Source organism: Rhizobium sp. 01L419, from assembly GCF_056400025.1.
Window position 1 is genome coordinate 1 of sequence record NZ_JBFTSM010000016.1, and the last position, 57,523, is coordinate 57,523.

Consider the following 57,523-nt stretch of genomic DNA (forward strand, 5'->3'; position numbering starts at 1 on the left):
CGCCAATTCGCTTGATTTCTTTAGAACGAAAGACTTCGTCGCCAGCAGCGCCGCCGCCCTCGTTCAGTGAGTGGGCTTATAATCCCACACCCTCGAAACAGTCAACACATCCCAACCAACTTTTTTGACATTTTTGTAACAGGTTGATTTTGCTTGCAGTTTTATCGCCTCCCGTTGGAAGGGGAGGTTTCCCGGTCAAAATCACCCCATTTCGATCGATTTTTCCGATTTCGACCGATCAGCGTGGGCCTTGGCGTGCATCGTTTATATGGGAGGCACGCGCCCGATTTCCAGGAAGCTTGCCTCGACCGTTCCAATCGGTAGTTTGACAAGGATATATCCATGCCCTTGCGGAGCTCAGAATGCTTGTCCTCGACGAAGACCAGACCCGGTCTGCCCTACCCTGGGCGCAGCTTATCGATGCGATCGAGGCTATGTTCCGAAGCGATTGCGTCGCGCCCGTCCGCCATCATCATGACATGGAGGTTCCGGGAGAGGAGAGTGCAACCCTGCTGCTGATGCCGGCGTGGCTTCCCGGAGAGTATGCGGGGATCAAGATGGTTTCGGTCTTTCCAGGCAACATGCGCCGAAGCCTGCCGGCGATTTTCGGAAGCTACCTGCTTTCCTCTGCCGCATCAGGACAGATGTTGGCCGTCATAGAGGGCGGAGAACTGACGGCGCGGCGGACTGCGGCAACTTCGGCTTTGGCTTCACGCTATCTGTCCCGGCCGGATGCCGCGGAGATGCTGGTCTGCGGTACCGGTCGGCTTTCGCTCAATCTCATGCAGGCACATGGAACAGTCAGGCCGATCCAGCGCTACAATATCTGGGGACGCAATAGCGAGGCGGCGGAGAAGGTTGCCGAGGAAGCGCGGGCACTTGGGCTGCAGGCCGAAGCTGTGAGCAACATTGAGGCGGCGGCGAGAACGGCCGATATTATTTCCTGTGCGACACTCTCCAGCGAGCCGCTTGTTCAGGGCGAGTGGCTAAAGCCCGGTGCTCATCTCGATCTGGTCGGCGCTTTCAAGCCCAGCATGCGTGAAAGCGACGATGCGGCCGTCCTGCGCTCCGCCGTCTATGTCGATACAAGAGCGGGCGCGCTGAGCGAAGGCGGCGACATCGTCCAGCCTTTGAAAACCGGGCTGCTAAAGGAAAGCGACATACGCGGCGACCTGACAGAGCTGATATCGGGTGCCTGTGACGGGCGGAAAGATGCGCAAGAAATCACGCTCTTCAAATCCGTCGGCGCAGCGCTTGAGGATTTGGCCGCCGCCATCCTCGCCTATGAAATGGTGACGAGCGGAAAGTGAAGAACCTGCCTTCCTTGCCGGAGCTTCCGGTTTCGCACGTGCTGCCCGATATCAGTGCGGCGCTTGGCAAAGAGAAGCGTGCCGTGCTTTCAGCGCCACCCGGCGCCGGCAAGACGACGCTCGTGCCGCTGCACCTGCTTGGCCAACCCTGGCGCGATGACGGGAAGATCATCCTGCTGGAGCCGCGCCGGCTGGCGGCCCGTGCCGCAGCGAGCCGCATGGCGTCCTTGCTTGGCGAGCAGGTGGGCGAAACTGTCGGTTACCGCATGCGCCTCGACAACCGGATATCGGCCAAGACACGGATAGAGGTTGTTACCGAGGGCGTCTTTGCCCGCATGATCCTCGATGATCCCGAACTTTCCGGTATCTCGACCGTCATCTTTGATGAGTTTCACGAGCGATCGCTGGATGCCGATTTCGGCCTTGCGCTGGCGATTGACGTTCAATCGGCGCTTCGCGAGGATTTGCGTATCCTTGTCATGTCGGCCACGCTCGATGTCGAACGGGTCGCTGCGCTACTCGATCATCCGCCCGTTATCGAAAGCACGGGACGAAGCTTTCCGATCGATATCCGCTATCAGGACCGGGCGGGTGGCGAGCGTATCGAAGACGTAATGGTTCGGGCGATCGCCGATTTTCATGCGAGCGAATCCGGATCGATTCTCGCTTTCCTTCCCGGCCAGGCGGAAATCACCCGGACGGTAGAGCGGCTTCAAGGACGATTCGGCTCAGAGACGCTGATTGCGCCGCTCTACGGCAATCTCAGCCAGAAGGAGCAGGACGCGGCGATCCGCCCCGCGGCACCAGGCGCACGTAAAATCGTGCTTGCGACCTCGATTGCCGAAACCTCGATCACCATCGACGGCGTACGGATCGTCATCGACAGCGGGCTGCAGCGATTGCCAGTTTTCGAGGCATCGACGGGCATCACGCGGCTGGAGACCGTTCGGGTGTCGCGCGCTTCGGCCGATCAGCGCGCCGGCCGCGCTGGACGAACGGAGCCAGGCATCGCCATCCGCCTGTGGCATCAGGGCCAGACGGCGGCACTTCCGGCCTTCACGCCGCCCCAGATTCTTTCGAGCGATCTTTCCGGTCTCGTGCTCGATCTTGCCGATTGGGGCGTTCAGGACACCAAATCGCTCGCCTTCGTCGATCAGCCGCCGGAGACAACGATCAAGGAAGCGCGAGCATTGTTGGTGCAGCTTGGGGCGCTGGACACGGACAGCGCATTGACGGCGCGGGGAAAGGTGATGCGCGACCTCGCCCTGCCGCCGCGGCTCGCGGCCATGGTGGTCTCGGCTGGTGAAGCAGGACATGCGAAGGATGCGGCGCTGATATCCGTGCTGCTGACGGAGCAGGGGCTTGGCGGCACCAGCATTGATCTTGAAGAGCGGCTCAGGCGCTTCAAGAGCGAGAAAGGCGAAAGGGCCGAGGCTTCGCGGCGGCTGGCGGGGCGGCTCGCGGAAGGGCTCAATTCCATTTCGAGTACTGAACCTGCGCTCGCGGGACGGCTTCTGCTGCATGCTTTCCCGGATCGAGCAGCACTTCAGCGCGGTGGGCGCGGGCGCTATGTCATGGCGAACGGTCGGGGTGCCGAGCTTGCGGAAACCGAACGGTTGGCAGGCAGCCAGATGCTTGTGATCGCCGATCTGACCGGCCGGGCGGCACGGGGAAGAATTCTGGCAGCGGCGGAAATCTCCCGCGCCGACATCGAAGCCGAACTACCGGGCGAAATCCGGACGGACGACCAGACCTTCTTCGACAGACAGAGCCGGCAGGTGCGTGCACGGCGCGCGACAAGGCTCGGCGCCATTGTTTTCGAGGAAGCTCCGCTTCCGCGTCCCTCAGGCGAGGCGGTGGTGCGGGCGCTCGCAGACGGCTTGCGGGAGCTGGGGCTCGATCAGCTTCCCTTTTCCAAGGAGGCGCTGCAGTTGCGGGAGCGAATCGGCTTCCTGCACCGAACGATCGGCGAACCGTGGTCCGATATGAGCGATGAGGCGCTCCTCAATCGCATGGAAGACTGGTTCATCCCTTTCCAGTCAGACGCGCGGGGGCTTTCGGATATTTCCGCCTCCGGCCTCTCCAACGGGCTAATGGCACTCGTTCCACACGATCTGCAGCGCGATCTCGCACGCTTCGCACCGACGCACTTCGAGGCACCAACAGGTCAACGCCACCCGATCCAGTATGATGGCGAAGAACCGACGCTGACGATCCGTGTGCAGGAGCTCTTCGGCCTCAAGCAGCATCCGGTGGTCGCCGGCGGGCGATTGCCCCTGGTGCTGGAGCTTACCTCGCCGGCTCACAGGCCGATCCAGACGACCCGGGACCTGCCGGGTTTCTGGGCGGGCTCATGGAAGGATGTACGCGCGGACATGCGCGGACGTTATCCCCGGCATCCCTGGCCGGAAAAACCTGATGAGGCGGCGCCGACGACAAGGGCAAAGCCCCGTGGTACATAATCCGCCGGCCTTAGCGCGCCATGCGTCCATTTGGGCACACCAAGGACGTTCCAACCCTTCGAATCTATGCATCGGGATTCCGAAAATTGATCCCGATTATCGGGCCGATGCTGTAGGAGTGTGGCGTGATTGAAAAGACCGAAGTCCAGACACAAGAAGACAGGCTGAGCAGCCGGCGGCTGCGTTTGCAGACTTTGGTGCGGTTGCGATGGCTGGCGGTCATCGGCCAGGCAGTAACGGTCTTCATCGTCGCTTTTCTCTTGAAGTTCCCTCTGCCCTTGGTCGCGAGTTGCTCCCTTATTGCCGCACTCGCCTGGGTGAATTTCTATCTGACGCTCCGTTACCCACCGACGCACCGGCTGGAGCCGCCCGCCGCTTTCGCGCTCCTTGGTTTCGATCTGTTGCAGCTGTGTGCGCTGCTTTTCATTACCGGCGGCCTCGCCAATCCGTTCGCGGCGTTGGTCTGCGTTCCCGTCATCATTTCCTTCGCTTCGCAGCCGATCCGCTACAGTACGGCATTGATCGGCTTTGCGATGGTCTGCATCACGGTACTGGCCTTCTCTCCCTTTCCGCTGCCCTGGTTCGACGGGGTGGAAATCAATGTCCACAACGTCATGCAGTTCGGCGTGTGGTGCTCGATCGCTTCGACCATGGCCTTTGCCGCCTTCTATGCCTACCGGGTTTCGATGGAAGCGAGCCAGCTCGCGGATGCGCTTGCGGCGACCGAACTGGTGCTGCTGCGGGAAAAGCATCTCTCGCAGCTCGATGGGCTGGCGGCTGCCGCAGCCCATGAGCTCGGCACGCCACTTGCTACGATCAGCGTCGTCGCCAAGGAAATGGAGCGCGAACTTAAGGACGACGACCGGTTCCGAGAGGATGTGCAGCTTCTGCGCAGCCAGAGCGAGCGCTGTCGCGACATTCTTCGCCGGCTGACGACATTGTCTGCGGAGGGCGAAGCGCATATGCGCCGACTGCCCCTCTCTTCGATGATGGAGGAAATCGTCGCACCGCATCGCGAATTCGGTATTAATCTGGAACTCGTGGAGAAGAGCCCGCGTAAGGGCGAACCAGTCACAGACCGCAACGCCGGCATCATGTACGGGCTCGGCAACCTGATCGAGAACGCCGTCGACTATGCGCGGGAGAAGGTGACGGTCACGGTCGAGCACGATCACGAAAAGGTGCTCATCATCATCGAGGATGACGGCAACGGCTATGCGGCCGATATTCTGACGCGGATTGGCGAACCCTACGTTACCAAACGGCAAAAGGAAGATACCGCTGGAGGCCTGGGACTGGGGCTTTTCATTGCCAAAACGCTACTGGAGCGCTCCGGAGCATCGCTGGTTTTTGAAAATCGTGATCCGGAAAACGCGGGTGCCCGCATCCGGATCGAATGGCCGCGGGTGTTGATCGACGCAAATTCGACAAAATGACTTTGTCGGCATAAACAGGATATAAGCGGTTGACGCATTTCGGACGCTCAACCGCCGGGACCGTAGCGATGACAGATCAGAATCACGAGATTTCCGCCGGCTCCAACGAGGAGCATATCGGGCCCGACCCGAGCCTGCTTATCGTCGACGACGACGGCCCCTTCCTGCGTCGCCTGGCACGGGCGATGGAGGCGCGCGGCTTTCATGTGGAAACGGCCGAATCGGTAGCGGAAGGCGTGGCGAAATCGAGAGGCCGGCCACCGAAATATGCCGTGGTCGACTTGCGGCTCGGCGACGGCAACGGCCTCGACGTTATCGAGGCTATCCGCCAGCGCCGCGACGACACGCGAATCATCGTGCTAACGGGTTACGGCAATATCGCCACGGCGGTGACGGCGGTGAAGCTCGGGGCTGTGGATTACCTGGCAAAACCCGCCGACGCTGACGATGTGTTTGCCGCGCTCACGCAGCGACCGGGCGAAAAGGCAGAACTGCCGGAAAACCCCATGTCGGCGGACCGGGTGCGGTGGGAACACATCCAGCGTGTCTATGAAATGTGCGAGCGCAATGTGTCGGAAACGGCGCGCCGGCTCAATATGCACCGCCGCACACTGCAGCGCATCCTCGCCAAACGCGCGCCGAAATAACTAGACATCATCCAGGTTGAACGGCTTGCCGTTTGCCCACTCGGCCATCATCAGCCGCTGTGCGGCAGCGCGCGAAAAGTTGAGCGTGACGGCTTTGCGCGTAGCTGGCGGCAGGCGGTGTTCCGGCGCCTCGCGCAGCATATGTGCGCCGTAACCATCTGAAAGAAAAAGGCCGCACTCTTCCGGGAAGATATCGACAGGCACATCCTTGTGTGTCGCAAAGAACAGACGGTCGCAATGCAGGCGGTAATCCGGCCATTTGCGATCGACCCTAAAGTCCTCGATCGACGTCTTGATCTCGATGATCCAGACCTCTCCCTTTTCTGAAATCGTGATCAGATCGGCGCGGCGGCCGCTTGCCAGCGGCAGTTCCGGCAACACGGCAAGGCGCATATCGTGGAGCAAAACCTGCATGCCACGGCGCACCATCATGGCCCTGTCCGATTGCCGGCCATCGATTAACGGATTGTTATTGTAAACGCTCAAAATCGTCATGGATAACCGTCAAGTGGGGTTGGCCGTTGTTGCAAAAAAGCCATGCGCTTTTAATTTGCGTCGCAGATGGATTTTGTCGCACCGCAGCAGCCTTGCAAAGGCAAAGTTAATCGAAAATAAACCATAAATAACGATGGTCGAAAGACTGTCCCCTCCTTGCCCCAAAACCTTCACGAGTCATCCATGCGCATCCGCAATGCATTCCCTGTATTTGGCCTGCTGGCGACCCTGGCACTGGCCGGCTGCTCCACGACGTCCGAATCCGCGTCCGTCGACAGCGCAGGTCCGACCGTTCAGACGGCACAAATCTTCAATGACGCCTATGGCTTAACGTCGGATGCCGGATACTCCCTGCCGGCAATCCCGATTGACCGCGTCAAGCCGGAATTCCGCCGCCAGATCGTCGGCTACCAGAGCGACGAGCGTCCCGGTACGATCATCGTCAATACGCGCGAGCGTCACCTCTATTATATCCTCCCCAACGACAAGGCCGTCCGCTACGGCATCGGAGTCGGCAAGCAGGGCTTCGCATGGTCCGGCACGGCCTATGTCGCCTGGAAGCAGGAATGGCCAAACTGGCATCCACCCAAGGAAATGGCCGTCCGTCGTCCCGAAATTGCCAAGTATGTCGAAGACGGCATGGGTCCAGGCCTCACCAACCCGCTCGGCGCACGTGCCATGTACCTCTTCAATGAAGAGGGCAAGGACACGCTCTTCCGCCTGCACGGCACTCCGGAATGGGCCTCGATCGGAACTGCCGCTTCGTCGGGCTGCATCCGCCTGATGAACCAGGACGTGATCGATCTCTACAGCCGCGTCCGTCCGGGCAAGACCACTTCCAAGGTCATCGTTATCCAGTAAGCTAAAAGCTGAATTCGGTATAAAAAAGGCCGCCGGACTTTTGAGCCCGGCGGCCTTTTTGTATCTGGCATGCTCTGGCTCAAGCAGTCTGCTTTGCCTTGAGCTCGATGCGGCGGCGATGCAGGACCGGCTCGGTGTAGCCGTTCGGCTGTTCCCTGCCCTTCAGGACCAGATCAAGCGCTGCCTGGAAGGCGATCGAACCATCGAAATTTCCGGCCATCCGGATGTAGGCCGAATCGCCGGCATTCTGCTGGTCGACGACGGCGGCCATACGTTTCATCGTTTCGACGATCTGCTCCTGCGTGACGACCTTGTGGTGCAGCCAGTTCGACATGTGCTGGGCAGAAATGCGTAAAGTCGCACGGTCCTCCATGAGGCCGACATTGTTGATGTCAGGCACCTTGGAGCAACCGATGCCCTGGTCGACCCAACGCACGACGTAACCCAGAATGCCCTGGGCATTGTTGTCGAGTTCGCGCTGGATTTCTTCCGGCGTCCAGTTCGGCCGTACAACGACCGGCACCGAAAGAATATCGGAGAGCTTGGCGCGGGCGCGATCCTTCAAGCCTTCCTGCACCTTGGCGACATTGATCTGGTGATAATGCGTAGCATGCAGAGTGGCGGCCGTCGGCGACGGCACCCAGGCAGTGTTGGCGCCAGCCTTCGGATGGGCGATCTTCTGTTCCAGCATGGCGGCCATAAGATCCGGCATGGCCCACATGCCCTTGCCGATCTGCGCGTGACCGGAGAGGCCGCATTCGAGACCGATATCGACGTTCCAGTTTTCGTAGGCGGCAATCCAGGCGGCCTGTTTCATGTCGCCCTTGCGGATCATCGGTCCGGCTTCCATCGAAGTATGGATTTCATCGCCGGTGCGATCGAGGAAGCCGGTATTGATGAAGACGACACGTTCGCGGGCCGCACGGATGCATTCCTTGAGATTGACGGTCGTGCGGCGTTCCTCGTCCATGATACCCATCTTGATCGTGTTACGTGGCATGCCCAAGGCATCTTCGACGTGCGAGAAGATCTCGGCGGCGAAGGCCACCTCTTCAGGGCCGTGCATCTTCGGCTTGACGACATACATGGAGCCGGCACGTGAATTCTTGCGGCGTCCCGATGGACCGACGTCGTAGAGCGCAACCAGGCCAGTGATCACGGCATCCATGATGCCTTCCGGAACCTCGTTGCCGTCGCGATCGACGATCGCCGGATTGGTCATGAGGTGGCCGACATTGCGCACCAACATCAGTGAGCGGCGATGCAGCTCGAACTCCTGCCCTCCGGGCGCCGTGTAAGCGATATCCGGATTGAGCTTGCGAACGAATGTCGAACCGGCCTTGGCCACTTCCTCCTGCAGGTCGCCCTTCATCAGGCCGAGCCAGTTGCGGTAGACGACGACCTTGTCCTCGGCATCGACGGCTGCAATGGAATCTTCGCAGTCCATGATCGTGGTGATGGCCGATTCCAGCCAGACGTCGGAAATATGAGCCGGATCGGTCTTGCCGATCGGGGTCGAGGCATCGAGCACGATTTCGATATGGATGCCGTTATTCTTCAGGAGAATATGGGTCGGCGCGTTCGCATCGCCGCGATAGCCGGCGAAATGCCCGATATCCTTCAAGGCGAGAGCTTTGCCATCGACGGCAGCAATCGCCAGAGCACCGTTCTTGACGGCGAGGGAGCCGACATTCTTCCAGGAGCCGTCATCGAAGGGAACGGCGGAATCGAGGAAATTGCGCACCCAGGCGATGACCCTTTCGCCGCGCTTGGGGTTGTAGCCCCTGCCCTTTTCGGCACCGTCCGTTTCCGGGATGGCATCGGTGCCATAGAGCGCGTCATAGAGCGAACCCCAGCGAGCATTGGCGGCATTCAATGCGTAGCGGGCGTTCATGACGGGAACGACGAGCTGGGGGCCGGCAAGAGAGGCGATCTCGGCATCGACATTGGCAGTCGAAACCTGAAAATCCGGCCCCTCGGGCAGGAGATAGCTGATCTCTTTCAGGAAGGACTGATAGGCGTCCATATCCGTCGGTGCGCCGTTCTGGCGATACCAGTCGTCGATCTTTGCCTGCAGCTGATCGCGTTTCAAAAGCAGCGCGCGGTTCTTCGGCGCGAGATCATGCACGATCGCCGAGAAATCGGCGAAGAACTTGTCCGCATCGATTTCGAGGCCCGGCAACGCCTCCTTCACAAGGAAATCATGGAGGACGGCTTCGATGAAGAGACCATTCTTTTCAATGCGGCTCATGCGGTGTCTCCTTGCAGTGGCAGCTTTTCATGCTGTCACTTTGCCCGGCTTTCATTCACAGTCAATTCAGCAACAATTCGAAAGATTTATGCAGGTTTGGAAACAGTCCGGCGGCTCACGCGCATCGGAAGACCATTTTGCGGCTGCGTCGTCAGCTTCTGCACCGGCCAGGGATTCGTCTGATCGGTCGAATCGAAACGGTGGTGCTGCATCAGGACCGCCAGCGCGATAACCGCCTCCTGAAGCGCAAAGGAGGCACCGATGCAGACGCGCGGGCCGGCGCCGAAGGGCAGGAACTGAAAACGGCCTATGGAAGCACGGTTTTCCGGCAGGAAGCGTTCCGGCATGTAGGCGCGCGGCCGATCCCAATGGAGCTCATGCCGATGCAGCGTCCAGGGCATGACGAGCACGGTGACTCCGGCCTCGATCTCGACGCGTTCTCCCTTGGGGCTTGTCCAGGAATCATCCGCTATTGCGGCGCGATTGATCGACGGGGCTGGCGGATAGAGCCGCAAAGCCTCCTCAAAGGCAGCGTGGGTGTGCGGCAGCAGATCCGGCCATTCGACCGGTTCTGCGCCTGACGCGAGCACTCTATCGATCTCCTCTTCCATCGCCTCGCGGATATGCGGGCTATTGGAGACGCAATAGAGCGTCCAGGCGAGCGCACGAGCGGTCGTCTCGTGGCCGGCACCGATGAAGGTCAGGATATTGTCCTCGATCTCTTCCTTCGTCAGTCCATCCGGCCCGGCCTGCTCCAGGAGCAGGGTGAGAAAATCGTTCGGCGCCTTGCTGCGGTCGGCCTTCATCTTGGCAAGCCGCATATCCATGGTATTGCGCACGATGGCGCGGAATTTCTCCAGCACTTTCTGGCCGCCGATGCGTGTCACACGTGGAACCCAGGAGGGCGCACGCAGCAAGTCCATCGGATCAACACGGCCCATGCGGTGCAGCAGTTGGTTGACGTCGTCGGCGAAATGGCCGCTGGATGTGACGATCTCACCGGAAAACAACGTATCTGCGAGAATGGCGAAGGTCAGTTCCGTCATGTCGGTGCTGATATCGAAAATCGTGCCGGACTCGCCCACATCGGCATATTTGCGGGCGTAGTCTTCCGACTGGCGCAGCATCTGCCCGGCGAAGCCCTTGGCATGGCGGGGCGTGAAGACGGGGGCGACGGCCTTGCGCGAGCGTTTCCAGACGGGGCCTTCAGCAGTCAGAAGCCCGTCGCGAAGGATCGGGCGCAGCACGAGCTGCCGGATATCAGACATGCGGTAATTATTGGCGTTATCGACCAGCACATGTTTGATGAGGCCGGGATCGTTGACGATCAGCGTTCTCTGACCGAAGAAACTGGTGTGGATCCAGGGCAGCGTATAGGATGGCTCGCCCCAGAGCTCGAGCGGATTGCGGAAAATCGTCCTGATGATTTCGAGCCGCGACGGCGGAACGGTACGCGGCAGCGGTGCCGGCGGAACAAAGGGGTCCGGACGCATGTCCATGAGCATAGCCTTTCGCGGGAGATATCGTCTTCCCGGCAGGCCTGAAGGTTAGAGCAGGCCCTTCAGCTCGTCCAGTTTGTCGTTGATCAGCCAGCCGTAATAATTCTCTTCCGGCCACACCGTCGTGCCGGAGAAGCGATTCTTTGCGGCAAGGGCTGCGGCACGCTGGCGGGAATTGCCGACATTATAAAGCGTCGCCGTAACCCCCGGATTGCCAGAGATATCCACGCCGGCAATCTCCTTGTAATCGTCGATCGATCTGCGGATCGAGGCGGCAACGAAGGCGAGCGAGATATCGGGGTCCATGATTGCCTTGTAGACCGAGCCGGCATTCTTCTCGTTCAGCTTCGGATAGCCGGAAACGCGGGATACCAGATCGGACAGCATCAGCGCCGTCAGCGGGTTGACCTGACCGAGACCGAACGTCTGGCCGGCATAGAAAGGCTGAAAGAAGACCGCACTGAAACGGTTGTTCGGGAAACTCTTGCCCCCTACGGTCTTGCCACGGAAATCGCTTTCCCAAACGTCCTCGCGGCAACTCCAGAGCGTGTATGAATCGCTCTTGCCATTGCAGGCGGCAAATTGTGGCCGGTCGACGAATTCATCGACGCTCTCACCATCATAGGCGAAACGGAAGCTCTCGCCGGCATAGGAGGCGGCCTTCACATAATAGGCCTGAAGGCGGTCATAGGCATCGACATTATAGGTATGTTCGCCAACGATAGCGCCGATCACATGGATCGGGTTGATGCCGTAAGCGTTCGAGACCTTCTTGATCTTGCCCATGAGCTCACGGTCGGTCGACAGGAGGTCGTAGACCTTCTCATATTTGAGATCGAACGTCGTCTTGGTGCCCTTGGTGCGGCGGACCGATGCGCCTGGAATATCCGGCTGCTCGGCATGACGGTTGCCGGGCGGAACGACCTGCGCTGCAAGCGCAGGAACCGAGCCCGCGATGGTCATGGCAATCACAAGGCTTGTCAAAAGGCGTCGCACGATCTGCTTTCCCGTCTTTCCCTGTCGTCTTTGTGAAGCGGCTGACTGGACCAGAATCTTGTCCGAATAAAGCCGGTACAAAAAAACAAAACGGGCCTTTCACTAAAAAGTAAAAGGCCCGCTGTCGAGAGTTCAGATCGTCAAAGTTTCGGCATTATCTGCGCAAAGGCAGAAAACGGTGTTTTCCGATCACAGGATGAAGCGCGAGAGATCGGTGTTCTGTGCGAGGTCGCCGACATGCTCGCGCACATAAGCGGCATCGATCTTCACATCGGTCCCGGCGCGATCGGGGGCATTGTAGGAGATATCGTCCAGCACCCTCTCCATGACCGTCTGCAGACGGCGCGCGCCGATATTTTCGACGGAGGAGTTCAGGTGGACGGCGACATCGGCGAGAGCGTCGATCGCGTCATCGGTGAAGTCGAGTGTCAGGCTTTCCGTTTCCATCAGTGCCTTATACTGGCGGATGAGGCTTGCCTCGGTTTCCGTCAGGATGCGGCGGAAGTCTTCCTTGTTCAGCGGACGAAGCTCGACGCGGATCGGCAGGCGGCCCTGCAGTTCGGGCAGCAGGTCCGACGGCTTGGAAACATGGAAGGCGCCGGAAGCGATGAAGAGGATGTGGTCCGTCTTCACCGGGCCATACTTGGTCGAAACCGTCGTACCTTCGACGAGCGGCAGCAGGTCGCGCTGGACACCTTCGCGGGAAACGCCGGCGCCGGCGCCACCGTCGCGAGCAGCAATCTTGTCGATTTCATCGAGGAAGACGATGCCGTCATTCTCGACCGAACGAACGGCCTCGCGCTGAATGACTTCATTGTCGATCAGCTTGTCGGACTCGTCGCGGACCAGGTCGGTGTAGGAGGCCTTGACCGTGGTGCGCACCTTCTTGGTGCGGCCACCCATCGCCTTGCCGAACATTTCCGACAGGTTCAGTACGCCGATATTGGCGCCCGGCATGCCGGGGATATCGAAACCGCCCATGCCGGAGCCGGTATCGGCCACTTCGATATCGATTTCCTTGTCGTCGAGTTCGCCGTTGCGCAGCTTCTTGCGGAAGCTTTCACGTGTGGCGGGCGAGGCCGTCGCACCGACCAGCGCATCGAGAACGCGCTCTTCGGCACTCATATGGGCCTTGGCCTGGACTTCCGTCCGCTTCTTTTCGCGCACCAGGCCGATGCCGACCTCGACGAGATCGCGGATGATCTGCTCGACATCGCGGCCGACATAACCGACTTCGGTGAACTTCGTCGCCTCGACCTTGATGAAAGGCGCGCCGGCGAGCTTGGCGAGGCGACGGGAGATTTCCGTCTTGCCGACGCCGGTCGGGCCAATCATCAGAATATTCTTCGGCATGACCTCGTCACGCAGGCTCGGATCGAGCTGATGACGGCGCCAGCGGTTGCGCAACGCAATCGCCACGGCGCGCTTGGCCTCATGCTGGCCGATGATGTAGCGGTCGAGCTCGGAAACGATCTCGCGGGGAGAAAAGGTGGTCATTGTCTGTCATTCTCCTGGCGGTCCAGGGCCATGAGGAGTGCCCGGCCGTAATTCGTATTTGTTTCGCCAAGTCTTTGAAAGCCTGCCTTGGTATAGGCTCTGATTGCGAAAATGTTGTCCGGATGCGGGTCGACCAGCACGCGGTTTTTTCCCCTTTCGAAAAGCTCCTGGCAGAAGCGGGCCATAAAGGCCGGGCCGTGACCTTTTCCCAAGAGCGTTTCGACACCGATGAACTGATCGATGCCGCAGGTGCCTTCAGGCTGACCATCCAGCGCAGCGTCATCTTCCATGTCGAGATCCGCCACCTGAATATAGGCGAAATCCCGGCCGTCCAGCATCACCATGTAGGGTTCGACGGCCGCATCACGCAGATGTTTCTCGATCGAAACCAATGCTTCCCCATGGTCGCCCCACCAGCGGCGAACATGCGGGCGCTCCAGCCATGCAGCCAGAAGCGTCAGGTCAGCCACAGTGACAGCACGGAAGGCATAGTCAGTCATTCCGCATCCAGTGTTTCCACGATGACGTTGTGGTTCGTATAGACGCAAATGTCGGCCGCGATATCGAGCGCGCGGCGGGCGATCTCTTCAGCGGACTTATCGGTGTCGGCCAGCGCCAGAGCTGCGGCAAGTGCGAAATTACCCCCCGAACCAATGGCCATGACGCCATGTTCGGGTTCCAGCACGTCGCCGTTGCCGGTGATGGCAAGCGTCACCGACTTGTCGGCGACAAGCATCATGGCTTCGAGATTGCGCAGGTAACGGTCGGTACGCCAGTCCTTGGCGAGTTCGACAGCGGCGCGCATAAGCTGGCCCGGATACTGCTCCAGCTTCTTTTCGAGCCTTTCCAGGAGGGTGAAGGCGTCAGCGGTCGCACCGGCGAAACCGGCGATCACTTCGCCCTTGCCGATGCGGCGAACCTTGCGGGCGTTGCCCTTCATGACGGTCTGGCCGAGGCTGACCTGGCCATCGCCAGCCACAATGACCTTGCCGCCTTTTCGAACTGTAATAATTGTCGTCATCAAACACCTGTTGCCCCAACTCACGGGCGGTTCCGGCGGGCCGAACATCGGCCCCGTTGAACCCTATGTAAGGGGGCTCGCCGCGATTGCAAATGGCCTTCCTTTTGTGGCCCTGCGCTGCTGGATATTTCGCAATGCGCCTGATAAGGAACCACCTTGATTTCAAGGAGAAAGCCATATGGCCGAGACCGCAGCAAGCCGCACGGGCAGCGTTTCCCGCAAGACCAACGAGACGTCCATTTCCGTTTCCGTCAATCTCGACGGCACTGGCAAATCGACGATTTCGACCGGCGTTGGCTTCTTCGACCATATGCTGGAACAGCTTTCGCGTCATTCGCTGATCGACATGGACATCGAAGCCAAGGGCGACCTGCATATCGATGACCATCACACGGTCGAGGATACCGGCATCGCAATCGGCCAGGCGATTTCGAAGGCGCTCGGTGACCGCCGTGGCATCACCCGCTACGCCTCGATCGATCTCGCCATGGACGAGACGATGACGAAGGCGGCCGTCGATCTCTCCGGCCGTCCGTTCCTCGTCTGGAACGTTTCGTTCAGCGCGCCGAAAATCGGCACTTTCGACACGGAACTGGTGCGCGAATTCTTCCATGCGCTCGCGCAGAATGCCGGGATCACCCTGCATATTCTTAATCACTATGGTGCCAACAACCACCATATTTCAGAGACATGTTTCAAGGCCGTCGCCCGCGTTCTGCGCACGGCGACAGAGATCGATCCGAGACAGGCGGGCCGTGTTCCCTCCACCAAGGGCACGCTCGTCTGAGCCCCATCAGGGAGCTTCAAATGGCATCCAGCTTTGTTTTTCTTGTTCCGCCTGATGGTCAGCGCGAGAATACGCGCACGATCCGCGACGGTTTCTCATGGCTTGCCTTCCTCTTTCCCTGGATCTGGCTGCTCGCGCATCGCCTCTGGTTTTATGCGGCTATTGCCTTCGCGCTGCAGGCGATCAGCGGCGTGCTTATCGAAGAGCCAGGCTTTGGGCCGGCGGGCATGGCGCTCGCCTTCGCCGTCAACCTGTTCGTCGGGTTCGAAGGGCAGAATTTCCGCATCCGCAATCTCGCCTCCCGTGGCTGGCGCGAGGAGGCCGCGATCGGCGCTTCCTCGATCGATCTTGCGGAAGAAATCTATTTTTCCAACATCGAGACCGGCGCCGATTTGAAGGCGCCTGAATGGAACCAGGCTTCCAGCCCGCAGGCGCGGCAGGGCCATTCCACTTCGCTCGGTCTCTTCGGTTTTGATGGAGGACGCAAATAATGCGCGTCGCAATTATAGACTACGGCTCGGGCAACCTGCGCTCGGCTACCAAGGCTTTCGAACGCGCCGCTCGTGAGGCCGGCATCGAGGCAGAGATCAATCTGACGGACAAGGCCGAGATCGTCGCCGCGGCCGACCGCATCGTGCTGCCGGGCGTCGGCGCTTATGCCGATTGCCGCCGCGGACTCGATGCCGTGCCCGGCATGACGGAAGCCCTGCTCGAAGTCGTCGAGAAGAAGGCTCGTCCCTTCCTCGGCATTTGCGTCGGCATGCAGCTCATGTCCTCACGTGGTCTTGAAAAGACGACGACCCAAGGCTTCGGCTGGATTCCCGGCGATGTTGTGGAGATGACGCCTGGCGATCCGGAGCTGAAAATCCCGCAGATCGGCTGGAATACGCTTGACCTGAAACATGAGCATCCGCTTTTCGACGGCATCCCGACCGGGCCTGATGGCCTGCACGCCTATTTCGTGCACTCCTACCATCTCGCCGCCGAAAATGCCGGTGACGTCATTGCCACCACCGACTATGGCGGGCCTATGACGGCCTTTGTCGGGCGGGATAATATGGCCGGTTCGCAGTTCCACCCGGAAAAAAGCCAGAAGCTTGGGCTGGCGCTGATCGCGAATTTCCTTCGTTGGGCGCCGTAAGGTCTGGCTTTTAATACGCGCGCCTTATTTCCCCTGTAAGGGAAAGGGCAGTTACAGGAGCGCGCTCGATGCCGGCTTCGCAAAAGGCAGGAAGGATATTTTACAGGCTGCGGCCTGCCAGAGAGGGCCAGCCGCCGTTTGTCGATATCAGGCTCCCCGGCGGGACGATCATCCGCCAGGTCGACGAGGCTCTGCATCGCAAAGCTCTCTCCAATGCTGCCAAGACCTTGAAAGAAAGGCTCGGCCGCTGATGCAGGAGACCTTTCCGGGAAAAGAGAATTCGAGGCTGAGATCGGACGAGATAAGCGCCAGCGATCTCGCCGAAGCCGTGCTGGAATTCTATATAGAAGGCGAGGACGACCTCATCGGCCTGCTTGCCTACGCGCTTTACGAGCGCCAAAAGCGTGATTTCATCGTCAGCTATCGCAAGCGCAATGCCGGCCGTTCGCCCATTGAGGCGGAAATCGCGGCAGTGACGAGCAATTACCTTTCGTCCGACCTGCGCAACACGTTGCGCGACCGTGCTTCGCAGATCCTTTCAAGCTATGCCGAGACCTATGTCGAGGCCATGGAGCCGCAGATCCAGCTCGTTGCCACCAACAGCGAGGCGCTGCGGAAGGTGCGCGATATTGATAAGTCCATGAAGAAACGCACCGGCTTCTGGCGCCAGGTCCGAGTCGGCTTCACCGTGACGCTGCTGCTGATCGCCCTTTTCGCCGCTCTTACCATTGCCGCTGTCTTTTTTCGTTCGGATATCGTAGATGCGTGGAATGCACTGATGGTGCCCACGACGCTACGGACCTGAGACGAATGATCCTTTTTCCCGCGATCGACCTGAAGGGCGGACAATGCGTTCGCCTGAAGCTCGGCGACATGCAACAGGCGACGGTCTACAACACCGATCCGGCTGCCCAGGCGAAATCCTTCGAAGAACAGGGTTTCGAATGGCTGCATGTGGTCGATCTCGATGGCGCCTTCGCGGGACATTCGGCCAATGGCGGTGCGGTAGAGGCGATCCTTAAGGCCACGAAAAATCCCGTACAGCTCGGCGGCGGTATCCGTACGCTCGAGCATATCGAGAACTGGCTGTCGCGCGGGCTGCGCCGCGTGATCCTCGGCACGGTTGCCGTGCGCGATCCAGCGCTCGTCATCGAAGCCTGCAAGATGTTCCCGGGTCAGGTTGCCGTCGGCATCGATGCCAAGGGCGGCAAGGTGGCTGTCGAAGGCTGGGCGGAAGCATCCGAACTCGGCATCATCGAACTCGCGAAGAAATTCGAAGGCGCCGGTGTTGCCGCGATCATCTATACCGATATCGATCGCGACGGCATCCTGGCCGGCATCAACTGGACCTCGACACTGGAGCTGGCAGATGCTGTCTCCATTCCGGTCATCGCGTCAGGTGGACTTGCCTCGATAGACGACATCAAGCGCATGCTGAAGCCGGATGCTCGCAAGCTTGAAGGCGCAATCTCAGGCCGCGCCCTTTACGACGGCCGGATCGATCCCACGGAGGCGCTCGATCTCATCAAGGCAGCACGGGCGAAGGAGACGGCATAATGACCCTGAAAGCCCGCGTGATCCCCTGCCTCGACGTCAAGGACGGCCGTGTCGTCAAGGGCGTCAATTTCCTCAATCTGGTCGATGCCGGCGATCCCGTCGAAGCGGCCAAGGCCTATGATGCGGCCGGTGCCGACGAGCTCTGCTTCCTCGACATTACCGCATCCTCGGATAATCGCGAGACGATCTTCGATGTCGTCGCACGCACCGCCGAGCAGTGTTTCATGCCGCTCACCGTCGGCGGCGGTGTGCGGACCATCGCCGATATCCGCAAGCTGCTGCTCTGCGGCGCCGACAAGGTTTCGATCAATTCGGCGGCGGTCAACAATCCGGATTTCGTGGCTGAAGCCGCCGACAAATTCGGAGACCAGTGCATCGTCGTTTCGATCGATGCCAAGCGCCGTCGCACACAACAGGTCGGCGGCGACAATCTCAGCGCCTGGGAAATCTATACGCATGGCGGCCGCAACGCGACCGGCATCGATGCCGTCGAGTTCGCGCAGAGGATGGTCGACCGCGGCGCCGGCGAACTGCTTGTCACCTCCATGGACCGCGACGGCACCAAGATCGGCTATGATCTGGAGCTGACACGCGCGATTGCCGATTCCGTCCGGGTTCCCGTTATCGCCTCGGGCGGTGTCGGTGATCTCGACGATCTCGTGGCCGGGGTGACGGATGGCCATGCCAACGCGGTGCTCGCTGCGTCAATATTCCATTTCGGCACCTATTCCGTCGGCGAAGCGAAGCGCTATATGTCAGAACGCGGCATCGCGATGCGGCTCGACTGAGTTTGAAAGCAGTATCATGAGCGGATTTTCCCTTTCCGACCTCGAGCGGATCGTCGAAGAGCGGGCGAAGGCCTCACCTGAGGAATCCTGGACCGCCAGGATGGTGGCCGGCGGGCAGCAGAAAGCGGCCAAAAAACTCGGCGAGGAAGCGATCGAAGCTGTCATGGCGGCCGTCACCAACGACCGCGATAACCTCACCTATGAAGCAGCTGACGTTCTCTATCATCTAATGGTCGTATTGAAGATTGCTGAAATACCGCTAGAGAATGTCATGACCGAACTTGCGCGGCGGACCGCGCAATCCGGCCTCAAGGAAAAGGCCAGCCGGCAGAGTTCATGAGTATCGCGACGCAGATTATCGGGGTGGCGGAAAAGATGGATCATTTCCAGACCGCTTCCTATTCCCCCTACCACTTCTTCACATCAGAACAGTGGGCGAAGTTTCGCGCCGACACGCCGATGACATTGAAGGCCGACGAGGTCAAGCGGCTCCGCTCCATGGGCGATCCGATTGATCTCGACGAAGTCAGGCGCATCTACCTGTCGCTGTCGCGCCTGCTTTCCGCGCATGTGGAATCCTCACAGCTGCTGTTCGAGCAACGCAACCGCTTCCTCAGCCTGTCGGATGTGACGAAGACCCCTTTCGTGATCGGCATTGCAGGATCGGTGGCTGTCGGAAAATCCACGACGGCGCGTATCCTCAAGGAGCTGCTCGGCCGCTGGCCCTCCAGCCCGAAGGTCGACCTCGTCACTACGGACGGTTTTCTCTATCCGAACGCGGTGCTGAAGCGCGAGAACCTGATGCAGCGCAAGGGTTTTCCGGAAAGTTACGACACCGGCGCGATCCTGCGTTTCCTGTCGGCGATCAAGGCCGGCCTGACAGACGTCAAAGCGCCTTCCTATTCGCATCTCGTCTATGATGTACTGCCGGACGAGCACAAAATCGTCGACCGGCCTGATATCCTGATTTTCGAGGGCATCAACGTTCTGCAGTCGCGCGACCTGCCAGCCGACGGCAAGATTGTGCCGATGGTTTCCGACTTCTTCGACTTCTCGATCTATATCGATGCCGAGGAAACGCAGATCCACAACTGGTATGTGACGCGTTTCATGCGGCTCAGGGAAACGGCCTTCCGGGATCCGAATTCCTACTTCCACCGTTACGCATCAATCAGCGACGAGGAAGCGGTTGCAATCGCCGAAGACCTTTGGGCGAACATCAATCTGAAGAACCTGCGCCAGAACATCCTGCCGACGCGGCCGCGCGCCGATCTTATCCTGCGCAAGGGCAAGGATCACCTGATCGAGCAGGTGGCGTTGCGCAAGCTATAGGGCTGCTGGATTTACGGGTTGACCCGGCGGAGCGTCAGGTTGATGCGGCCGCCGTTCTTCAGAAGCGTGGAAGTGGCCGGATAGATACGGTCGACGCCATGGAAGCAGAGCCGCCCCTCTCCACCGAGAATAACCAGATCCCCGCTCGACAACTTGAAAGACATGGTCTTGTCGTTGCGGTTCAGGCCGCCGACGCGGAAGAGGCAGGCATTGCCGAGTGAAATCGAGACGACCGGCGCCTTCAGGTCGTTCTCGTCCCTGTCCTGATGCAGGCCCATGCGTGCTTCGTCCGAATAGAAATTGACGAGACAGGCCTCCGGCGGCTTGTCATAGCCCGAAACATTGTTCCAGATTTGCAGCAATTCCTGCGGGATTGCCGGCCATGGCTTGCCGGTTGCCGGATGCATAGGCTGATAGCGGTAGCCGCGCTCCTTGTCCGTTACCCAGCCGAGCGAGCCGCAATTGGTCATGCGCACCGACATCGGCTTGCCCATGCCGGGCATGACCGGCACGTAGAGTGGCGCTTCTGCAACGATATTCCTGATGATGCCGACCAGCGTCTCCTGGCGGATGCGATCCAGATATTCGGGAAGATGGCGGATACCGCTCAAGAGTTCCGGCATATCATTCTCCGCCCGCCGGACGGCCACGCATCTTCTTGACATCCGAGCGGCCGGATTTTTCCTTCAGGCGCCGTTCGATCGAGCCCTTGGTCGGCTTGGTTTTCTTGCGGGGTGGCGGTGGCGGCTTGGCAGCCTCCAGGACCAGCTCCTTCAGCCGCTCGCGTGCGTCTTCACGATTACGGTCCTGACTGCGGAAGCGGCTTGCCTCAATCATCAGCACGCCTTCCTTCGACATCCGCCTGCCGGCAAGCTTGATCGCATTGGCTTTGACCCGCTCGTTGAGCGAGGGCGAATTCGGGATGTTGAAGAAGAGCTGGACGGCCGTCGAGACCTTGTTGACGTTTTGACCGCCGGGACCGCCTGCCAGAACGAACTGTTCCGTCAGCTCCCATCCGGCGATGGTAATCCTGTCATTGATATAGAGCGCGTCGCTGGCCATGCCGCGTTCTAGCGCATAATGGCTACGAATTGGAAGCGGATGAAACCCGGCGCTTGAGCGACCGGGTTTCACGTGAATCGCCAAAGGTTTGTTGGCGTATTATTCGGCAGCGACCTTGATGCCGGGCGCCGCATCGCGCACGCCGCCATCGACATGATCCTCGAACTTGGCAAAGTTCGTGATGAACATGGAGACCAGCTTTTCGGCCTGCGCGTCATAGGCCGGCTTGTCGGCCCAGGTCGAGCGTGGATCAAGGATGCCGGTATCGACGCCTTCGACTGCGACCGGTACGGCAAAGCCGAAATTCGGGTCAGCGCGGAGCTCGGCCTTGGCGAGTTCGCCCGAAAGAGCGGCCGTCAGCAGCGCACGGGTCGCCTTGATCGGCATACGCTTGCCGATGCCGTAAGCGCCGCCAGTCCAACCGGTGTTGACGAGCCAGCATTCGACGCCATGGCGGCTGATGAGCTCCTTCAGCAGATTGCCGTATTCTGCCGGATGGCGCGGCATGAAGGGCGCGCCGAAGCAGGTCGAGAAGGTCGCTTCCGGCTCGACGACCCCCTTTTCCGTGCCCGCCACCTTGGCGGTGTAGCCGGACAGGAAGTGGTACATGGCCTGATCCGGCGTCAGCTTGGCAATCGGCGGCATTACACCGAAGGCATCGGCCGTCAGCATGATGATGGTCTTCGGATGACCCGCAAGGCCGGTTTCCGATGCATTCGGGATGAAGTCCATCGGATAGGCACAGCGGGTGTTTTCCGTCAGCGACGCATCGTCGAAATCCGGCTCGCGGTCTTCGTTCAGAACGACGTTTTCAAGCACCGTGCCAAACCGCTGGGTGGTGGCATAGATTTCTGGCTCGGCCTCTGCCGAGAGGCGAATTGTCTTGGCATAGCAGCCACCTTCGAAATTGAAGATGCCGTTCTCGCTCCAACCGTGCTCGTCATCCCCGATCAGCGTACGGGCAGGATCGGCCGAGAGCGTCGTCTTACCTGTACCGGACAGGCCGAAGAAGACCGCAGCATCACCCGCCGGGCCGACATTGGCCGAGCAGTGCATCGGCATGACGCCCCTGGCCGGCAGCAGGTAGTTCAGCACGGTGAAGACGGACTTCTTCATCTCGCCGGCATAGGAGGTGCCGGCGATCAGAACGATGCCGTTCGTCAGGTCGCAGGCGATCACCGTTTCGGTGCGGCAGCCATAACGTTCCGGATCGGCCTTGAAGCTCGGCAGATCGATGATTGTCAGCTTCGGCGCAAAGCCTGCAAGCGCATCGGGCTTCGGGCGGATCAGCAGGTTGCGGATGAAGAGCGAATGCCAGGCGAACTCGGTCACGACGCGGGTCGGGAGCGCCTGACCGGCATCGGCACCGCCGACGAGATCCTGGACGAAAAGGTCCTTGCCGGTGGCGTGGGCAAGCATATCCTTGTGCAGCAGGGCGAAATGCTCCGGCGACATCGGCTTGTTGTTGTCCCACCAGATCTGGTCATCGGTGTTTTCATCGCGGACGACGAACTTGTCCTTCGGCGAACGGCCTGTGTGCTGGCCGGTGGTCGCGCGAAGGGCACCCTGGGCTGTCAGTTCGGCCTCTCCCCGGCGAATCGATTCCTCGTAGAGAAGAGCGGCGGAGAGGTTGTAACGTACGCTCCGTACGTCGCTGAAACCGATCGTCGCCAGCTCGATTGCCTGGTTATGAACTCCGAACATCTCCATAGCTTTTCCCTTCGCTGAGGCGCCTTGGCCGTTAAAATTAACGCGAAAATAAGAGGAGAAATTTTAAATGGCAATAGGCTAAAACTTAGAAAATATAACGATATCAAATAATTAATCGATTTAAATTCTAAGCGGCCGTTTTAAATCGTTTGAAGACCTGCTGTTGAAACAACTTGTCGCACCACTTTTAATTGCGGCTTGCGAGGGCTGGCAATCTACCCCTTTATCTTTGCCACAATTTGTTCCACCTTTATCCTCCATAAGCGCAACCGGTCACGAAGACCGCCTGGGGAGACGAAATCCGGGAGATTGCGCACTGATGACGGAGACGAACACCATGCCGACAATCGCGCTCGTTGACGACGACCGCAACATCCTCACTTCCGTGTCGATTGCACTGGAAGCAGAAGGATATAAGGTCGAGACCTACACGGACGGCGCTTCCGCGCTGGATGGCCTGCTCGCGCGCCCGCCACAGCTGGCGATCTTCGATATCAAGATGCCGCGCATGGATGGCATGGAGCTGCTTCGCCGGCTTCGCCAGAAGTCGGACATTCCGGTCATCTTCCTGACTTCCAAGGATGAGGAGATCGACGAGCTCTTCGGCCTGAAGATGGGCGCCGACGATTTCATCACCAAGCCCTTCTCCCAGCGTCTGCTGGTCGAGCGCGTTCGCGCGGTATTGCGCCGCGCTTCGAGCCGCGAGGCGGCAGCGGCCGGCGGCAGCACAACTGTCGGCGCGCCAAAGGCAGGCGCTGTTCAGCAGGCCCGTTCGCTCGAGCGCGGCCAGCTGGTCATGGACCAGGAACGCCACACCTGCACCTGGAAGGGCGAGGCGGTCACCCTCACCGTCACCGAATTCCTGATCCTGCATTCGCTGGCCCAGCGACCAGGTGTGGTGAAAAGCCGCGACGCCCTGATGGATGCCGCCTATGACGAACAGGTGTATGTTGATGACCGCACCATCGACAGCCACATCAAGCGGCTGCGCAAGAAGTTCAAGATGGTCGATACTGACTTTGATATGATTGAAACGCTTTACGGTGTGGGTTACCGCTTCCGCGAAGCAGCCTGACGCCAAAAGGCGCGGCAAGATACGATTGAGGGCGGCGGGCCGGTCGAGCTGGCCCCGCCCTTCCGAAAGGGCCGTCATTGGCACAGTTAGTGCAGGAAAGAGATCTGGATGATGCGGAGGGCGTGAGCACCCGACGCGTCAGGGGCCGGCGTTGGTCGCATCCCTTCACCCTGATCCGCCGCATCTTCGGCAATGCGGTCTTTTCGAGCCTGACGCGCCGCATCGTCTTCTTCAACCTTGCAGCTCTGCTCGTCCTTGTCGGTGGCATTCTCTATCTCAACCAGTTCCGCGAAGGCCTGATCGACGCACGTGTCGAAAGCCTGCTGACGCAGGGTGAAATCATCGCCGGTGCGGTTTCGGCTTCGGCTTCCGTCGATACGAACTCGATCACCATCGATCCGCAGAAGCTGCTCGAACTGCAGGCCGGCCAGAGCATCACGCCGGTGCCGAACGACGAGGATCTCGAATTCCCGATCGATCCGGAAAAGGTGGCACCGGTTCTTCGGCGGCTGATCTCACCGACCCGCACTCGCGCCCGCATCTTCGATGCCGATGCCAATCTGCTGCTTGATTCCCGGCATCTCTATTCGCGTGGCCAGGTTCTGCGTTTCGACCTGCCGCCGGTGGAAGAAGAAAAACAGACCTGGAGCGAATGGTTCACGGCCCTTTTCAACAAGGCGCTACAGCCGGGCAATCTTCCGGTCTACAAGGAAGCGCCGGGTGGCGACGGCTCTATCTATCCCGAGGTGATGAACGCGCTGACGGGTGTACGCGGCGCAGTCGTGCGCACGACGGAAAAGGGTGAGCTCATCGTTTCGGTTGCCGTGCCGATCCAGCGTTTCCGCGCCGTCCTCGGCGTGCTGCTGCTGTCAACTCAGGCCGGCGATATCGACAATATCGTGCATGCCGAGCGTCTCGCAATTATGCGCGTCTTCGGCGTTGCGACGCTCGTCAACGTGCTGATGGCGCTCGTGCTTTCCTCGACCATCGCCAATCCGCTGCGCCGGCTTTCGGCGGCGGCCATCCGGGTGCGCCGCGGCGCCAAGGAGCGCGAGGAAATTCCAGACTTTTCGGCGCGTCAGGACGAAATCGGCAACCTTTCCATAGCACTCCGCGAAATGACGACGGCCCTCTACGACAGGATCGATGCTATCGAGAGCTTTGCGGCCGATGTCAGCCACGAGTTGAAGAACCCGCTGACCTCGCTGCGCAGCGCCGTCGAAACACTGCCGCTCGCCAAATCCGACGATTCCAAGAAGCGACTGATGGATGTCATCCAGCACGATGTCCGTCGCCTCGACCGTCTGATCAGCGATATCTCGGACGCATCCCGTCTCGATGCCGAGCTTGCGCGCGTCGATGCCGGATCTGTCGATCTGGAAGTATTTCTGCGCGACCTCGTCGACCTGTCACGCCAGATCCGCAGCACCAAGAAGAAGGTCGAGATCGAATATGCCGTCGATCGCAAGCCGAACGTCAAGACGCGCTTTGTCATCAAAGGACATGACCTGCGTATCGGCCAAATCATCACCAACCTGATTGAAAATGCCCGTTCCTTCGTGCCGGAGCAAAACGGCAGGATCACGGTGCGTCTGGTCCGTACCCGCTCCCGTTGCGTCGTCTATATCGAAGACAACGGTCCGGGCATCCAGGCCGAGAATATCGACCGCATCTTCGAACGCTTTTATACCGACCGGCCGGAGTCCGAAGGCTTCGGTCAGAATTCCGGCCTCGGGCTTTCCATCAGCCGACAGATCGCCGAGGCGCATGGCGGTTCATTGCGGGCCGAAAACATTGTCGATGACGAAAGCGGCAAGCTGCTCGGCGCCCGCTTCATCCTGGCTCTTCCGGCCGATGCCGCGGCATGATCAATATCCACGCCACCGCGATCGTCGTCGGAAAGACCGGCCTGCTGTTCACCGGTCCCTCAGGCTGGGGCAAGTCGATGACCGCCTTTACCTGTATGGCGGAGGCGCAGCGGCAGGGTGTCTTTTCTACCCTCGTAGCCGATGATCAGGTACTTCTTTCGAAACGGGACGGAGCAATCATTGCCGCCTGTCCGGCCGCTATTGCCGGGCTCATCGAATTGCGCGGCACCGGGATCGTAAAACACGATCATATTGCGCAGGCGGCAATGCATTTTGCAGTCCTGCCGGCCAGCGCCACAGGAGAGAACCGGCTCCCTGCGGAGAGGGAGACCGTCGTTCTTGCCGGGGGCTTCGAGTTGCCTGTATTGCGATTGTTGCCCAACCTTCCCCTGCCCCTTGCCGTGTTGATGGCAAAAGCGCCGGAAATCGGAAGCTGAGGACTTCCGGACGGCCCGATACGGCCTATATATTTGTATTTTTATCTTGCACTTCGGCTTTTGATCGCCAAGATGTGCCCCCACCGGTGGACGTAATTGCTGCGTTGCGATATTGGGGCCACGGGTTGCGTATGCCATGGGAGCAGTAATATCATGATCGGACTTGTGCTTGTCACTCATGGCAAGCTGGCTGAAGAGTTTCGTCATGCCGTAGAGCACGTCGTCGGTCCTCAGAAATTCATCGAAACGGTCTGCATCGGACCGGAAGACGATATGGACCAAAGACGACAGGACATTCTCGAAGCCGTTTCCGGCGCAGACGACGGCCATGGCGTCGTCATTCTCACCGACATGTTCGGCGGTACACCTTCCAATCTCGCAATCTCGGTGATGAGCAGCGGCCACACCGAAGTCATCGCCGGCGTCAACCTGCCGATGTTGATCAAGCTCGCCGGCGTGCGCGGCGAAAACAATATGGAAAAGGCGCTTGCCGAGGCTTCCGAGGCGGGCCGCAAATACATCAACGTTGCGAGCCGGGTTCTGAGCGGAAAGTAAGAAGCCGAAATGACACCGCTCTCCCGGGAACTCCTCATCATCAACAAGCGTGGCCTGCACGCGCGCGCTTCGGCAAAGTTCGTCCAGACGGTCGATGCCTTCGACGCGACGATCACCGTTTCCAAGGACGGCATGACGGTTGGCGGCACCTCCATCATGGGCCTTATGATGCTTGCGGCAAGCCCGGGCTCCAGCGTCGTCGTCTCGGCGACCGGCAACCAGGCTGCCGAAGCACTGAATGCCCTCGATCAGCTCATCCAGAACAAGTTCGGCGAAGAAATCTAATCTTCAGCGTCATATAAAGATATAAAGACTTCTTTATATCCCCGTTGCCTTCCCGGCCGAAGCCTGCTAAACGGCGAGCATGACGTGCATTCCGCACCCGTTCGATCCGTTGCGGTCATCGTCGCGTCCTTGCGATGTTTTTGAGACGTTTCAGCCTGGAGGGCCTTATGAGCACTGAAAAAGATTATGTTGTCGCCGATATCGGCCTTGCAGATTTCGGTCGCAAGGAAATCACCATCGCCGAAACCGAAATGCCAGGCCTCATGTCCTGCCGTGCCGAATTCGGTGAATCCAAGCCGCTGAAGGGTGCACGTATCACCGGCTCGCTGCACATGACGATCCAGACGGCCGTTCTCATTGAAACCCTGGTGGCTCTCGGCGCCGAAGTCCGCTGGGCATCGTGCAACATCTTCTCGACTCAGGACCATGCCGCTGCAGCGATCGCAGCTTCCGGCGTTCCGGTCTTCGCGATCAAGGGCGAATCTCTCGAGGATTACTGGGTTTACACCGACAAGATCTTCCAGTGGGCCGATGGCGGCCTCTCCAACATGATCCTTGATGATGGCGGCGACGCCACCATGTACATCCTTCTCGGCGCTCGTGCCGAAGCCGGCGAGGACGTGCTCTCTCACCCGCATTCCGAAGAAGAGGAAATCCTCTTCGCACAGATCAAGAAGCGTCTTGCCGCTTCACCGGGCTGGTTCACAAAGCAGCGCGACGCCATCAAGGGCGTTACCGAAGAAACCACGACGGGCGTCAACCGCCTCTACCAGCTCAGCCAGAAGGGCTTGCTGCCGTTCCCGGCCATCAATGTCAACGACTCCGTTACCAAGTCGAAGTTCGACAACAAGTATGGCTGCAAGGAATCGCTGGTTGACGGCATCCGCCGTGGCACCGACGTCATGATGGCAGGCAAGGTTGCCGTCGTCTGCGGTTATGGCGACGTCGGCAAGGGTTCTGCCGCTTCGCTTTCCGGCGCCGGCGCCCGCGTCAAGGTTACGGAAGCCGATCCGATCTGCGCATTGCAGGCTGCGATGGACGGTTATGAAGTCGTTCTGCTGGAGGACGTCGTTTCTTCCGCCGATATTTTCATCACCACCACGGGCAACAAGGACGTCATCCGCATCGACCATATGCGTCAGATGAAGGATATGGCGATCGTCGGCAATATCGGTCACTTCGACAACGAAATCGAAGTTGCCGCGCTGCGTAACCTGAAATGGACCAACGTCAAGCCGCAGGTCGACCTGATCGAGTTCCCGAAGGGCAACCGCATCATCCTTCTCTCCGAGGGCCGCCTTCTGAACCTCGGCAACGCGACGGGCCATCCGTCCTTCGTCATGTCGGCCTCTTTCACCAACCAGACGCTGGCGCAGATCGAGCTCTTCACCAAGCCCGACCAGTACGAGAGCAAGGTCTACATCCTGCCGAAGCATCTGGACGAGAAGGTTGCGCGCCTGCACCTCGACAAGCTCGGCGTGAAGCTTACCCAGCTCAGCGAAGAGCAGGCTGCCTATATCGGCGTAAAGCCGCAGGGTCCTTTCAAGGCAGACCACTACAGGTACTGATCTAATCTTAGATATCCACAAGATGTGGTAGCCCCGACATTGACAAATGCCGGGGCTTATTTTTTGAGCGCTCCCTTTCCGCCGATTCCCTTCCGAAGTATTGTTTTAAGACTTGATTCGTGGCTTCGGACCTCTCCGTTTCCCACGAAAATGGGATGTCTTGTCGTGATGCGGCACATTAAAGGACGGAGACAGACCTCTGATGTCGGAAATGAAACACAGCCTGCTTAGCCAGGCGGAGGGCAGCTCTTATGGCGCTGACCGTCCGCTTCGGGCAGGCCAAAAATATAAATTTGCCGCGGCCCCTGTGACCGCACGGCAAAAACATTGGTCTTTGGCACGTATTGCAAAGCTGTGCGCTGCCAGCACCGCAGCTGTTTCTGCATGGCCAGTTCTGGCGCTGGCGCAGACGGGCATTGGCGCGTCTGCGCATCTTTTCACCTCCTCTCAGGTTGTCGGCCTTTCTGTCGTCATCGGCGTTATTTCGGCCGCCCTGCTTTCGACGCTCTGGCTGGTGCGCCAGCGTGGCAATCTCGAAAATGAAAGCCGCGAGATCCGCTCGGCGCTTTCGGATGCACAGCAGCGCATTTCGCAATATCAGGCACTCATTGCCGACAAGAACCGGCGCATCGTCATCTGGGATGGCGTCGCCCGGCCAGAACTGCTCGGCCAGCTTCCACCGGAAACCGGCGCGCCGCAGGACAACGAATTCCTCGCCTTCGGCCTCTGGCTGAAGGCGCGATCCGCATCCGAGCTGGAGCGGGCGATCGGCCGCCTTCGTGAACAGGCGGAAAGCTTCGACATGGTGGTCGAGACCATCAGGGATGAGGTACTCGAAGCACAGGGCCGGGTTTCCGGCGGTCGCGCCTTCGTTCGCTTCGTGGCGCTCAATAATCTGCGCGCCGAACTGGCCGAACTCAAGATAGAGCGCGACCGTCTGATGACGTCGATCTCAGCCTTCCAGAGCATGCTCGACGCGATCGACATGCCGGCCTGGCAGCGCGACATCGCTGGGCGTCTGACCTGGGTAAACCATGCCTATGGCGATGCCGTGGAGGCGCAATCACCGGATCAGGCGGTAAACGAGGGCCGTGAGATCCTGACGACCATCGCCCGTGAGCGCATACGCGCCACCGCGACGTCGGAATCGCCCTTCCACGACAAGATTTCGACCGTCGTGCGCGGCAACCGCACTTTCTTCGATGTCGTCGATGTAAAGGTTCCGAGTGGCTCAGCCGGCATTGCCCTCGATGTTTCCGATGTCGAAGCGGTTCGCGCCGAGCTGGAACGCACGCTGAAAAGCCATGCCGAGACGCTCGATCATCTCGCGACACCCGTTGCCATCTTCGACGGCGACCGCCGGCTGCAATTCTACAACCAGGCCTTCGTTTCGCTCTGGGAGCTCGATATCGCGTTCCTCGAAAGCAAACCTGACAACAGCGAGCTTCTGGAACGCCTTCGTGCTGCCAAGAAGCTGCCTGACCAGTTGAACTGGAAATCGTGGAAGGAAACGGCGCTTTCGGTCTATCGTTCGCTCGATACGCAGTCCGACCTCTGGCACCTGCCGAACGGGCAGACGCTGCGCGTCTTCGCTACTGCGCATCCACAGGGCGGCGCGACCTGGGTCTTTGAGAACCTGACCGAACAGGTGGATCTCGAAACACGCTACAACACGCTGGTGAAGGTGCAGGGCGAAACGATCGACCATCTGTCGGAAGGCGTTGCCGTCTTCGGGCCTGATGGCCGTATCCGCCTTTCCAACCCGGCCTTCCGTGCGCTGTGGGGTATCACCGAAACGGAAGCCAAGCCCGGCACGCATATCCGCGCCATCGGCGAAGCCTGCTCTCCATCCTATGACCAGGCGGATGGCTGGAAGACCTTTGCCGAGCTGATTACCAGCTTCGACGACGAGCGTCGTTCCAGCCAGGGAACGCTCGAACTGTTGTCCGGCCTCGTGCTCGACTTCGCGGTGATCCCGTTGCCGAACGCACAGACCATGCTGACCTTCGTCAACATGACTGACAGCGTCCGTGCCGAACGGGCGCTGACGGAAAAGAACGAGGCGCTGCGCAAGGCCGATGAGCTGAAGAACGACTTCGTACAGCATGTCTCCTATGAGCTGCGTTCGCCGCTGACGAATATTATCGGCTTTACCGATCTGCTGCGCACGCCGGGCGTTGGCCCGCTTAACGAGCGGCAGACCGAATATATCGACCATATCGCCACCTCATCCTCGGTGCTGCTGACACTCGTCAACGACATCCTTGATCTGGCGACTGTCGATGCCGGCATCATGCGGCTCAACTATGCGGAAATTGATCTCGCCGATCTGCTCGACGATGTCTCCATGCAGATCGCCGACCGGCTGCAGGAAAGCGGCGTTTCGCTCGAGATCACTGCGCCCGCCTATCTCGGTTCGATCGTTGCCGATCCGCAGCGCCTGAAGCAGATCCTGCTGAAGCTTTTGGCCAATGCTGCCAATTTCTCGCCGGAAGGTGCGTCCATCGCTCTGGAATGCCGCCGGGAAGGCACGGATTTCGTCTTCTCGGTCCGGGATAGCGGCCCCGGCATTTCGCCCGACATGATCAATACCGTCTTCGACCGCTTCGCGACCGGCGCTAAAAGCGGAAAGCGCGGCGGCGCCGGGCTTGGCCTTTCGATCGTCGACAGCTTCGTCAGCCTGCATAATGGCGAGGTCGGCATCGACAGCGAACCGGGCAAGGGAACGACAGTGACCTGCCGCATCCCTTCCATCAACCTGCCGCATTCCGTCGCCGCCGAATGACGCAAAGCGACGTCATCTCGCTTTTCCTGGAAGACGAAGCGGCAACCCTCCGCCTCGGCAATGATTTAGCGCTAGCGCTAAAAACGGGCGATTGCCTGGCACTGTCGGGCGATCTAGGCGCCGGAAAATCCTCGCTGGCGCGGGCTTTCCTGCGCACGATGGCTGATGATGACAGGCTGGAAGTTCCGAGCCCCACCTTTACGCTGGTGCAATCCTACGAGCTGCGCATTCCCGTCTCGCATTTCGATCTCTACCGGCTCGGCGATCCCTCGGAACTGACGGAGCTCGGATTCGACGAAGCGCTTGAGAACGGCATCTGCATCGTCGAATGGCCGGAGATGGCGGAAGGTGAGTTGCCCGTAGCGCGCATCTCTCTGCAGCTCGAACATGAAGGTGCCGGCCGTCGCGCTACGATCACGGCACCGGAGAAAACTGTAGCTCGTATCCATCGCGTGCTGGCGATCCGCAGCTTCCTCGCGGATGCCGGCTATGGCGATGCAGAACGGCGATTCCTGACCGGTGACGCCTCGTTTCGGGTCTACGAATATTTCCGTCTCGGTGACGGTTCGCGGAAAATCCTCATGGACTGGCGGCCGCATCCCGAGGGGCCGCCAGTCCATGACGGCAAACCCTATCCGAAGGTCGCGCATCTGGCGCAGGACGCTTATCCTTTCGTGGCCATCGCCGATGCCTTGCGCGAGCGGGGCCTTGCAACGCCGGAAATCTATAAGGTCGACTATGATCAGGGCATCCTGCTGATCGAGGATCTCGGCACCGAGGGCGTGCTGGACGATGACGGACGGCCGATCGCCGAGCGTTACCGGCAAAGCGTGGCCTGCCTCGCCCATCTTCATTCGATGCAGATCCCGCGGGATATTCCGGTTTCGGCCACGCATACGCATCATATCCCGGACTTCGATCGCACGGCGATGAAGATGGAGGTGCGGCTTGTGCTCGACTGGCATATTGCCTGGAGGCGCAGCACAGGACCCACGGATGTGGAGCGCGAAGAGTATCTCGCAATCTGGGATCATCTGATCGACGAGCTGCAACCAGCCGAAACCAATCTGTTGTTGCGCGACTTTCATTCGCCCAACCTCATCTGGCGCGAGCACGAGAGCGGCATTCGCAGGATCGGCATCATCGACTTCCAGGATGCGATGATCGGACCGACCGCCTATGATCTCGCCTCCGTCATTCAAGACGCCCGTGTCACGATCGAGCCGGACCTCTTCCGACAGCTGATGGACGACTATCTTTCGCTGCGGCGCGTGGAGGACAGTTTCGACGAAGCCAAATTCATGAAGGCCTGGTCTATCATGTCGGCGCAGCGCAACTGCAAGCTTGCCGGCCTTTGGGTACGTCTCTTGCAGCGAGACGGCAAGCCTGACTATCTGCAGCATATGCCGCGCACGCTTTCCTATTTGAAAGTGGCGCTGGAACATGAGGCGCTTGCCCCCTTGCGCGAATGGTGCACAAGGGCTGGAATACTGCCAGCCGAATCATAAATCCGGATCAGCATGACCGTCAGACAAGCCATGGTATTGGCCGCGGGACTCGGAACCCGCATGCGCCCGATTACCGATACGATTCCGAAGCCACTGGTGAAAATCGGCGGCAAGCCGATGATCGACTATGCACTGGGTTCACTCGTCGAAGCCGGCGTGGAACGCGCTGCAGTCAATGTCCATCATTTTGCCGACCAGATGGAAGATCATCTCAATGCCTATCGCCGGCTCGATATCGTCATTTCCGACGAGCGTAGCGCGCTGATGGATTCCGGAGGCGGGCTGGCGAAGGGACTGAAGCTGCTCGCCCGTGAGCCGGTTTTCGTCATGAATGCCGACCTTTTCTGGATCGGCGAGCCCGCGGGCCGACCAAGCAATCTCCGGCGCTTAGCCGGATTCTTCGATATTGAACGCATGGATATGGCGCTGCTCTGCGTGCGCATCGAAGATACGACCGGCCATAACGGCAGGAACGATTTCAGCCTTGGCGCCGACGGTCGCCTTACGCGCTACCGCGACGATCCCTCAAATCCGGTTGTCTATGCCGGTGCGATCGTCATGAGCCCCGCGCTGCTGGACGATGCGCCCGATGGCCCCTTCAATCTGAATATCTATTTCGACAGGGCGATCGCCCGCGGTCGGCTTTTCGGCATGATGATGGAAGGTCATTGGCTGACGGTCGGCACGCCTGATGCGATTGACGATGCGGAGGAAACGATCCGCCGGTTCCGGACGTTTGCGTGACGCATGACGGAGCGGCACCGGCCACGCATTCTGACGATCCCATCCGGCCTTCCCTTTCTGAAGACGCTGGCAAGTTCGCTTTGTGACGGACGCCTGACACCGCTTTTCCGGCATGATCCCGCCGATCCGCTATCCCTTGCCAAGGTGACGATCTATCTGCCGACCCGGCGCGCCGTACGCGTGCTGCGTTCGGAATTCGTCGATCTTCTCGGCGGCTGCTCGGCGATCCTGCCTGTCATTCGCCCTCTGGGAGAAACGGATGACGACAGCGGCTATTTCGACGAGGCGCTGCCGGCAACGATCGATCTTGCCCAACCGCTTTCCAATACGGCCCGCCTTCTGGAACTGGCGCGGCTGATCCTTGCCTGGCGTAACAAGCTGCCGGAGATCGTTCGACATATCCATTCGGAATCGCCACTGGTAGCGCCGGCAAGCCCGGCGGACGCAATCTGGCTCGCCCGCAATCTGGCGGAACTGATCGATTCGATCGAAACCGAGGATCTTGCTTGGTCGGAACTCGGTAAACTCGATACCGGCGACTATGCGGCCTGGTGGCAATTGACGGCGGAATTCCTGCAGATCGCCAGTGCCTTCTGGCCGGAACGTCTGGTCGAACTCGGCCGTTCGTCGCCAGCCCGCCACCGCAATGCGATTTTGCGCGCCGAGGCCGGCCGGCTCTCGACGATGACGCCTACCGGTCCGATCATCATTGCCGGTTCGACTGGTTCGCTTCCCGCCACGGCCGATCTGATCGGTGCCGTAGCCAAATTGCCGGAAGGCGTGATCGTGCTGCCCGGCCTCGATCTTTCCATGCCGGAGGAACATTGGCGGCTGGTCGCGCCCGATCTTCTGCCAGGCCAAAGGGCCAATCCGGCAAGCCGCACACATCCGCAATATGGTCTCTCCGTGCTGCTGAAGCGGCTGAAACTGACCCGCGAGGATGTTCAGCCGATCCAGGAAGCGGAAGCCAATCTGCGCTCTCGCGCGGAAATCCTCTCGCGGGCGCTTACTCCATCGGAAGCCACGAGTGGCTGGGGCGAATGGAAAAAAGACCTGCCGGAAGGGATGGTAGCCGAGGCATTCGCGGACGTATCGATGATCGAAGCCGCCAACGAGCGCGAAGAAGCGACGGCGATTGCCGTTGCTCTGCGGCTTGCGCTTGAACAGCCGGGCAGAGATGGCGAAAGCAGGGCTGCCCTCATTACGCCAGACCGCAATCTGGCGCGTCGGGTTATGGCGGAGCTTTCCCGCTTCGGCATTCTCGCCGACGATTCAGCCGGTACGCCACTTTCGGCAACGCCTCAGGGCACGCTGCTGCAATTGGTGCTGGAATCGACACTGCGTCCCGGCGATCCTGTCGCCATTGTTTCGCTACTCAAACATCCGCTTGCCCGCTTCGGGCTGGAACGTGGCTTTCTGACTGAGGCTGTCGAGGCATTGGAGTTGCTGGCGCTGCGCGGCGGCGTGGCAGAAGTGGATATCGGATCGCTCGAACAGCTGCTCGACCACCAACTTTCAGAGCAGGCGCTCGACAGGCACGCGCCAGCCTGGCGCAAATCGCTGCCATCTGAGGCTGCGGAGATGGCCCGCAGGTTAGCCCGGAAAGTTGAGCGTGCCGTGGAGCCGCTAATATCGGCGCTCATGCGATATCGTGGGGGTGATGATGGCCTGACGGGCATCTCGCTCTCGCAATGGGCCGAACGGACGGGCCGCGCTCTGGAAAGTGTCGCTGCCGACGAACACGGCAATCTGGCCGGCCTCTGGTCGGGCGAGACGGGCGATGCTCTTGCAAATCTGCTCGGCGAAGTCATTGATACCGACGGCCAGATGGAAGCGGACGGACCGCAATGGATCGATATCACGCAGGCGCTGTCGGCCGGGCACGCCGTTAAACCCGGCGCACTTAGCCACCCTCGCCTCTTCATCTTCGGTACGCTCGAAGCCCGCCTGCAGAACGTCGATACGCTGATCCTCGGCAGCCTCAATGAAGGATCATGGCCAGGACAGACCGCCAACAATCCCTTTGTCTCCCGTATGATGAAGACAGAAATCGGGCTGGAGCCGCCGGAGCGGCGCATTGGGCAGTTGGCGCATGACTTCGAGATGGCGAACGGTACCCGTCATCTGATCTATTCACGCGCATTGCGCCAGGGCTCGACACCCACTGTCGCCTCCCGATGGCTGCAGCGGCTTCTGGCGTTGGGCGGCGAGGATTTCGAAGAGAAATTACGCCAGCGGGGCGCGCGTTTCGTTCACTGGGCAAACCAGATCGATCTGGGTGAAAATCAGGCGCCGGCGCAACGGCCCTCCCCCAAGCCGCCAAGGGACCTACAGCCCAGATCCTATTCCTTCAGCGAGGTGGGGCGACTGCGCCGCGATCCCTATGCGATCTATGCACGACGCCTGCTGCGGCTTGATCCCGTCGATCCATTCAATCGCGATCCGGGCGCGGCTGAGCGTGGCACGCTCTATCACAGGATCATCGATCGCTTTGTCCGCGAAGGCCATATCGCAGGAACGCCCGAGGCAGCAACGGCGATGGAAGTCATTCTGACCGAACTCTTCGACATGGAGAGCTTGCCGCCGCATATCGATGCCGTCTGGCGGCCGCGCTTCCGTGAGGTCGCGCGTGCATTCCTCAATTGGGAGGCCGAGCGGCAGCCTAATGTTCAGAAAAGGCTGACGGAGGTCAGAGGCGGAGTCGAACTTGAGGGTATCGATATCCGGCTCACTGGCGTTGCCGACCGCATCGATATCAAAGGACCTGATAGCGCCGACATCATCGATTACAAGACGGGCTACAATCCCTCTCCGACGCAGGCCCGCGTATTGCTCGACCCACAGCTTGCACTTGAGGCAGCGGCCCTTCATGCCGGCGCTTTTCGCGATGCGGGCAGCCGGGTACCAAACGATCTGCTCTATGTCCGCCTGCGACCTGGCAGCCGCTTCCTGGTCGACAAGGTCAACAATGAGGATGCAAACAGCGACAAGGCGAAATCGGCGATGCAGCTCGCGGAGGAATCGATCGACCAGCTGGTAAAATTTGTTACCCTGCTGCAGTCGGGCGAAAGAGGCTTTACCTCGCGGCTGATCCCGGCGCAGCAATTCGATTTCGGTGGCGATTACGACCATCTCGCCCGCGTTGCGGAATGGGCAACTGCCGATTCGGTTGGAGGCGGCGATGATTGATCCGACCGCGCTTCCCGACGGGGATGATCCTGGCACCTGGATCGGATGGACAACGATCCAGCAGGCGATCGCTTCCGATCCGACCCGTTCTGCCTGGGTCTCGGCCAATGCCGGTTCCGGCAAGACACATGTTTTGACCCAGCGCGTGATTCGGCTACTGCTCGCCGGTGCGCGGCCTTCCGCTATTCTCTGCCTCACCTATACGAAGGCTGCCGCCTCCGAAATGTCGAACCGCGTTTTCGAGCGGCTGGCGGAATGGGCCATTTTTCCGGATGAGGAACTCGCCAAGCGCATCGCCGCAATCGAAGGTCGTGAGCCGGATTCCCTGAAACTTGCAGAAGCCCGGCGACTGTTCGCCAAGGCGCTGGAAACGCCGGGTGGGCTGAAGATCCAGACGATTCACGCCTTCTGCGAAGCGCTGCTGCACCAGTTTCCGCTGGAAGCAAATGTCGCCGGGCATTTCTCCGTTCTCGATGACCGGGCGGCCGCGACGCTGCTTGCCGATGCGCGCCGTTCACTGCTGACGGCAACATCGCCGGAGAATAACCGGGATCTCGCCGATGCCTTCGCCTATGTGCTCAATCTGGGCGATGAATCCGGGCTTGAAAATCTGCTCGGCGAGATCGTTGCCAACAGAAATGCCATCCGCCGCTTCATGTTCGCAGCCGAACAGCATGGCGGCGCCGACCATCTGCTTCGCATGAAGCTTGGCCTGGCGCCCGACGATACGGAAGAGAGATTGGCCGAACGGTATTGGCCACTACCGGGGCTTTCGGGTGCAACGCTGGAACTTTACCTGTCGCTGGCCGCCGGAAAGGGTGGAGCGAAGGCGCAGGACGTTGCCGACGGTTTGCGTCGCGCTGGGCGCGAACGGGATGTCACGGCGCAAGCGCCGCTTCTGGAGAAGGTCTTCCTGACGGTAAAGGGTGAGCCAAAGACGGACGGGCAGTTCTTCGTCAAAGCGATGCTCGCGGAAGCGCCGCAGCTTGCCGATGCGATCGCCGCAGCCCGCGCCCATGTCGTCGATTGCCGGAATCGGCTGAAGATGATGCGGATGCATACGGCAACGCGTGCCGCTCTCATGCTCGCGGACCGCTTAAATAGCGGCTACGAGGAACTGAAAAAGCAGCGCAGTCATCTCGACTTCGAGGATCTGATTACCCGCACTGCCGACCTGCTCACCAAGAGCGGCGTCGGCCCGTGGATCCACTACAAGCTCGATCAGGGTATCGACCACATCCTCGTCGACGAAGCACAAGATACCAGCCCCATTCAATGGAGCGTCATCCAGTCGCTGGCGGAGGATTTCTTCTCCGGTGAAAGTTCGCGGCCTGTCGTCCGTACACTGTTTGCCGTCGGGGATGAGAAACAGTCGATCTATTCCTTTCAGGGCGCGCGGCCGGAGCGGTTTTCCGAGGAGAAGGAACGGACGCAGCGTCGCGTGCAGAACAGCGGCCTCGCCTTCTCGACCGTTCGCCTGCCGCTGTCCTTCCGCTCCACCTCCGACGTGCTGCTCGCCGTCGATCATATCTTTACCCCACCAGAGAATGCGCGTGGCCTCGGCACCGAGCCGGTCGTTCATCGTTCCAGCCGCATCGGCCATCCAGGTGCGGTCGACCTCTGGGAAATGGTCGTGCCCGATGTCGTGGTAAAGGACGAGGACTGGACCGCTCCCTTCGACGCGACACCCGAGAGCGCGCCGGCCGCCGTCCTGGCACGGCGCATCGCTCACACGATCGGTACTCTCGTCGGCCGCGAAACGATCGTCGAAAAGGGTAGGGAACGCTTTATCGAAGCCGGCGACATCCTCGTTCTCGTCCGCAAACGCGACGCCTTCGTTAATGCGCTGACACGTGAACTGAAACGGCGCGGCGACATTCCCGTTGCCGGCGCGGACCGGCTGGTGCTTACCAGCCATATCGCAGTGCAGGATCTGCTGGCGCTCGGCCGTTTTCTACTCCTGCCGGAAGACGATCTTTCGCTCGCCGCGCTCCTGAAAAGCCCGCTCTTCAATCTCTTGGAAGAGGATATTTTTGCTGTTGCAGCGCTCCGCGGCGACCATGAAAGCGTCTGGCACCATCTTCGCAAATATGCAGCCGACGGCAATGAACGTCTCGGCGCGGCCGTCGCAAGGCTGGAACTATTTCTCGCACAATCCCGAAGCCTTTCTGTCCACGACTTTTATGCCCGCGTCCTCGGCAGCCATGGCGGCCGGCGGCAATTTCTGGCGCGCCTCGGCACCGAAGTCAGCGATATCCTTGACGAATTCCTGACCTTTGCGCTGGACCACGAAACGTCTGGTATCCCCGGCCTGCAATCCTTCATCTCGACGATGGAGCTTGAAGCGCCGGAAGTGAAGCGCGAGCAGGACAAAGGCCGCAACGAGGTGCGCATCATGACGGTGCATGCCTCCAAAGGTCTCGAAGCACCAATCGTCTTTCTGGTCGATGGCGGATCCAAGGCTTTTACCCATACCCACCTGCCAAAGCTCCGGTTGCTGGAGACTGGACCGGAAGAGCCTCCGATGCCGGTCTGGGTTCCCGTCAGCGACCTCGGCAATTCGCTGACATTGACCGATGCAGCACGCATCCAGCTGCTTGCGGAGGAGGAGTATCGGCGCCTGCTCTATGTGGCGATGACGCGTGCGGCTGATCGGTTGATCGTCTGCGGCTATCGCGGCGTGCGGCTGAACGCCGACACCTGGCATATGATGATCTCCACCGCGCTCGACGCAGAGCATCCGCATGTCGAGAAGGCGACGTTCTCGGGGCCGGATGGAGAGTGGGACGGCATGCGCTGGCGCGTGCCGCAGGTCGAGCGCAGCTTCGAGCGAATGGACCGTGCTCCTGAACAGGCAACCGTCGAAACGGTCCCCCCGGACCTTTTCCGCCCTCTGCCGCCGCAGAAACAACTGCCGCGGCCGCTTAGCCCTTCCGGTGCCGGTACGATCATTGACGAGGAGGCCGATGACCTGCTGGTGACCTCGCCGCTCTTCAGCGATCAAGAGAGCAGCGACCGTTCACTGGAAAAGGGCCGCCTCATCCATCGAATGCTTCAGGCCCTTCCCGATATTCCGGCAGACGAGCGGGCCGATGCAGCGAAGCGTTATGCCGAACGCGCCGCGCGATTCTGGCCGGCTATAGAGCGCCAGGCTTTAGTCGATTCGGTTGTGAAACTCTTGCAGGATGGAAGGCTTGAAGCCGTCTTCAGCGTTCATGCCCAGGCAGAAATCTCGATCATGGGAACCTTGAGGCTGGAAGGCAGGGAATATGCCGTTTCCGGCCGGATTGACCGCCTTGCTGTCATGCCAGACAGCGTCGTCGTTCTGGATTACAAGACAAATCGCGTTCCACCGACAATCGAAGACAAAATCCCTTTTGCGCACAAGGCGCAGCTTGCGATCTATCGGGAAATCCTGAAGCCGCTCTATCCTACCAAACGGATCGATTGCATGCTGGTCTATACGGAAAACGCGACGATCCATACCCTCAGTGAGCAGGCCTTGGCTTCTGCACTTGCAGGACTCAACACAAAGTGAAATATCGGACATTGAAATTCCGGCACCGCACCCTCACATCTTATCCAACACCAAATCCGGTAAAGGAGCAGCCTATGGCTACCGTTAAGGTCGATATCAACAACTTCCAGTCGGAAGTTCTGGAGTCCGTAGAACCCGTCGTCGTCGATTTCTGGGCTGAGTGGTGTGGTCCGTGCAAAATGATTGCTCCGAGCCTCGAAGAAATCGCTACGGAACTGGCCGGCAAGGTAAAGGTCGTCAAGCTCAACATTGATGAGAACCCGGAACTGGCAGCCCAGTTCGGTGTTCGCTCGATCCCGACCCTTGCGATCTTCAAGGGCGGCGAAGTCGCCGACATCTCCGTCGGCGCAAAGCCGAAGACGGCGCTTTCCAACTGGATCTCCAGCGCAGCCTGACGATATCGACAGATTCAATGTGAAAAGCCCGGCATCTGCCGGGCTTTTTCATTTGGGCGGTGTACCGTTTTCTGCCAGAACATCGCCAACGAGATAAAGGGAGCCACCGATCAGAATGCGGGGTGGCGGGCCTTCGGGGTCGACGACCGAAGAAATAGCGTCCAGAGCATCGGTGACTGATGACATCGGTTCGGCCACAAGGCCGGCTTCATAGGCGGTATTGGCGAGAATGACCGGATCGATCATCGCTTCGCTACCGCGGATCGGCACACAATAGACCTTTTCCACCAATCCAGTGAAGGCCTTGAAATAACCGACCGGATCCTTGGTGTTGATCATGCCCGAGATCAGGAACAGCGGACGTGGCTGACGCTCTTCGAAATTCGCCATGGCCTCGGCGATCACCTCACCGGCGCCCGGATTGTGGCCTCCATCGATCCAGATTTCCGATTTCGCCGGCGCATGGCTCAACAGCCTGCCTTCCGTCAGTTTCTGCAGGCGGCCCGGCCATTCCACCGTTCCCATCGCTTTTTCCATCATCGGATCGGTGACCGTGAAGCCCGCAGCCTTGACGGCGCGAATGGCAGCAGCAGCGTTGGCATATTGATGACGGCCAGGAAGGCGCGGCAGGGGCAGGTCCGCCAAGCCGAATTCATCCTGATAGATCAGCCGGCCGTATTCCTCATGCGCCATGAAATCCTGGCCGAAGATGGCGCTCGGGCAGTTCAGCCGCTCGGCGGTCGACATCAGCATGTCAAGCGCCGCGTCATAGTCCTGATGGCCGATGACCACGGGACGACCGCGCTTCATGATGCCGGCCTTTTCGGCCGCGATGAGTTCCACCCGGTCGCCGAGATAGGGCTGGTGATCCAGCGAAATCGGCATGATGACCGAAACGGCGGGATCCTGAATGACATTGGTGGCATCGAAGCGTCCACCGAGGCCAACCTCGATGATCGCGGCATCGGCTGCATGTTCGGAAAAAAGGATGAAAGTGACTGCCGTCAGGATTTCGAAGACGGTGATCTTCTGACCGCCATTGGCCTCGGCCACACGCCTTAAAGCTTCAGCGAAGACAGCGTCGTCGACCAGTTGCCCGCGCCCGCCCGCAACACCCATGCGGTAACGCTCATGCCAGTTGACGAGATGCGGAGAGGTATGGACGTGCACGCTATAACCGCCCGCTTCCAGCAGCGCGCGGCAGAAAGCTGTTGTCGAGCCCTTGCCGTTGGTGCCGGCAACATGGACGACAGGCGGGAGATTGCGCTCGGGATTGCCGAGCGCCTCAAGAAGGCGCTGAATGCGGTCCAGGGACAGATCGTAGCCCTTGGGATGCAATCCCATGAGCTTTTCGATCTCCTGTGCCGCCTCACTCACCGCGACCTGGCCTCTGTCTGTCATCGGCCCGCCCTATCCTATCGGAACCGTGGCTCAGGCGCTCGCCGCCAGAGCAATCACGCCATTTGCATCATTTGCAGCCGAAACCGGCTTCTTGGTCAGGATCTTCAAGAGGCGCGCCAGCGTCTCGGGGATATCGTGACGCTTGACGACCATATCGACCACGCCGTGTTCCAGCAGATATTCCGATGTCTGGAAGCCTTCCGGGAGCTTTTCCCGCAGCGTCTGTTCGATGACGCGCTTGCCGGCAAAGCCGATTTCGGCGCCCGGCTCGGCCAGATGAATATCGCCGAGCATGGCGTAGGATGCGGTCACGCCGCCGGTGGTCGGATTGGTCAGAACCACGATATAGGGCTGGCCCGCTTCCTTCAGCATATCGACGGCAACCGTCGTGCGCGGAAGCTGCATCAACGAAAGGATGCCTTCCTGCATGCGCGCGCCGCCCGAAGCCGGAAACATGACAAGCGGGCACTTTTCAGCGATCGCGCGTTCGAAGGCTTTGACGATCGCTTCGCCGGCAGCCATCCCGAGCGAGCCGCCGATGAAGTTGAATTCGTGAACGATCGCGACGAGCTTCAGGCCCTTTACACTGCCGAGACCGGCGAGGATCGTATCCTCCTGCTCCGTCTTGAGGCGGCTGTCGCGCAGACGGTCACTGTATTTCTTGGAATCGCGGAACTTCAGCGGGTCCTGGGCGACCTTCGGCTGCGGCAGGGCTTCATAGTCGCCATTGTCGAACAGATCGGCAAGACGCGCCTTCGCCGGCATTTTCATGTGATAGCCGGAGGCGGGAATGACCCACTTATTGCCTTCGAGGTCTTTGTGAAAGACCATCTCGCCCGTTTCCGGGCACTTGATCCAGAGGTTCTCCGGCACTTCGCGACGGCCCAGCATGGAATTGATCCGCGGGCGAACGTAGTTAGTGATCCAGTTCAACTCGAATACTCCTGATTGACCAGTGCCAATGTGGGGAAACTATTCGGCAGCAACAAGGCGTGCCGATCGCGTTCCTGTGGAAAGACCGCGAACCAGCGTCGCAACGGCCTGAACCGTGTCCGCCGTCGCCTTTCCATCCGCCGTCAGGCTGGTGGCTACCTGATTGACGATTGCCGTGCCGACGACCACGCCATCGGCCGAGCCGCCGATGACCTTGGCGTGTTCGGCCGTCTTGACGCCGAAACCGACGCAGACCGGCAGTTCGGTGTGCTGCTTGATACGCTTGACCGCACCCGAAACCAGCGACGGATCCGGCAGGGCCGAACCGGTAATGCCGTTCATCGAGACATAATAGACGAAGCCCGACGTGTTTTTCAGAACGGTCGGCAGGCGTTTTTCGTCCGTCGTCGGCGTTGCCAGACGAATGAAATTGATGCCTTTCCTCAGCGCCGGGATGCAGAGTTCGTCATCCATTTCCGGCGGCAGGTCGACAACGATCAAGCCGTCGATACCGGAAGCAAGTGCATCATCAAGGAATTTTTCGACGCCGTAGACGTAGATCGGATTGTAGTAACCCATCATCACGATCGGCGTTGCGTCATTCGTCTTGCGGAAATCGGCAGCGAGCAGCAGCGTCTTCTGCAGCGTCTGGCCGCCTTTCAGCGCGCGCTGTCCAGCCAGCTGGATCGCCGGGCCATCGGCCATAGGGTCGGAGAAGGGCATGCCGAGCTCGATGACGTCGGCGCCGGCTTCCGGCAGTGCCTTCATGATGCCGAGCGAGGTCGCGTAGTCGGGATCGCCGCCCATGAAGTAGGTTACGAGCGCCGGGCGACCTTCTGCCTTCAGATCGGCAAAGCGTTTATCCATACGTGCGGTCATGTCTATTACAGTCCCATTCCCAGGATCTTGCCGACGGTGAAGATATCCTTATCGCCACGGCCAGAGAGGTTCATCAGGATGATCTCTTCCTTGCCCATAGTGGGCGCACGCTTGATGACTTCGGCAAGCGCATGCGAAGGCTCGAGCGCCGGGATGATGCCTTCGAGGCGCGTCAGCGTCTGGAAGGCTTCGAGCGCCTCGTGATCCATGATCGGCACGTATTCGGCGCGGCCGATATCGTTCAGCCACGAATGCTCCGGGCCGATGCCGGGGTAATCGAGGCCAGCCGAGATCGAATGGCCTTCCTTGATCTGCCCGTCATTGTCCTGCAGTAGATAGGTGCGGTTGCCGTGCAACACGCCGGGCGAGCCGGCGGTGATCGAAGCGCAGTGCTCGTCGCCCTGCAGACCCTTGCCGCCGGCTTCGACGCCGACGATCTTCACACCCTCGTCATCGAGGAAGGGATGGAAGATGCCGATCGCATTCGAACCGCCGCCGACAGCAGCGATGACGAGATCCGGCAAACGGCCTTCAGCCTCAAGCATCTGCTGCTTGGCTTCCGTGCCGATCACGGCCTGGAAGTCACGCACCATTTCCGGATAGGGATGCGGGCCGGCAGCAGTGCCGATCAGGTAATAGGTATCGTCGACGTTGGTGACCCAGTCACGCAGCGCCTCGTTCATCGCATCCTTCAGCGTGCCGCTACCGGCCGTAACCGGCTTTACCTCAGCCCCCAGCAACTTCATGCGGAAAACATTCGGCGCCTGGCGCTCGACGTCGGTTGCGCCCATGTAGACGACACAAGGAAAGCCGAAACGGGCGGCAACGGTTGCCGATGCAACCCCGTGCTGACCGGCGCCGGTTTCAGCGATGATGCGCGTCTTGCCCATGCGCTTGGCGAGCAGGATCTGGCCGATGCAATTGTTGATCTTGTGCGAGCCGGTATGGTTCAACTCTTCGCGCTTGAAATAGATCTTGGCGCCGCCGAGATGCTGCGTGAGGCGCTCTGCGAAATAGAGCGGGCTCGGACGGCCGATATAATGGGTACCGAGATGCTTCAGTTCCGCCTGGAATTCCGGGTCCTTCTTCGCTTTTTCCCACTCGTCCTGCAGCTCGAGGATCAGGGGCATCAGGGTTTCGGCCACGAAGCGGCCCCCGTAAATGCCAAAGCGTCCATCTTCATCCGGACCGGACCGGAAGGAATTCGGTTTAGGCGTCTGGTTCACTTTCAACTCCCTGAGGTCGTTTCAGGCAAACATGCCTCTTCGACCGCATCGAAAAACTCATCGATCATCGCTACGCTTTTCACACCCGGCGCACTCTCGACACCCGAGGCAGTATCGACACCCGGCGCCCTGGTAATTGCAAGTGCTTGCCCGACATTGGCCTTGTTGAGCCCACCGGAAAGCATGTAGTCGACACTGCCGTCAAGCCAGCTGAGCAGGCTCCAATCAAAGGAAACGCCGTTACCACCAGGCAGTTCAGAGCCTTTCGGCGGCTTGGCATCAAAGAGGAAACGGTCGGCGATGCCGATATAGGCTTCCACCCTTTTCAGGTCATCGGCGGTACGAACAGGCAATGCCTTGATGACAGGGATGCCGTAGACCGCCTTGACGGTCAGCACCCGCTCCGGGCTTTCGCTGCCGTGCAACTGCAGCATATCGGGACGCAAAAGCGCAACGATTTCATCGAGATCGTCGTTGCTCGGATCGACCACGACGGCAACGATCTTCGCCTTGCCGCGCGCCGGTTCGGCGAGCTTGCCGGCAATATCAGGCTCGACGTAACGAGGGCTCTTTTGAAAGAAGTTAAAGCCGAGATGTGTCGCGCCACGCTTCAATGCGCGTTCGATGGCCTCAGGCGTCTTCAAACCACAGATTTTGATATCCGGTCTCATGGCAGCGAAGTGACATGAAACGGGCAAAGAGTCGAGCCAATTTGCGATGCGGCCTGAATTTAAGGCGGCGGGATTTAATCGAAGTCTATGGCGTGCAACTGGCTGCCCTGGCGCTTCAGCCAGGACTTTGCCTCTTCCATATGGGGGCAAAGTTTCTTGCAGAGCGCCCAGAAGTGCGGGCCATGGTTCATTTCCTTCAGATGCGCCACTTCATGGGCGGCAAGGTAGTCGACCACCGAAGGCGGCGCCATGACGATACGCCAGGAGAAGCTCAGATTTCCCTCCGAAGAACAGGAGCCCCAGCGGCTGCGAGTATCCTTCATGGAGATGGAGCGGATCGGCGCCTTGATGGAGGCGGCATGCATGCGCGACAATCTTTCGAGATCGACGCGAGCTTCCTTCTTGAAAAAGGCAGCGATGCGGCGGCCGACATGTTCCGGCAGGCCGCTTACGCGAAGGACAGATCTGCCATCCACCACCACCGCTTCGGTCAGTCCGCGCAGGCTGCCGGTGTGCTCGATGCGATGTTTGATACCGCGGAAGAGAATTTCGCCGCCATGCCGCAGGTTCGTTTCGGTTGAGAATTTCGCGAGCTTGGTCAGCAGCCAGCCTTGATGACGATCGAGGAAGGCGTTGACTTCGCGGGCGGCAAGTCCCTTCGGGACCGTCATTTTCAGCGCCCGGCCGCCCGGCTCGATACGAAGCGTGATGCGGGTGGCGCGATCATGCTGCTTGATCGTCAAGGGCATCAGACGACCGGCAACATCGAGCGTCCGCGTTTCAGGCGGCGCCGGTTTTCTTGTCGGACGGCGGATCTTTAGAAGCGGAAACATAGGGATTTTCTATACGATTCGTCGGAAATCCGGGCAAAGAAAAACCGGCATCGGAAGCGATGCCGGTCATAGATTTTCTGTGATCACGCTTTACGGCGTCTGGTACTCTGCGACCGGGCCATTATCGTCGCGCCGGTTGTTCTTGCGCTCGCGCATGAAGCGATCGAATTCTTCCTGATCCTTGGCGCGGCGAAGCTCGCGCAGGTAGGAATCGAATTCCTCACGCATTTCATCAAGCTTGCGGCGCTCTTCCTCCATGCGATCGAGCTCGGCCTTGCGCCAATCGTCAAAGGCGACGTTGCCCGTCGAGAAGTGCGGGCGGTGACGGCCATGCGAACGGCGGCAGCCTGCAAAGAAGCCATCCGTTGCTTGATTAACGTCACGCTTGAAGCCGCGCAGACGCTCGCCGAAGATGATGTAGGCAAGCATGGCCAGCCCCAGAGGCCAGAAAACCATGAAGCCGAGGATCATCAAGGCAACGGTAGCCGGAGTCCAATCCGGGCGAAGCAATGCTGACTGGTTCATCGTGCGGTATCCTCGCGTTCAGCACCCGACACTATGCCGAGTGCTGAAAAAACAGATGGTTACCGCTGAACCGGCCTTCAAGACGATTTGAGGTTAAATCGAACAAGGCCTTGAATCGATGACATTAAATCAGCGTTTTCTAACTCACGCCGATTTGCCGCCCTTGATGACGCGCTGAACCGGCGGTTTCTTCGCGCGGGAATGCTGGCGCGTGAAGTTGACGATGCGGGGCGCAATCTCGCGGCGGAAGCGCGATCCGTTGAAGACGCCGTAGTGGCCGACATCCGGCTGCAGGTAATGCATACGCATCTCCTCAGGGATATTCACGCATATGGTCTGGGCCGCCTCGGTCTGGCCAACACCCGAGATGTCGTCGTTCTCACCTTCGACCGTCAGCAATGCTACGTTGCGAATTGCGGCGGGATCGACGCGCCTGCCGCGATGCATGAGTTCGCCCTTCGGCAGCGCATGCTTCATGAAGACCTGTTCGACCGTCTGCAGGTAGAACTCCGCGGTCAGGTCCATGACCGCAAGGTATTCGTCGTAGAAATCGCGGTGCTTTTCCGGCTCGCCGTCGTTCTTCACGAGATGCATGAAGAACTCCTTGTGGGCGATCAGATGCCGGTCGAGGTTCATCGACATGAAGCCGGAGAGCTGCAGGAAACCCGGATAAACAGGACGCATGAAGCCTGGTTGCGGCCAGGGCACGTTCATGACGACGTTATCGGCAAACCATTCGAGCGGGCGCTCCTTGGCAAGCTTGTTGACGGCTGTCGGATTGATGCGGGTATCGATCGGCCCACCCATCAGCGTCATGGACGACGGCGCAAGCGGATCCTTGGCTTCTTCCATGATTGCGGCAGCGGCCAAGACCGGCACGGAAGGCTGACAGACGGCGATGACATGGGTGTCATGACCGAGGAAATGCAGCATCTCGATGACGTAGTCGATATAATCGGAAAGGTCGAAGGTACCCTCCGTCATCGGTACCATGCGCGCATCGATCCAGTCGGTGATGTAGATATCGGCGTTCGGCAGCAATGCCTCGACAGTACCCCGCAGGAGGGTCGCATAGTGGCCGGACATCGGCGCCACGATGAGGATGCGCGGATCGCCGCCGTGACCAGCCGGGACATCGCGCGAAAAATGCAGGAGGTTACAGAAGGATCGTGCCCAGACGATTTCCTCGCGTACCGCAACCTTCTTGCCGCCAATCGAGGTTTCGTTGAGCCCGAATTCCGGCTTGCCGTAACGGCGAGTCGTTCGCTCGAACATTTCGAGACTGGCTGAAATGGTGCGGCCCATCGGGGTCTGCGAGAAGGGGTTCAGCGGATTTGAGTAGGCGAACCGCATAATATCGGCTGCAGCGCGGAACGGTGCCAAGGCTGCATGGTTCAATTCATAAAGCTGGTAAAACATGAGGGGGCGCCACCTTTCTCTATCCGGCAAAGACGACGCTGATTGAAGGGCGCCGGACTCTTTCCGTTAACGCTGGCACATCAACGCAGGCTAACAGGTTTTTGTTGCACAGCAACATAACATTCGTCCTGCAAAGAAAAATGCCGGAAAATTGACCTCCGGCATTAGCTTGGCGCACAAAGTTTAAGCTTCCCTGCAGAAATGTCGTTACCGGTCCGCTACGAAGAGCTGTTTCTGGGTGCCGAGGCCTTCGATACCGAGTTCGACGACATCACCATCCCTCAGGAAGCGCGGCGGCTTCATGCCCATGCCGACGCCCGGAGGCGTGCCGGTCGAGATGACATCGCCCGGGTGCAGGGACATGAACTGGCTGAGATAAGACACGACGAAAGCCACGCCATAGACCATCGTCTTGGTGGAACCGTTCTGCATCGTCTGACCATTGACCTTGAGCCACATGTTGAGGTTCTGCGGATCGGCAATTTCATCCTTCGTGACGAGCCAGGGGCCGATCGGGCCGAAAGTGTCACAGGACTTGCCCTTGGTCCACTGGCCCGAACGCTCGCTCTGGAAGGCGCGCTCGGAAACGTCGTCGGAAACGCAGTAACCAGCGACGTAATCCAGCGCTTCGGCCTCGCTCACATATTTCGCGGTCTTGCCGATAACGACACCAAGTTCGACTTCCCAGTCGGTCTTTTCAGAACCACGCGGGATCAGCACATTGTCGTTGGGACCGACGATCGCCGAGGTCGCCTTCATGAAAATGACGGGTTCGGGCGGCACGGTCGCGCCGGTTTCGGCTGCATGGTCCGAGTAGTTCAGGCCGATGCAGATGAATTTGCCGGTGCCGGCAATACAGGCGCCGATGCGGCCGGGCGCCAGCTCCGGCAGGCTTTTCGGATCAAGGGCCGCAATCTTCGCAAGACCTGCCGGCGTGATTGCCTCGCCGCCGATATCGGCTACGTGAGCGGAAAGATCACGGATCTTGCCATCGGCATCGAGCAGAGCCGGCTTTTCGTGGCCCGCTTCTCCAACGCGCATCAGCTTCATGAATGTCCTCCTCAATGGAAAGCAGATGCGCCACCTATGAACGAATTATTCATCGGTGTCATTATGACTTGCCGCGGAAGCGGTACGCCCGCTTAGAAAATTTCCGCCAGCGACGGACCAACCGGGACGATGTGTGTCGGGTTGAGGCTCTCGATCGAATAGTACCCGCGCTTGATGTGATCAAAATTCACCGTCCCCGCGATGCCGGGCCAATCCAGCATCCGGCGGCAAAAAGCCTTGAGATTGGCGTAATCGGAAAGACGCCGAAGATTGCATTTGAAAAGGCCATGATAGGCGACATCGAAACGTACGAGCGTGACGAACAGGCGGATATCGGCTTCCGTCGGATGGTCGGCAAACAGGAAGCCGTGCCCTTCAAGCTGCGGTTCGATCCAGTCGAGGCAGCCAAAGACCTCGGCAAAAGCCTCCTCATAGGCAAGCTGGGTCGTCGCAAAGCCGGTGCGGTAAACACCGTTGTTCAATGACGGATAGATGCGATCGTTGAAAGCGTCTATCTCGGCCCGTCGAGCAAGGGGATAGAGATCGATGTCACCGTCGGCGAGATCGCCAAAACCATTATTCAGCATGCGCAGGATATCGGACGATTCGTTGTTGACGATTGTTTCGCGTTTCTTGTCCCACAATACCGGCACCGTGGCGCGTCCCGTGAAATCAGGATCCGCTTTCGTATAGATTTCATGGATGTAAGTGGCACCGTTCAGCTCATCGGCGGTAGCTCCGGGATAATCTCCAAAACGCCAGCCCTGCTTGCTGAGCGCTGGTTCGACGATCGAAACCGAGATGACGTTCTCAAGCCCCTTAAGCTTGCGGCCTATCAGCGTTCGCGAAGCCCAGGGGCAGATATAGGCGACATAGAGGTGGTAGCGGCCTGCTTCGGCGACAAAACCGCCCTCACCCGTCGCGCCTGCATTGCCGTCGAGTGTCACCCAATTGCGGAAGCTCGATATCTGGCGGACGAAGCCGCCCTTCTCATCCTTCGCCTGGACCGGTTGCCAGTCCTCGGTCCATTTGCCATTCACCAGCATCGCCGCATCTCCTGATCTATCGGATTTGAGGCTGCTTTACCGAGACTTCTTCGCGCGCGTAAGCCCAGTTTCTGGAAACAGATTGTACACTCGCTACGATCAAAGGATGCTTGCCAAGCGAGCAGGCACGGAAATATCACTATGTGATCTCCGCTGTGGAATCCCCATCCATCGCCAACTTCCGGAAGCCAGCATGACAAAAACCAATAGCCGCGAATCCGAATATCCTGTCGATCCGATGTTTCTGGATCGCTGGTCACCGCGCGCCTTCACAGGCGCGATCATCCAAGAAGCCGAGCTTCTGACACTGCTCGATGCGGCGCACTGGGCGCCATCCTCTGCAAACAACCAGCCATGGCGGTTTATCTACGCTCTGAAGGGTTCCGAGCACTGGGAGAAATTCGTTAGCCTGCTCAATGAATCCAATCAGGAATGGGCGAAGAACGCTTCGGCACTGATATTCGTGGTCTCGCGCAGCTTCAACGGCGCCCGCGGCACCAGTGAAGAACGACCGAGCTACACGCACTCCTTCGATGCCGGGACCGCCTGGGGATACCTCGCTATCCAAGCCCGCATCTCCGGCTTCTATGCGCATGGCATGGGCGGCATCAAGCATGACGAGATCAAGGAAAAGCTTGACGTTCCTGATGGTTATCGCGTCGAAGCCGGCATTGCCGTCGGCCGTATCGCCGACAAGAGTGTTCTTTCAGAACGCAATCAGGAACGTGAATTCCCAAGCCAGCGCAAGCCGCTCTCCGAGATTGCCTCCAACGGCCATTTCGTCGGCAACGGATGATCGAGAACAAAAAAGCCCCGCGAGCCTGTTGGCTGCGGGGCTTATTGTGATCGGCTTCCGATCAGATATCGAGGTTTGCAACGCTCAGGGCGTTTTCCTGGATGAATTCGCGGCGTGGTTCGACTTCATCACCCATCAGGCGGGCAAACAGACCGTCGGCATCGGTCGCATCATTGACCTTAACCTGCAGCAGCGAGCGGACGTTCGGATCGAGCGTCGTTTCCCACAGCTGTTCGGCATTCATTTCGCCGAGACCCTTGTAACGCTGCATCGTCAGGCCTTTGCGGCCGCTGGCGAAAACCGCATCGAGCAGTGCGCGTGGACCGGAAATTTCCTGATCGCCGTCCCGTCGGCTGAGGACCGGCGGAGTCTGATAGATTTCCTTCATACGCGGCGTGAGCTGGTCGATAAAACGGGCATCCTGCGAGCCGATCAACGCCATATCGAGCACGATGACTTCCTTGACGCCGCGGACCATGCGCTCCAGACGGATACCCCCCTCGCTGGTGAGGCTGCCTTCCCAGCCGCGCTCGGTTTCCTCGGCAATGATATCAAGCCGCCTGGCCACTTCGATCGCCAGTTCCTGAGCGCGTTCGGCATTGCTGACCAATTCGGCATTGAGCGCACCGGCTATAGCTGCCTGTTCGACGACCGCACGATTGTAACGCGAATGCAGATTGTCGAGCAGTGCGCGCAAGCGCAGGGCGTCGTGAATAACCTCGTTCAAATCCTGTCCAACACGAACTTCGCCGCTGGCGAGCTTGAGTGCGGCATCATCCAGACCCTGACCGATCAAATAGTCTTCGAGTGCCTTTTCATTCTTGACGTACTGTACCGACTTGCCACGCGAGACCTTATAGAGCGGCGGCTGGGCGATATAGAGATGGCCGCGTTCGATCAGCTCCGGCATCTGGCGGAAGAAGAAGGTGAGCAACAGCGTGCGAATATGGGCGCCATCGACGTCTGCATCCGTCATGATGATGATCTTGTGGTACCGCAGCTTTTCAACGTTGAATTCGTCCTTGCCGATGCCGGTGCCGAGTGCGGTAATCAGCGTGCCGATTTCCTGACTCGACAGCATCTTGTCGAAGCGAGCGCGTTCGACATTCAGAATCTTGCCGCGCAGCGGCAGGATCGCCTGATTTTCGCGCGACCGCCCCTGTTTGGCCGAACCGCCTGCCGAGTCACCCTCGACGAGGAAAACTTCAGACTTGGCCGGATCGCGCTCAGAGCAGTCAGCCAGCTTGCCGGGCAGCGAAGCGATATCGAGCGCACCCTTACGGCGCGTCAGTTCGCGCGCCTTGCGGGCCGCTTCGCGGGCGGCAGCGGCTTCAACCACCTTGCCGACGAGAACCTTGGCTTCGCTGGGATGTTCCTCAAGCCAGGTGCCGAGGGCCTCATTGACGAGGCTTTCGACAACGGGACGGACCTCCGAAGAAACGAGCTTGTCCTTGGTCTGCGACGAGAACTTGGGATCCGGTACCTTGACCGAGAGCACGGCAGTCAAGCCTTCGCGACAATCGTCACCGGTGAACGTCACCTTCTCCCTCTTGGTGATACCCGAGGTGTCGGCATAGGAGGTGATCTGACGCGTCAGCGCGGCGCGGAAGCCGGCCATATGCGTGCCGCCGTCGCGCTGGGGAATGTTGTTGGTGAAGCAGAGCACGTTCTCATGGTAGCTGTCGTTCCACCACATGGCGACTTCGACGGTGATGCCATCCTTTTCGCCGCGGATCGCGACCGGCTTTTCGACGAGCGGCTTCTTGGCGCGGTCGAGATAGGAGACGAAGGCCTCGAGGCCACCGTCATACATCATCTCTTCCTGCTTGATGTCGGAGTGACGCTTGTCCGTCAGCAGGATGCGGACGCCGGAGTTGAGGAAGGCCAACTCGCGCAGACGGTGCTCAAGTGTGCCGTAGTCGAACTCCGTCATGGTGAAGGTGCCGGTGCTCGGCATGAAGCTCACTTCCGTGCCGGTCTCGTTTGGAGCCTCGCCCGTCACCTTCAGCGGAGCATCGGCGACGCCATGCGTGAAGCTCATCTCGTGGATCTTGCCCTGGCGACGGATCTTCAGCTTCAGCCAGACGGAAAGCGCGTTGACGACCGAAACACCGACGCCGTGCAGACCGCCTGAAACCTTATAGGAATTCTGGTCGAACTTACCGCCGGCATGCAGCTGGGTCATGATGACCTCGGCCGCCGAAACGCCTTCGCCAGTATGGATATCCGTCGGAATACCGCGGCCGTTATCCGTCACGGTGACCGAACCATCGGGATTGAGCGCGACGGTCACGATATCGGCATGGCCGGCCAGCGCTTCGTCGATCGCGTTATCGACGACTTCGTAGACCATATGATGAAGGCCGGAGCCATCATCGGTGTCGCCGATATACATGCCCGGGCGCTTGCGCACGGCATCAAGTCCCTTCAGGACCTTGATGGAATCTGCGCCATATTCGGTGTTTACGCCGTTTTCCGTCGCGGGTGCATCGGTCATTCTGTTGAGATTTTCCCTGTTGTCGTAAGCAACGGCGCGCCTTGCGAATCACCGGCTTTTTCAATGTCGAATATAGGTTTTTTGCAGCGAGTTCCCAATGGCAAGGCCCTAAAACAAGGCATAAATCAGGGGATTATGACGCTTTTCCGTCCCCTTTGCCGCCATTTTCAAGAAACGCGGATAGCCGGGCGATATCGGCGCTGTCAAGGTTGCGAATCCGCTTTGCGAGACGATTGGCAAATGCGGTATATTCGGGGGGCAGACCTGACGTATCCACGATCACACGCGGATCGGAAGAGCCGGCAACAAGGAAGAGTTCCTCGGCCTCGTCCCAGATGATGTTGAAGTAACCGGCGATGCGCTGCAGAAGGTCGAAACTCGGTACACCGCGCTTTCCGTGCTCGAGAGCGGAGAGATAGGCCGGCGAAACATTCAGAGCGGCCGCCATCTGTTTCTGCGTCACGCCCTTGCGGGCGCGCAGCTTGCGGACTGCCTCTGCAAACGGCGTCAAGATGTTTCCCCGGCACGTCGGGAGAGGCGGATATAGAGTGCGCCCTCGCCGCCGTGATGCGGGGCGGCCGATTCATAGGAAGAAATCAGAAAACGGAATTCCGGTTTGGAAAACCAGAGCGGCACAGCGCGTTTCAAGGCACCTTCACTGCCCATGGAACTGCCCTTGCCGGTAATGACGAGGACATGCCGCATGCCCCGCTCATGGGCCCGGATCAGGAAATCGAGCAGGAAGGAATGCGCTTGGCTCTGCACCATGCCGTGAAGGTCGATGCGCGCTTCAAGAGCCAGCTTGCCCTTGGCGATCTTGCGCTTGACCGGCCGCTCCAGTGGATGGTGGACGCCCGACGGCTGCTTTGCAGGCACCTGTACTGCAGTTTGCTGAGGAACGGGTGAAGTCGTCTTCTGCTTTTCGGCCTTATCCCGCTCTACCGCCGCCTCGGCTTCCAGCAGAAAGGCGTCGAGCGCGGTCAATTCATCCGTCTTTCCGGGCATGGGCCGGGTGCTGCGGGCCACCCTGCCCCAGAGAATTCTCTCGTCCGAGCTCAGCTTGCGGTCTTTCGCCACTAGTGGAACCTCGCAGCGGCGGCATTCGGAACGAGAATTGCAAAATCGGCATCGTTGCGCACCGTTCCTGCCAGTTCGCCCGCAGCGTAACCCGAACCGGTAAAGATGTCGCCGCGCGCAGGACCGACGATTGCCGAACCAGTGTCCAGCGCCAGCATCAGCCGTTGAAACGGCTTGCCGCCATCGAGATGTGTCAGGGTCGCAGAGCGGATGAAGAACGGAAAGCCAAATGTGTGGATCAGACGATCGACGGCAAGCGAACGCCCCGCGAGCAGCGGTACCTTTGCCGCGGCGATCGGCCCCGCATTCGGATCATCCACGGATGCTTCGCGAAAAAAGATATAGGAACGGTTATGCCAGAGGATTTCGTCGACCTGGTCCGGATGGGCAGCGAGCCAGGCGCGGATCGACTGCATGGATATGTCTGCACGGTCGATTTCGCCGCGGTCGATCAGTAGCTTGCCGATAGCTGAAAAAGGGTGGCCGGCTTTTGCGGCATAAGTGATGCGACCGATACTGCCATCCGGATAGCGCAGGCGGGCGGCGCCCTGCACATGAACGAAGAAAAGATCGACCTTCGATTTTGCCCATGCAATCTCCAGACCGCGATTGTCCAGATAGCCTTGATCAATGGCACGGCGATCCGGATAGGCATCGATCAGACCATCACGCAGGCGTGCGAATGCGTAAGTGCTGTCCAGTGTCGCGGGGCGGTTCTGATCGTCGAGGTCAATAAGATCGTCCGGGCGCCGGTAGATCGGAAAACGGAACGCAGCATCTGGTGTAGCGGAAACTTCGATTTCCGGTTCGTAGAAGGCAGTGACGAAACCACTGATGCCGTCGGCCCGGACAATCCGGAACGGCTGACAACGCTTCTCGAAAAAGGCGCGCGCCTCCCTTGCCGAAGACGGATGAAATGTCTCGGCTTCCTCCAGCAACGGAAGGAGATCGGCCGAAGTCAGCCGCAGCGACCCAGTGCGATAGGGTTTTGTTTCGAAAATATGGCGCCGACAGTTAGCCATCACTTCAAAAAGGCTGGAGGGATCATCATCCCCCCAGCCTTCCAATGCATCGAAACCGACTGCCTGAAGGGCGAAGTCCGCTATGTCACTCATGTTCCGATTCGGTTGCCACGAGTTTCCAGTTGGGATCACGCGAACGAGTGTCGCGCGCGAAGGTCCAGAGATCGTTGACCTCGGCGACATTCTCGGCATCGCCGTCAATCAACGTCTCATTCTTGTCATAGGTGGCAGAGATCAACTGGCTGATGATGCGGACTGTGATCTGGGCTTCACTGCCCTTCGTCTCGGCGTGAGTGATCTCCGCCTTGTCGATGCCGACAAAAGTGGACTTCATCTTTTCGCCCTTGTTTTCGCGATCGGTGATCGCCGCGTCGAAGCCGTCATAGACTTCGCGGGAGAGAAGGTTCTTCAGAGTTTTCCGGTCACCATCCGCGAAGGCCATGACGATCATCTCGTATGCCATTCGGGCGCCGTTCAGGAATTCCTTCGGATTGAAAGACGGATCGGACCTGTTGAGCGCGCGCAGAGATTCGTTCAGCGGCGTGCCGGCCGGCGCAAAAGCGTCAATTGCGGAGAATCGCTCTTCCTCTTCGCCATTCGCATCACGTCGCGGCAGGGTTACGACCTTGCCGGCATCGGCGGTATCGTTCTGCGCGGCATCCCGTGGCGTATAGAGATCACGCGGCGGCTTCTCATTTCCCGTGCGGCGTCCAAGAACGGACCGGAGCTGAAAGAAAATCAGCACCGCCGCCACCAGAAAAAATAATGTAATGAAGTCGTTTGAACTCATATCCCGCCGCTATTCGCTGTTAACATCCCTGATTTCTATCACCATATAGTCCGGCTACACGGATGATTCAAATCATGGCTGGTATCTTCGCCAGTGCCAAGAGGAGCCCGAGCACTCGGGATAGATAGATGCGTTTTTCCATGCTGCCGGTTTTTGTGCTGCTTTTGCCGCTCGCCGAGATCGCCGGCTTCGTGATTGTCGGCCGCGCGATCGGGCTTGCAGCGACTCTGGCGCTTGTCGTGCTGGGCTTTGTCGTCGGCTCATTCCTCCTGCGTCGGCAGGGTATCGGCATATTGCGACGCATGTCCGCCGAAGGTCGCAATGGCACCATGCCCGGACGCGAGTTGCTCGATCCGGCGATGAATGTGATTGCCTCGCTACTTTTCATCATCCCGGGCTTTCTCTCCGATATCCTGGCGATCCTGCTCCTCATTCCGCAGGTTCGCAATCTGCTTTGGCGGTCGATCGCCAAGCGCTTCGTCGTTGTCGGCACCGGTGGCACTGGATCTTCCGCGTCCTCGCGTCCGGATTTTCGAAGCCGGCCGGGTAATTCGAGCGA

The 57,523-nt window shown here is 59.5% G+C and carries 53 protein-coding genes (1 of these 53 cut by a window edge); 28 read left to right on the top strand and 25 right to left on the bottom strand.

Going from position 1 to position 57,523, the window contains the following annotated elements:
- Positions 1-362 precede the first annotated feature (362 nt).
- From lhpI to AC1DUP_RS26715, 4 genes are all read left to right on the top strand, one after another.
- On the top strand, positions 363-1,310 hold the full coding sequence (gene lhpI, locus AC1DUP_RS26700; protein ID WP_477835688.1) for a bifunctional Delta(1)-pyrroline-2-carboxylate/Delta(1)-piperideine-2-carboxylate reductase: 948 nt from the start codon (positions 363-365) through the stop codon (positions 1,308-1,310).
- Positions 1,307-3,772, top strand: coding sequence for an ATP-dependent helicase HrpB (hrpB, locus tag AC1DUP_RS26705; protein ID WP_477835690.1), 2,466 nt, complete (start codon positions 1,307-1,309; stop codon positions 3,770-3,772). Before lhpI ends, hrpB begins: the two co-directional genes overlap by 4 nt.
- 125 nt (positions 3,773-3,897) lie before the next feature.
- Positions 3,898-5,208 carry an ActS/PrrB/RegB family redox-sensitive histidine kinase gene (locus AC1DUP_RS26710; RefSeq protein ID WP_113300888.1) on the top strand — a complete coding sequence of 437 codons (1,311 nt, stop codon included), beginning with the start codon at positions 3,898-3,900 and terminating at the stop codon, positions 5,206-5,208.
- A 68-nt stretch (positions 5,209-5,276) separates the two neighbouring features.
- A complete protein-coding gene (locus tag AC1DUP_RS26715; RefSeq protein WP_007813699.1) occupies positions 5,277-5,855 on the top strand; it encodes an ActR/PrrA/RegA family redox response regulator transcription factor in 579 nt (192 codons plus the stop codon).
- Here AC1DUP_RS26715 and AC1DUP_RS26720 read toward each other — a convergent pair whose 3' ends face one another.
- On the bottom strand, positions 5,856-6,350 hold the full coding sequence (locus AC1DUP_RS26720) for an MmcB family DNA repair protein (protein ID WP_113300887.1): 495 nt from the start codon (positions 6,348-6,350) through the stop codon (positions 5,856-5,858).
- 183 nt (positions 6,351-6,533) lie between these two features.
- On the opposite strand from AC1DUP_RS26720, the gene AC1DUP_RS26725 reads away from it, so the two are divergent.
- On the top strand, positions 6,534-7,211 hold the full coding sequence (locus AC1DUP_RS26725; protein WP_113300886.1) for a L,D-transpeptidase: 678 nt from the start codon (positions 6,534-6,536) through the stop codon (positions 7,209-7,211).
- Positions 7,212-7,290: 79 nt separating this feature from the next.
- Here AC1DUP_RS26725 and AC1DUP_RS26730 read toward each other — a convergent pair whose 3' ends face one another.
- From AC1DUP_RS26730 to hslV, 6 genes are all read right to left on the bottom strand, one after another.
- The gene (locus tag AC1DUP_RS26730; RefSeq protein ID WP_477835694.1) at positions 7,291-9,462 is read right to left on the bottom strand and encodes a malate synthase G; all 2,172 of its coding nucleotides are present in this window, start codon (positions 9,460-9,462) and stop codon (positions 7,291-7,293) included.
- 86 nt (positions 9,463-9,548) lie between these two features.
- Positions 9,549-10,961, bottom strand: coding sequence for a cytochrome P450 (locus AC1DUP_RS26735; RefSeq protein ID WP_113300902.1), 1,413 nt, complete (start codon positions 10,959-10,961; stop codon positions 9,549-9,551).
- Between the two features lie 48 nt (positions 10,962-11,009).
- A complete protein-coding gene (locus tag AC1DUP_RS26740) occupies positions 11,010-11,957 on the bottom strand; it encodes a DUF1402 family protein (RefSeq protein ID WP_477835696.1) in 948 nt (315 codons plus the stop codon).
- Positions 11,958-12,146: 189 nt separating this feature from the next.
- The gene (hslU, locus tag AC1DUP_RS26745) at positions 12,147-13,454 is read right to left on the bottom strand and encodes an ATP-dependent protease ATPase subunit HslU (RefSeq protein WP_113308135.1); all 1,308 of its coding nucleotides are present in this window, start codon (positions 13,452-13,454) and stop codon (positions 12,147-12,149) included.
- Complete coding sequence (locus AC1DUP_RS26750; protein ID WP_477835699.1) at positions 13,451-13,954, bottom strand: GNAT family N-acetyltransferase; 504 nt, start codon at positions 13,952-13,954, stop codon at positions 13,451-13,453. The genes hslU and AC1DUP_RS26750 overlap by 4 nt, the downstream gene beginning before the upstream one ends.
- Entirely contained in the window at positions 13,951-14,475 is a 525-nt protein-coding gene (gene hslV / locus AC1DUP_RS26755) for an ATP-dependent protease subunit HslV (RefSeq protein WP_007813715.1), read from the bottom strand. Before hslV ends, AC1DUP_RS26750 begins: the two co-directional genes overlap by 4 nt.
- 178 nt (positions 14,476-14,653) lie before the next feature.
- On the opposite strand from hslV, the gene hisB reads away from it, so the two are divergent.
- The 9 genes from hisB to coaA all read left to right on the top strand — a co-directional run bounded on the left by hisB (position 14,654) and on the right by coaA (position 20,080).
- Complete coding sequence (gene hisB / locus AC1DUP_RS26760; RefSeq protein WP_113508728.1) at positions 14,654-15,262, top strand: imidazoleglycerol-phosphate dehydratase HisB; 609 nt, start codon at positions 14,654-14,656, stop codon at positions 15,260-15,262.
- Between the two features lie 20 nt (positions 15,263-15,282).
- Positions 15,283-15,753, top strand: a complete 471-nt coding sequence (locus AC1DUP_RS26765; protein ID WP_477835702.1) for a DUF2628 domain-containing protein — start codon at positions 15,283-15,285, stop codon at positions 15,751-15,753.
- Positions 15,753-16,403: an imidazole glycerol phosphate synthase subunit HisH gene (hisH, locus tag AC1DUP_RS26770; RefSeq protein ID WP_113300880.1), complete on the top strand. Its 651-nt coding sequence runs from the start codon at positions 15,753-15,755 to the stop codon at positions 16,401-16,403. Before AC1DUP_RS26765 ends, hisH begins: the two co-directional genes overlap by 1 nt.
- A gap of 68 nt (positions 16,404-16,471) precedes the next feature.
- A complete protein-coding gene (locus AC1DUP_RS26775; protein WP_113300879.1) occupies positions 16,472-16,654 on the top strand; it encodes a hypothetical protein in 183 nt (60 codons plus the stop codon).
- Positions 16,654-17,208 (top strand): hypothetical protein, encoded by a 555-nt coding sequence (locus AC1DUP_RS26780; protein ID WP_477835705.1) that lies wholly within the window; start codon positions 16,654-16,656, stop codon positions 17,206-17,208. The genes AC1DUP_RS26775 and AC1DUP_RS26780 overlap by 1 nt, the downstream gene beginning before the upstream one ends.
- A gap of 5 nt (positions 17,209-17,213) precedes the next feature.
- A complete protein-coding gene (gene hisA / locus AC1DUP_RS26785; protein ID WP_477835707.1) occupies positions 17,214-17,960 on the top strand; it encodes a 1-(5-phosphoribosyl)-5-[(5-phosphoribosylamino)methylideneamino]imidazole-4-carboxamide isomerase in 747 nt (248 codons plus the stop codon).
- Positions 17,960-18,748 (top strand): imidazole glycerol phosphate synthase subunit HisF, encoded by a 789-nt coding sequence (gene hisF, locus AC1DUP_RS26790; protein ID WP_113308141.1) that lies wholly within the window; start codon positions 17,960-17,962, stop codon positions 18,746-18,748. Before hisA ends, hisF begins: the two co-directional genes overlap by 1 nt.
- A gap of 16 nt (positions 18,749-18,764) precedes the next feature.
- Entirely contained in the window at positions 18,765-19,088 is a 324-nt protein-coding gene (locus AC1DUP_RS26795; protein WP_113300875.1) for a phosphoribosyl-ATP diphosphatase, read from the top strand.
- Positions 19,085-20,080 (top strand): type I pantothenate kinase, encoded by a 996-nt coding sequence (gene coaA / locus AC1DUP_RS26800; protein WP_113300874.1) that lies wholly within the window; start codon positions 19,085-19,087, stop codon positions 20,078-20,080. Before AC1DUP_RS26795 ends, coaA begins: the two co-directional genes overlap by 4 nt.
- An 11-nt stretch (positions 20,081-20,091) precedes the next feature.
- Here the strand turns inward: coaA and AC1DUP_RS26805 are convergent, their stop codons facing one another.
- The 3 genes from AC1DUP_RS26805 to AC1DUP_RS26815 all read right to left on the bottom strand — a co-directional run bounded on the left by AC1DUP_RS26805 (position 20,092) and on the right by AC1DUP_RS26815 (position 22,852).
- Positions 20,092-20,703, bottom strand: coding sequence for an alpha-ketoglutarate-dependent dioxygenase AlkB (locus tag AC1DUP_RS26805; protein WP_113508722.1), 612 nt, complete (start codon positions 20,701-20,703; stop codon positions 20,092-20,094).
- 1 nt (position 20,704) lies between these two features.
- Complete coding sequence (gene arfB / locus AC1DUP_RS26810; RefSeq protein ID WP_113300872.1) at positions 20,705-21,142, bottom strand: alternative ribosome rescue aminoacyl-tRNA hydrolase ArfB; 438 nt, start codon at positions 21,140-21,142, stop codon at positions 20,705-20,707.
- A gap of 99 nt (positions 21,143-21,241) precedes the next feature.
- On the bottom strand, positions 21,242-22,852 hold the full coding sequence (locus AC1DUP_RS26815; protein ID WP_113308143.1) for a phosphoenolpyruvate carboxykinase: 1,611 nt from the start codon (positions 22,850-22,852) through the stop codon (positions 21,242-21,244).
- Positions 22,853-23,189: 337 nt separating this feature from the next.
- Between AC1DUP_RS26815 and AC1DUP_RS26820 the strand changes: the two genes are divergently transcribed.
- From AC1DUP_RS26820 to trxA, 12 genes are all read left to right on the top strand, one after another.
- Positions 23,190-23,927: a response regulator transcription factor gene (locus AC1DUP_RS26820; RefSeq protein ID WP_477835862.1), complete on the top strand. Its 738-nt coding sequence runs from the start codon at positions 23,190-23,192 to the stop codon at positions 23,925-23,927.
- A 77-nt stretch (positions 23,928-24,004) separates the two neighbouring features.
- Positions 24,005-25,795, top strand: coding sequence for a sensor histidine kinase (locus AC1DUP_RS26825; protein ID WP_113300869.1), 1,791 nt, complete (start codon positions 24,005-24,007; stop codon positions 25,793-25,795).
- Complete coding sequence (locus AC1DUP_RS26830) at positions 25,792-26,232, top strand: HPr kinase/phosphorylase (protein ID WP_477835712.1); 441 nt, start codon at positions 25,792-25,794, stop codon at positions 26,230-26,232. Before AC1DUP_RS26825 ends, AC1DUP_RS26830 begins: the two co-directional genes overlap by 4 nt.
- 153 nt (positions 26,233-26,385) lie before the next feature.
- Positions 26,386-26,787: a PTS sugar transporter subunit IIA gene (locus AC1DUP_RS26835; RefSeq protein ID WP_007813746.1), complete on the top strand. Its 402-nt coding sequence runs from the start codon at positions 26,386-26,388 to the stop codon at positions 26,785-26,787.
- A 9-nt stretch (positions 26,788-26,796) separates the two neighbouring features.
- Positions 26,797-27,072, top strand: coding sequence for an HPr family phosphocarrier protein (locus tag AC1DUP_RS26840; protein ID WP_113300867.1), 276 nt, complete (start codon positions 26,797-26,799; stop codon positions 27,070-27,072).
- Positions 27,073-27,239: 167 nt separating this feature from the next.
- On the top strand, positions 27,240-28,640 hold the full coding sequence (gene ahcY, locus AC1DUP_RS26845) for an adenosylhomocysteinase (RefSeq protein ID WP_113300866.1): 1,401 nt from the start codon (positions 27,240-27,242) through the stop codon (positions 28,638-28,640).
- 202 nt (positions 28,641-28,842) lie between these two features.
- The gene (locus AC1DUP_RS26850) at positions 28,843-31,425 is read left to right on the top strand and encodes a sensor histidine kinase (protein WP_477835715.1); all 2,583 of its coding nucleotides are present in this window, start codon (positions 28,843-28,845) and stop codon (positions 31,423-31,425) included.
- On the top strand, positions 31,422-32,933 hold the full coding sequence (gene tsaE, locus AC1DUP_RS26855; RefSeq protein ID WP_477835717.1) for a tRNA (adenosine(37)-N6)-threonylcarbamoyltransferase complex ATPase subunit type 1 TsaE: 1,512 nt from the start codon (positions 31,422-31,424) through the stop codon (positions 32,931-32,933). Before AC1DUP_RS26850 ends, tsaE begins: the two co-directional genes overlap by 4 nt.
- 12 nt (positions 32,934-32,945) lie before the next feature.
- The gene (locus AC1DUP_RS26860) at positions 32,946-33,677 is read left to right on the top strand and encodes a nucleotidyltransferase family protein (RefSeq protein ID WP_113300863.1); all 732 of its coding nucleotides are present in this window, start codon (positions 32,946-32,948) and stop codon (positions 33,675-33,677) included.
- A gap of 3 nt (positions 33,678-33,680) precedes the next feature.
- A complete protein-coding gene (gene addB, locus AC1DUP_RS26865; RefSeq protein ID WP_477835720.1) occupies positions 33,681-36,866 on the top strand; it encodes a double-strand break repair protein AddB in 3,186 nt (1,061 codons plus the stop codon).
- A complete protein-coding gene (gene addA, locus AC1DUP_RS26870) occupies positions 36,859-40,404 on the top strand; it encodes a double-strand break repair helicase AddA (protein ID WP_477835722.1) in 3,546 nt (1,181 codons plus the stop codon). Before addB ends, addA begins: the two co-directional genes overlap by 8 nt.
- A 74-nt stretch (positions 40,405-40,478) precedes the next feature.
- Complete coding sequence (trxA, locus tag AC1DUP_RS26875) at positions 40,479-40,799, top strand: thioredoxin (RefSeq protein ID WP_113300861.1); 321 nt, start codon at positions 40,479-40,481, stop codon at positions 40,797-40,799.
- Between the two features lie 48 nt (positions 40,800-40,847).
- Here trxA and AC1DUP_RS26880 read toward each other — a convergent pair whose 3' ends face one another.
- The 10 genes from AC1DUP_RS26880 to AC1DUP_RS26925 all read right to left on the bottom strand — a co-directional run bounded on the left by AC1DUP_RS26880 (position 40,848) and on the right by AC1DUP_RS26925 (position 50,782).
- Positions 40,848-42,200, bottom strand: a complete 1,353-nt coding sequence (locus tag AC1DUP_RS26880) for a bifunctional folylpolyglutamate synthase/dihydrofolate synthase (protein WP_477835724.1) — start codon at positions 42,198-42,200, stop codon at positions 40,848-40,850.
- Positions 42,201-42,230: 30 nt separating this feature from the next.
- Positions 42,231-43,133, bottom strand: a complete 903-nt coding sequence (accD, locus tag AC1DUP_RS26885; RefSeq protein WP_113300859.1) for an acetyl-CoA carboxylase, carboxyltransferase subunit beta — start codon at positions 43,131-43,133, stop codon at positions 42,231-42,233.
- A 39-nt stretch (positions 43,134-43,172) separates the two neighbouring features.
- Positions 43,173-44,012 (bottom strand): tryptophan synthase subunit alpha, encoded by an 840-nt coding sequence (trpA, locus tag AC1DUP_RS26890; protein WP_113300858.1) that lies wholly within the window; start codon positions 44,010-44,012, stop codon positions 43,173-43,175.
- Positions 44,013-44,017: 5 nt separating this feature from the next.
- A complete protein-coding gene (gene trpB, locus AC1DUP_RS26895) occupies positions 44,018-45,238 on the bottom strand; it encodes a tryptophan synthase subunit beta (protein WP_113308152.1) in 1,221 nt (406 codons plus the stop codon).
- Between the two features lie 2 nt (positions 45,239-45,240).
- Positions 45,241-45,909 carry a phosphoribosylanthranilate isomerase gene (locus tag AC1DUP_RS26900; RefSeq protein ID WP_477835727.1) on the bottom strand — a complete coding sequence of 223 codons (669 nt, stop codon included), beginning with the start codon at positions 45,907-45,909 and terminating at the stop codon, positions 45,241-45,243.
- 74 nt (positions 45,910-45,983) lie between these two features.
- A complete protein-coding gene (locus tag AC1DUP_RS26905; RefSeq protein WP_113300855.1) occupies positions 45,984-46,742 on the bottom strand; it encodes a YgjP family zinc-dependent metalloprotease in 759 nt (252 codons plus the stop codon).
- 90 nt (positions 46,743-46,832) lie between these two features.
- On the bottom strand, positions 46,833-47,267 hold the full coding sequence (locus AC1DUP_RS26910; RefSeq protein WP_113300854.1) for a DUF2852 domain-containing protein: 435 nt from the start codon (positions 47,265-47,267) through the stop codon (positions 46,833-46,835).
- A 144-nt stretch (positions 47,268-47,411) separates the two neighbouring features.
- A complete protein-coding gene (locus AC1DUP_RS26915; RefSeq protein WP_113300853.1) occupies positions 47,412-48,686 on the bottom strand; it encodes a polyhydroxyalkanoate depolymerase in 1,275 nt (424 codons plus the stop codon).
- Positions 48,687-48,893: 207 nt separating this feature from the next.
- Complete coding sequence (locus AC1DUP_RS26920; protein WP_113508710.1) at positions 48,894-49,736, bottom strand: fumarylacetoacetate hydrolase family protein; 843 nt, start codon at positions 49,734-49,736, stop codon at positions 48,894-48,896.
- Between the two features lie 92 nt (positions 49,737-49,828).
- On the bottom strand, positions 49,829-50,782 hold the full coding sequence (locus AC1DUP_RS26925) for a glutathione S-transferase family protein (RefSeq protein ID WP_477835731.1): 954 nt from the start codon (positions 50,780-50,782) through the stop codon (positions 49,829-49,831).
- A gap of 193 nt (positions 50,783-50,975) precedes the next feature.
- Here AC1DUP_RS26925 and AC1DUP_RS26930 point away from each other — a divergent pair, with 193 nt between their 5' ends.
- Complete coding sequence (locus AC1DUP_RS26930) at positions 50,976-51,578, top strand: nitroreductase family protein (protein WP_113300850.1); 603 nt, start codon at positions 50,976-50,978, stop codon at positions 51,576-51,578.
- A 61-nt stretch (positions 51,579-51,639) separates the two neighbouring features.
- Here AC1DUP_RS26930 and gyrB read toward each other — a convergent pair whose 3' ends face one another.
- The 5 genes from gyrB to AC1DUP_RS26955 all read right to left on the bottom strand — a co-directional run bounded on the left by gyrB (position 51,640) and on the right by AC1DUP_RS26955 (position 56,964).
- A complete protein-coding gene (gyrB, locus tag AC1DUP_RS26935; RefSeq protein WP_113508708.1) occupies positions 51,640-54,075 on the bottom strand; it encodes a DNA topoisomerase (ATP-hydrolyzing) subunit B in 2,436 nt (811 codons plus the stop codon).
- 133 nt (positions 54,076-54,208) lie between these two features.
- The gene (locus tag AC1DUP_RS26940; protein WP_113300848.1) at positions 54,209-54,586 is read right to left on the bottom strand and encodes a helix-turn-helix domain-containing protein; all 378 of its coding nucleotides are present in this window, start codon (positions 54,584-54,586) and stop codon (positions 54,209-54,211) included.
- Entirely contained in the window at positions 54,583-55,152 is a 570-nt protein-coding gene (locus AC1DUP_RS26945) for a Smr/MutS family protein (RefSeq protein WP_477835734.1), read from the bottom strand. Before AC1DUP_RS26945 ends, AC1DUP_RS26940 begins: the two co-directional genes overlap by 4 nt.
- Positions 55,152-56,267 carry a murein transglycosylase A gene (mltA, locus tag AC1DUP_RS26950; RefSeq protein ID WP_477835736.1) on the bottom strand — a complete coding sequence of 372 codons (1,116 nt, stop codon included), beginning with the start codon at positions 56,265-56,267 and terminating at the stop codon, positions 55,152-55,154. Before mltA ends, AC1DUP_RS26945 begins: the two co-directional genes overlap by 1 nt.
- Positions 56,260-56,964, bottom strand: coding sequence for a Tim44/TimA family putative adaptor protein (locus AC1DUP_RS26955; RefSeq protein ID WP_113300845.1), 705 nt, complete (start codon positions 56,962-56,964; stop codon positions 56,260-56,262). The genes mltA and AC1DUP_RS26955 overlap by 8 nt, the downstream gene beginning before the upstream one ends.
- Positions 56,965-57,092: 128 nt before the next feature.
- Between AC1DUP_RS26955 and AC1DUP_RS26960 the strand changes: the two genes are divergently transcribed.
- On the top strand, positions 57,093-57,523 hold the 5' portion of the coding sequence (locus AC1DUP_RS26960) for an FxsA family protein (protein ID WP_477835738.1). It continues 88 nt past the right edge of the window; 431 of the gene's 519 nt are visible here — the first part of the coding sequence; the start codon lies at positions 57,093-57,095; the stop codon falls past the right edge of the window.

Bases quoted from the DNA above. Each gene is read 5' to 3' on its own strand.
- AC1DUP_RS26850 (WP_477835715.1), top strand. From the start codon at position 28,843: ATGTCGGAAATGAAACACAGCCTGCTTAGCCAGGCGGAGGGCAGCTCT.
- AC1DUP_RS26820 (WP_477835862.1), top strand. From the start codon at position 23,190: ATGCCGACAATCGCGCTCGTTGACGACGACCGCAACATCCTCACTTCC.
- AC1DUP_RS26775 (WP_113300879.1), top strand. From the start codon at position 16,472: ATGCCGGCTTCGCAAAAGGCAGGAAGGATATTTTACAGGCTGCGGCCT.
- AC1DUP_RS26750 (WP_477835699.1), bottom strand. From the start codon at position 13,954: ATGACTGACTATGCCTTCCGTGCTGTCACTGTGGCTGACCTGACGCTT.
- AC1DUP_RS26715 (WP_007813699.1), top strand. From the start codon at position 5,277: ATGACAGATCAGAATCACGAGATTTCCGCCGGCTCCAACGAGGAGCAT.
- hisA (WP_477835707.1), top strand. From the start codon at position 17,214: ATGATCCTTTTTCCCGCGATCGACCTGAAGGGCGGACAATGCGTTCGC.
- AC1DUP_RS26725 (WP_113300886.1), top strand. From the start codon at position 6,534: ATGCGCATCCGCAATGCATTCCCTGTATTTGGCCTGCTGGCGACCCTG.
- AC1DUP_RS26765 (WP_477835702.1), top strand. From the start codon at position 15,283: ATGGCATCCAGCTTTGTTTTTCTTGTTCCGCCTGATGGTCAGCGCGAG.
- hslV (WP_007813715.1), bottom strand. From the start codon at position 14,475: ATGACGACAATTATTACAGTTCGAAAAGGCGGCAAGGTCATTGTGGCT.
- hisH (WP_113300880.1), top strand. From the start codon at position 15,753: ATGCGCGTCGCAATTATAGACTACGGCTCGGGCAACCTGCGCTCGGCT.
- AC1DUP_RS26835 (WP_007813746.1), top strand. From the start codon at position 26,386: ATGATCGGACTTGTGCTTGTCACTCATGGCAAGCTGGCTGAAGAGTTT.
- ahcY (WP_113300866.1), top strand. From the start codon at position 27,240: ATGAGCACTGAAAAAGATTATGTTGTCGCCGATATCGGCCTTGCAGAT.
- AC1DUP_RS26905 (WP_113300855.1), bottom strand. From the start codon at position 46,742: ATGTTTCCGCTTCTAAAGATCCGCCGTCCGACAAGAAAACCGGCGCCG.
- AC1DUP_RS26735 (WP_113300902.1), bottom strand. From the start codon at position 10,961: ATGGACATGCGTCCGGACCCCTTTGTTCCGCCGGCACCGCTGCCGCGT.
- hisF (WP_113308141.1), top strand. From the start codon at position 17,960: ATGACCCTGAAAGCCCGCGTGATCCCCTGCCTCGACGTCAAGGACGGC.
- AC1DUP_RS26925 (WP_477835731.1), bottom strand. From the start codon at position 50,782: ATGCTGGTGAATGGCAAATGGACCGAGGACTGGCAACCGGTCCAGGCG.
- tsaE (WP_477835717.1), top strand. From the start codon at position 31,422: ATGACGCAAAGCGACGTCATCTCGCTTTTCCTGGAAGACGAAGCGGCA.
- AC1DUP_RS26920 (WP_113508710.1), bottom strand. From the start codon at position 49,736: ATGAAGCTGATGCGCGTTGGAGAAGCGGGCCACGAAAAGCCGGCTCTG.
- AC1DUP_RS26910 (WP_113300854.1), bottom strand. From the start codon at position 47,267: ATGAACCAGTCAGCATTGCTTCGCCCGGATTGGACTCCGGCTACCGTT.
- AC1DUP_RS26930 (WP_113300850.1), top strand. From the start codon at position 50,976: ATGACAAAAACCAATAGCCGCGAATCCGAATATCCTGTCGATCCGATG.
- AC1DUP_RS26915 (WP_113300853.1), bottom strand. From the start codon at position 48,686: ATGTTTTACCAGCTTTATGAATTGAACCATGCAGCCTTGGCACCGTTC.
- trpA (WP_113300858.1), bottom strand. From the start codon at position 44,012: ATGACCGCACGTATGGATAAACGCTTTGCCGATCTGAAGGCAGAAGGT.
- trxA (WP_113300861.1), top strand. From the start codon at position 40,479: ATGGCTACCGTTAAGGTCGATATCAACAACTTCCAGTCGGAAGTTCTG.
- hslU (WP_113308135.1), bottom strand. From the start codon at position 13,454: ATGACCACCTTTTCTCCCCGCGAGATCGTTTCCGAGCTCGACCGCTAC.
- AC1DUP_RS26830 (WP_477835712.1), top strand. From the start codon at position 25,792: ATGATCAATATCCACGCCACCGCGATCGTCGTCGGAAAGACCGGCCTG.
- AC1DUP_RS26840 (WP_113300867.1), top strand. From the start codon at position 26,797: ATGACACCGCTCTCCCGGGAACTCCTCATCATCAACAAGCGTGGCCTG.
- AC1DUP_RS26720 (WP_113300887.1), bottom strand. From the start codon at position 6,350: ATGACGATTTTGAGCGTTTACAATAACAATCCGTTAATCGATGGCCGG.
- AC1DUP_RS26730 (WP_477835694.1), bottom strand. From the start codon at position 9,462: ATGAGCCGCATTGAAAAGAATGGTCTCTTCATCGAAGCCGTCCTCCAT.
- AC1DUP_RS26780 (WP_477835705.1), top strand. From the start codon at position 16,654: ATGCAGGAGACCTTTCCGGGAAAAGAGAATTCGAGGCTGAGATCGGAC.
- AC1DUP_RS26880 (WP_477835724.1), bottom strand. From the start codon at position 42,200: ATGACAGACAGAGGCCAGGTCGCGGTGAGTGAGGCGGCACAGGAGATC.
- AC1DUP_RS26815 (WP_113308143.1), bottom strand. From the start codon at position 22,852: ATGGAGATGTTCGGAGTTCATAACCAGGCAATCGAGCTGGCGACGATC.
- lhpI (WP_477835688.1), top strand. From the start codon at position 363: ATGCTTGTCCTCGACGAAGACCAGACCCGGTCTGCCCTACCCTGGGCG.
- mltA (WP_477835736.1), bottom strand. From the start codon at position 56,267: ATGAGTGACATAGCGGACTTCGCCCTTCAGGCAGTCGGTTTCGATGCA.
- gyrB (WP_113508708.1), bottom strand. From the start codon at position 54,075: ATGACCGATGCACCCGCGACGGAAAACGGCGTAAACACCGAATATGGC.
- arfB (WP_113300872.1), bottom strand. From the start codon at position 21,142: ATGGCCAGCGACGCGCTCTATATCAATGACAGGATTACCATCGCCGGA.
- coaA (WP_113300874.1), top strand. From the start codon at position 19,085: ATGAGTATCGCGACGCAGATTATCGGGGTGGCGGAAAAGATGGATCAT.
- AC1DUP_RS26860 (WP_113300863.1), top strand. From the start codon at position 32,946: ATGACCGTCAGACAAGCCATGGTATTGGCCGCGGGACTCGGAACCCGC.
- AC1DUP_RS26955 (WP_113300845.1), bottom strand. From the start codon at position 56,964: ATGAGTTCAAACGACTTCATTACATTATTTTTTCTGGTGGCGGCGGTG.
- AC1DUP_RS26900 (WP_477835727.1), bottom strand. From the start codon at position 45,909: ATGAGACCGGATATCAAAATCTGTGGTTTGAAGACGCCTGAGGCCATC.
- hisB (WP_113508728.1), top strand. From the start codon at position 14,654: ATGGCCGAGACCGCAGCAAGCCGCACGGGCAGCGTTTCCCGCAAGACC.
- AC1DUP_RS26795 (WP_113300875.1), top strand. From the start codon at position 18,765: ATGAGCGGATTTTCCCTTTCCGACCTCGAGCGGATCGTCGAAGAGCGG.
- addA (WP_477835722.1), top strand. From the start codon at position 36,859: ATGATTGATCCGACCGCGCTTCCCGACGGGGATGATCCTGGCACCTGG.
- AC1DUP_RS26805 (WP_113508722.1), bottom strand. From the start codon at position 20,703: ATGCCGGAACTCTTGAGCGGTATCCGCCATCTTCCCGAATATCTGGAT.
- addB (WP_477835720.1), top strand. From the start codon at position 33,681: ATGACGGAGCGGCACCGGCCACGCATTCTGACGATCCCATCCGGCCTT.